The 55,763-nt window shown below is 70.7% G+C and carries 49 protein-coding genes and 1 tRNA gene (2 of these 50 only partly in view); 27 read left to right on the forward strand and 23 right to left on the reverse strand.

The genetic code is table 11. From position 1 onward, the window contains the following. The 11 genes in view from ACWFRJ_RS17110 to ACWFRJ_RS17160 are tightly spaced (at most 35 nt apart) and all read left to right on the forward strand, a layout consistent with a single transcriptional unit that may run on beyond the window. On the forward strand, positions 1–266 hold the end of the coding sequence (locus ACWFRJ_RS17110; protein WP_453530553.1) for an aldehyde dehydrogenase family protein. Its footprint begins 1,222 nt before the window's first position; only the last 266 of its 1,488 coding nucleotides appear in the window; its start codon lies beyond the left edge, outside the window; the stop codon is at positions 264–266. 23 nt (positions 267–289) lie between these two features. After that, positions 290–1,243, forward strand: a complete 954-nt coding sequence (locus ACWFRJ_RS17115; protein ID WP_453530556.1) for a VOC family protein — start codon at positions 290–292, stop codon at positions 1,241–1,243. Beyond that, positions 1,240–2,037, forward strand: coding sequence for an aspartate dehydrogenase domain-containing protein (locus ACWFRJ_RS17120; RefSeq protein ID WP_453530559.1), 798 nt, complete (start codon positions 1,240–1,242; stop codon positions 2,035–2,037). Before ACWFRJ_RS17115 ends, ACWFRJ_RS17120 begins: the two co-directional genes overlap by 4 nt. After that, positions 2,034–2,825 (forward strand): alpha/beta fold hydrolase, encoded by a 792-nt coding sequence (locus ACWFRJ_RS17125; RefSeq protein WP_453530562.1) that lies wholly within the window; start codon positions 2,034–2,036, stop codon positions 2,823–2,825. The genes ACWFRJ_RS17120 and ACWFRJ_RS17125 overlap by 4 nt, the downstream gene beginning before the upstream one ends. A 35-nt stretch (positions 2,826–2,860) precedes the next feature. Continuing rightward, positions 2,861–3,382, forward strand: coding sequence for a cupin domain-containing protein (locus tag ACWFRJ_RS17130; RefSeq protein WP_453530565.1), 522 nt, complete (start codon positions 2,861–2,863; stop codon positions 3,380–3,382). Then, complete coding sequence (locus ACWFRJ_RS17135) at positions 3,375–4,133, forward strand: SDR family oxidoreductase (RefSeq protein WP_453530568.1); 759 nt, start codon at positions 3,375–3,377, stop codon at positions 4,131–4,133. The genes ACWFRJ_RS17130 and ACWFRJ_RS17135 overlap by 8 nt, the downstream gene beginning before the upstream one ends. A 19-nt stretch (positions 4,134–4,152) precedes the next feature. Beyond that, positions 4,153–4,938: an SDR family oxidoreductase gene (locus ACWFRJ_RS17140; RefSeq protein ID WP_453530571.1), complete on the forward strand. Its 786-nt coding sequence runs from the start codon at positions 4,153–4,155 to the stop codon at positions 4,936–4,938. A 12-nt stretch (positions 4,939–4,950) separates the two neighbouring features. Then, positions 4,951–6,987 (forward strand): thiamine pyrophosphate-binding protein, encoded by a 2,037-nt coding sequence (locus ACWFRJ_RS17145; RefSeq protein WP_453530574.1) that lies wholly within the window; start codon positions 4,951–4,953, stop codon positions 6,985–6,987. Between the two features lie 13 nt (positions 6,988–7,000). After that, on the forward strand, positions 7,001–7,960 hold the full coding sequence (locus ACWFRJ_RS17150) for a PDR/VanB family oxidoreductase (RefSeq protein WP_453530577.1): 960 nt from the start codon (positions 7,001–7,003) through the stop codon (positions 7,958–7,960). Positions 7,961–7,979: 19 nt separating this feature from the next. Continuing rightward, a complete protein-coding gene (locus tag ACWFRJ_RS17155; RefSeq protein WP_453530580.1) occupies positions 7,980–8,204 on the forward strand; it encodes a recombinase-like helix-turn-helix domain-containing protein in 225 nt (74 codons plus the stop codon). Positions 8,205–8,209: 5 nt separating this feature from the next. Next, positions 8,210–9,232 carry a Rieske 2Fe-2S domain-containing protein gene (locus ACWFRJ_RS17160; protein WP_453530583.1) on the forward strand — a complete coding sequence of 341 codons (1,023 nt, stop codon included), beginning with the start codon at positions 8,210–8,212 and terminating at the stop codon, positions 9,230–9,232. Here ACWFRJ_RS17160 and ACWFRJ_RS17165 read toward each other — a convergent pair. Continuing rightward, positions 9,214–9,756 (reverse strand): MarR family winged helix-turn-helix transcriptional regulator, encoded by a 543-nt coding sequence (locus ACWFRJ_RS17165; protein ID WP_453530586.1) that lies wholly within the window; start codon positions 9,754–9,756, stop codon positions 9,214–9,216. The genes ACWFRJ_RS17160 and ACWFRJ_RS17165 overlap by 19 nt on opposite strands. Positions 9,757–9,912: 156 nt before the next feature. On the opposite strand from ACWFRJ_RS17165, the gene ACWFRJ_RS17170 reads away from it, so the two are divergent. From ACWFRJ_RS17170 to ACWFRJ_RS17185, 4 genes are all read left to right on the forward strand, one after another. Then, a complete protein-coding gene (locus ACWFRJ_RS17170; RefSeq protein WP_135332691.1) occupies positions 9,913–10,584 on the forward strand; it encodes a FadR/GntR family transcriptional regulator in 672 nt (223 codons plus the stop codon). A 140-nt stretch (positions 10,585–10,724) separates the two neighbouring features. Continuing rightward, on the forward strand, positions 10,725–11,759 hold the full coding sequence (locus ACWFRJ_RS17175) for a PAC2 family protein (RefSeq protein ID WP_453530589.1): 1,035 nt from the start codon (positions 10,725–10,727) through the stop codon (positions 11,757–11,759). Between the two features lie 264 nt (positions 11,760–12,023). Continuing rightward, the gene (locus ACWFRJ_RS17180; RefSeq protein ID WP_453530592.1) at positions 12,024–13,895 is read left to right on the forward strand and encodes a S8 family peptidase; all 1,872 of its coding nucleotides are present in this window, start codon (positions 12,024–12,026) and stop codon (positions 13,893–13,895) included. A gap of 86 nt (positions 13,896–13,981) precedes the next feature. Then, positions 13,982–14,746 (forward strand): hypothetical protein, encoded by a 765-nt coding sequence (locus tag ACWFRJ_RS17185; protein ID WP_453530595.1) that lies wholly within the window; start codon positions 13,982–13,984, stop codon positions 14,744–14,746. Between the two features lie 94 nt (positions 14,747–14,840). Here ACWFRJ_RS17185 and ACWFRJ_RS17190 read toward each other — a convergent pair whose 3' ends face one another. The 5 genes from ACWFRJ_RS17190 to ACWFRJ_RS17210 all read right to left on the reverse strand — a co-directional run bounded on the left by ACWFRJ_RS17190 (position 14,841) and on the right by ACWFRJ_RS17210 (position 21,597). After that, complete coding sequence (locus tag ACWFRJ_RS17190) at positions 14,841–17,903, reverse strand: NPCBM/NEW2 domain-containing protein (protein ID WP_453530598.1); 3,063 nt, start codon at positions 17,901–17,903, stop codon at positions 14,841–14,843. A gap of 114 nt (positions 17,904–18,017) precedes the next feature. Further along, the gene (mshC, locus tag ACWFRJ_RS17195; protein ID WP_453530600.1) at positions 18,018–19,247 is read right to left on the reverse strand and encodes a cysteine--1-D-myo-inosityl 2-amino-2-deoxy-alpha-D-glucopyranoside ligase; all 1,230 of its coding nucleotides are present in this window, start codon (positions 19,245–19,247) and stop codon (positions 18,018–18,020) included. Positions 19,248–19,432: 185 nt separating this feature from the next. Further along, positions 19,433–20,275 (reverse strand): SCO1664 family protein, encoded by an 843-nt coding sequence (locus ACWFRJ_RS17200; RefSeq protein ID WP_453530603.1) that lies wholly within the window; start codon positions 20,273–20,275, stop codon positions 19,433–19,435. After that, positions 20,239–20,829, reverse strand: a complete 591-nt coding sequence (locus tag ACWFRJ_RS17205; protein ID WP_453530606.1) for a DUF3090 domain-containing protein — start codon at positions 20,827–20,829, stop codon at positions 20,239–20,241. The genes ACWFRJ_RS17200 and ACWFRJ_RS17205 overlap by 37 nt, the downstream gene beginning before the upstream one ends. Positions 20,830–20,910: 81 nt before the next feature. Next, positions 20,911–21,597: a histidine phosphatase family protein gene (locus tag ACWFRJ_RS17210; protein WP_453530609.1), complete on the reverse strand. Its 687-nt coding sequence runs from the start codon at positions 21,595–21,597 to the stop codon at positions 20,911–20,913. A gap of 62 nt (positions 21,598–21,659) precedes the next feature. On the opposite strand from ACWFRJ_RS17210, the gene corA reads away from it, so the two are divergent. Continuing rightward, positions 21,660–22,658, forward strand: coding sequence for a magnesium/cobalt transporter CorA (gene corA, locus ACWFRJ_RS17215; protein ID WP_453531183.1), 999 nt, complete (start codon positions 21,660–21,662; stop codon positions 22,656–22,658). 15 nt (positions 22,659–22,673) lie between these two features. Here corA and ACWFRJ_RS17220 read toward each other — a convergent pair whose 3' ends face one another. After that, complete coding sequence (locus ACWFRJ_RS17220; RefSeq protein ID WP_453530612.1) at positions 22,674–23,462, reverse strand: ferritin-like domain-containing protein; 789 nt, start codon at positions 23,460–23,462, stop codon at positions 22,674–22,676. A 235-nt stretch (positions 23,463–23,697) separates the two neighbouring features. Then, positions 23,698–24,747 carry an LLM class F420-dependent oxidoreductase gene (locus ACWFRJ_RS17225; protein ID WP_453530614.1) on the reverse strand — a complete coding sequence of 350 codons (1,050 nt, stop codon included), beginning with the start codon at positions 24,745–24,747 and terminating at the stop codon, positions 23,698–23,700. 175 nt (positions 24,748–24,922) lie between these two features. On the opposite strand from ACWFRJ_RS17225, the gene ACWFRJ_RS17230 reads away from it, so the two are divergent. Together ACWFRJ_RS17230 and ACWFRJ_RS17235 are read left to right on the forward strand one after the other, a co-directional pair. Continuing rightward, positions 24,923–25,906: an aldo/keto reductase gene (locus ACWFRJ_RS17230; protein WP_453530617.1), complete on the forward strand. Its 984-nt coding sequence runs from the start codon at positions 24,923–24,925 to the stop codon at positions 25,904–25,906. Next, positions 25,903–28,167: a helix-hairpin-helix domain-containing protein gene (locus ACWFRJ_RS17235; RefSeq protein WP_453530620.1), complete on the forward strand. Its 2,265-nt coding sequence runs from the start codon at positions 25,903–25,905 to the stop codon at positions 28,165–28,167. The genes ACWFRJ_RS17230 and ACWFRJ_RS17235 overlap by 4 nt, the downstream gene beginning before the upstream one ends. 95 nt (positions 28,168–28,262) lie before the next feature. Here ACWFRJ_RS17235 and ACWFRJ_RS17240 read toward each other — a convergent pair whose 3' ends face one another. Beyond that, positions 28,263–29,009, reverse strand: coding sequence for a hypothetical protein (locus tag ACWFRJ_RS17240; RefSeq protein ID WP_453530623.1), 747 nt, complete (start codon positions 29,007–29,009; stop codon positions 28,263–28,265). Positions 29,010–29,056: 47 nt separating this feature from the next. Between ACWFRJ_RS17240 and ACWFRJ_RS17245 the strand changes: the two genes are divergently transcribed. Further along, positions 29,057–29,245 (forward strand): DUF5703 family protein, encoded by a 189-nt coding sequence (locus ACWFRJ_RS17245; protein WP_055544534.1) that lies wholly within the window; start codon positions 29,057–29,059, stop codon positions 29,243–29,245. Between the two features lie 85 nt (positions 29,246–29,330). Here the strand turns inward: ACWFRJ_RS17245 and ACWFRJ_RS17250 are convergent, their stop codons facing one another. From ACWFRJ_RS17250 to ACWFRJ_RS17260, 3 genes are all read right to left on the reverse strand, one after another. After that, positions 29,331–30,164, reverse strand: a complete 834-nt coding sequence (locus ACWFRJ_RS17250; protein WP_453530626.1) for a chaplin family protein — start codon at positions 30,162–30,164, stop codon at positions 29,331–29,333. 140 nt (positions 30,165–30,304) lie between these two features. Next, complete coding sequence (gene chpH / locus ACWFRJ_RS17255) at positions 30,305–30,538, reverse strand: chaplin ChpH (protein WP_453530629.1); 234 nt, start codon at positions 30,536–30,538, stop codon at positions 30,305–30,307. A 195-nt stretch (positions 30,539–30,733) separates the two neighbouring features. Next, positions 30,734–32,086, reverse strand: a complete 1,353-nt coding sequence (locus tag ACWFRJ_RS17260; RefSeq protein ID WP_453530632.1) for a M20/M25/M40 family metallo-hydrolase — start codon at positions 32,084–32,086, stop codon at positions 30,734–30,736. Between the two features lie 193 nt (positions 32,087–32,279). Between ACWFRJ_RS17260 and ACWFRJ_RS17265 the strand changes: the two genes are divergently transcribed. Together ACWFRJ_RS17265 and ACWFRJ_RS17270 are read left to right on the forward strand one after the other, a co-directional pair. After that, positions 32,280–32,367 (forward strand) — tRNA-Leu (locus ACWFRJ_RS17265). Between the two features lie 239 nt (positions 32,368–32,606). After that, positions 32,607–33,347: a class I SAM-dependent methyltransferase gene (locus tag ACWFRJ_RS17270; RefSeq protein WP_453530635.1), complete on the forward strand. Its 741-nt coding sequence runs from the start codon at positions 32,607–32,609 to the stop codon at positions 33,345–33,347. 15 nt (positions 33,348–33,362) lie between these two features. Here ACWFRJ_RS17270 and ACWFRJ_RS17275 read toward each other — a convergent pair whose 3' ends face one another. The 4 genes from ACWFRJ_RS17275 to ACWFRJ_RS17290 all read right to left on the reverse strand — a co-directional run bounded on the left by ACWFRJ_RS17275 (position 33,363) and on the right by ACWFRJ_RS17290 (position 42,670). Then, on the reverse strand, positions 33,363–34,214 hold the full coding sequence (locus ACWFRJ_RS17275) for a YhjD/YihY/BrkB family envelope integrity protein (protein ID WP_453530638.1): 852 nt from the start codon (positions 34,212–34,214) through the stop codon (positions 33,363–33,365). Between the two features lie 384 nt (positions 34,215–34,598). Next, entirely contained in the window at positions 34,599–38,159 is a 3,561-nt protein-coding gene (locus ACWFRJ_RS17280) for a protein kinase domain-containing protein (RefSeq protein WP_453530641.1), read from the reverse strand. A 250-nt stretch (positions 38,160–38,409) separates the two neighbouring features. Then, positions 38,410–39,807 (reverse strand): hypothetical protein, encoded by a 1,398-nt coding sequence (locus ACWFRJ_RS17285; RefSeq protein ID WP_453530644.1) that lies wholly within the window; start codon positions 39,805–39,807, stop codon positions 38,410–38,412. After that, a complete protein-coding gene (locus tag ACWFRJ_RS17290; protein ID WP_453530647.1) occupies positions 39,794–42,670 on the reverse strand; it encodes a peroxidase family protein in 2,877 nt (958 codons plus the stop codon). The genes ACWFRJ_RS17285 and ACWFRJ_RS17290 overlap by 14 nt, the downstream gene beginning before the upstream one ends. A 358-nt stretch (positions 42,671–43,028) precedes the next feature. Between ACWFRJ_RS17290 and ACWFRJ_RS17295 the strand changes: the two genes are divergently transcribed. Further along, the gene (locus tag ACWFRJ_RS17295; protein WP_453530650.1) at positions 43,029–44,306 is read left to right on the forward strand and encodes a lipase family protein; all 1,278 of its coding nucleotides are present in this window, start codon (positions 43,029–43,031) and stop codon (positions 44,304–44,306) included. A gap of 15 nt (positions 44,307–44,321) precedes the next feature. On the opposite strand, the gene ACWFRJ_RS17300 is transcribed toward ACWFRJ_RS17295, so the two are convergent. Then, complete coding sequence (locus tag ACWFRJ_RS17300) at positions 44,322–44,726, reverse strand: YchJ family protein (RefSeq protein ID WP_453530652.1); 405 nt, start codon at positions 44,724–44,726, stop codon at positions 44,322–44,324. Between the two features lie 41 nt (positions 44,727–44,767). Further along, positions 44,768–45,469 carry a FadR/GntR family transcriptional regulator gene (locus ACWFRJ_RS17305; RefSeq protein WP_453530655.1) on the reverse strand — a complete coding sequence of 234 codons (702 nt, stop codon included), beginning with the start codon at positions 45,467–45,469 and terminating at the stop codon, positions 44,768–44,770. Positions 45,470–45,641: 172 nt separating this feature from the next. Between ACWFRJ_RS17305 and ACWFRJ_RS17310 the strand changes: the two genes are divergently transcribed. Further along, complete coding sequence (locus ACWFRJ_RS17310; protein WP_453530658.1) at positions 45,642–46,151, forward strand: gluconokinase; 510 nt, start codon at positions 45,642–45,644, stop codon at positions 46,149–46,151. A gap of 72 nt (positions 46,152–46,223) precedes the next feature. Beyond that, positions 46,224–47,621, forward strand: coding sequence for a GntT/GntP/DsdX family permease (locus ACWFRJ_RS17315; RefSeq protein WP_453530661.1), 1,398 nt, complete (start codon positions 46,224–46,226; stop codon positions 47,619–47,621). Between the two features lie 240 nt (positions 47,622–47,861). Here the strand turns inward: ACWFRJ_RS17315 and ACWFRJ_RS17320 are convergent, their stop codons facing one another. The 5 genes from ACWFRJ_RS17320 to ACWFRJ_RS17340 all read right to left on the reverse strand — a co-directional run bounded on the left by ACWFRJ_RS17320 (position 47,862) and on the right by ACWFRJ_RS17340 (position 53,742). Beyond that, positions 47,862–48,467 carry a cytochrome b/b6 domain-containing protein gene (locus ACWFRJ_RS17320; RefSeq protein WP_453530664.1) on the reverse strand — a complete coding sequence of 202 codons (606 nt, stop codon included), beginning with the start codon at positions 48,465–48,467 and terminating at the stop codon, positions 47,862–47,864. Beyond that, positions 48,439–49,104 carry a molybdopterin-dependent oxidoreductase gene (locus ACWFRJ_RS17325; protein WP_453531186.1) on the reverse strand — a complete coding sequence of 222 codons (666 nt, stop codon included), beginning with the start codon at positions 49,102–49,104 and terminating at the stop codon, positions 48,439–48,441. Before ACWFRJ_RS17325 ends, ACWFRJ_RS17320 begins: the two co-directional genes overlap by 29 nt. Before the next feature lie 165 nt (positions 49,105–49,269). Further along, positions 49,270–50,835, reverse strand: a complete 1,566-nt coding sequence (locus tag ACWFRJ_RS17330) for an APC family permease (protein WP_453530667.1) — start codon at positions 50,833–50,835, stop codon at positions 49,270–49,272. Between the two features lie 79 nt (positions 50,836–50,914). Then, complete coding sequence (locus ACWFRJ_RS17335) at positions 50,915–51,874, reverse strand: hypothetical protein (protein ID WP_453530670.1); 960 nt, start codon at positions 51,872–51,874, stop codon at positions 50,915–50,917. Positions 51,875–52,086: 212 nt separating this feature from the next. Next, positions 52,087–53,742: an FAD-binding dehydrogenase gene (locus tag ACWFRJ_RS17340; protein WP_453530672.1), complete on the reverse strand. Its 1,656-nt coding sequence runs from the start codon at positions 53,740–53,742 to the stop codon at positions 52,087–52,089. Positions 53,743–53,871: 129 nt separating this feature from the next. On the opposite strand from ACWFRJ_RS17340, the gene ACWFRJ_RS17345 reads away from it, so the two are divergent. The 3 genes in view from ACWFRJ_RS17345 to ACWFRJ_RS17355 are tightly spaced (at most 27 nt apart) and all read left to right on the forward strand, a layout consistent with a single transcriptional unit that may run on beyond the window. Beyond that, positions 53,872–54,531: a TetR/AcrR family transcriptional regulator gene (locus ACWFRJ_RS17345; RefSeq protein WP_453530675.1), complete on the forward strand. Its 660-nt coding sequence runs from the start codon at positions 53,872–53,874 to the stop codon at positions 54,529–54,531. After that, entirely contained in the window at positions 54,528–55,319 is a 792-nt protein-coding gene (locus tag ACWFRJ_RS17350) for a glucose 1-dehydrogenase (RefSeq protein WP_453530678.1), read from the forward strand. The genes ACWFRJ_RS17345 and ACWFRJ_RS17350 overlap by 4 nt, the downstream gene beginning before the upstream one ends. Positions 55,320–55,346: 27 nt before the next feature. Then, positions 55,347–55,763 carry the 5' portion of an NUDIX hydrolase gene (locus ACWFRJ_RS17355; protein WP_453530681.1) on the forward strand. The gene runs 120 nt beyond the window's last position, so the window shows 417 of its 537 coding nt (coding positions 1–417); the start codon lies at positions 55,347–55,349; the stop codon falls past the right edge of the window.

Here is a 55,763-nt window from a genome sequence, read left to right on the forward strand (position 1 = left end):
TGCGCCAGGCCAACTCCAGTGTCTACGGCCTCGCCTGCGGCATCTGGACCCGCGACCACCGGGCCGCCTGGCGGATCGCGCGGCGCGTCGAAGCGGGCACGGTCTGGATCAACACCTACAAGCAGTTCAGCATCGCCACGCCCTTCGGCGGCATGAAGGAGAGCGGCCTCGGCCGCGAGAAGGGCCGCGACGGCATCCGCGCGTATCAGCGCCAGAAGTCCCTGTACTGGGGCACCTCTGACGCGCCTCTCCCCTGGGCCAACTGAACCCCGTACCTCTGGAGCAGGTCATGTCCCCACCCCGCACCCCCTCCGCCCCGATCGCCCGTCTACGAGCCCTGCGCTCCGTCGAACTCCTCACCCCGTCCTTCACGGAGGCGGCCGACTTCTACCAGGAGGTCTGGGGCCTGGAGACCGTCGAGGCCGAGCGCGGCACCGCCGCCTGGCTGCGCGGTACCGGCGCCGAGCACCACGCCCTGAAGCTCACCCGCGCCGACCGCACGGGCCTCGGCAAGCTCTCCTTCGCGGTGGGCACGCCCGCCGAGGTCGACGAGGCCGCCCGCAGGCTCCTCGCGCGCGGCATCACACCGGTCGCCGGGCCGGGGCCGCTCGACCAGGTCGGCGGCGGCTACGGCCTGCGCTTCACCGACCCCGAGCACCGTCTGATCGAGATCAGCGCGGAGGTCCACGCGGTGGCGCCGCGCGGCCGGGACGGCGCCGTGCCGGTCGGCGTCACGCACGCGGTGCTCAACACGGCGGACATCGACGCCTCCGTCGCCTTCTACCGCGATGTGCTCGGTCTTCGCGTATCCGACTGGTCCGAGCACCAGATGGCGTTCCTGCGCTGCAACGCCGATCACCACTGCATCGCCTTCAACCAGGCTCAGTGGGCCTCGCTCAACCACGTGGCGTACGAGATGAGTTCGGTCGACCACTTCATGCGGGGCCTCGGCCGGCTCAGGCACCACGGCATCGATCCGCAGTGGGGCCCGGGACGGCACGGCCCCGGCAACAACACCTTCTCCTACTTCACCGACCCCTCCGGGCTCGTCTGCGAGTACACGTCCGAGGTCGCGCAGATCGTCGAGGACGCGTGGATCGCCCGCGTCTGGCGGCGGATCCCCGAGCTCTCCGACCTGTGGGGTACGGCCGGGCCGCCGTCGAAGGAGATCCGCTGCCACATGGCGGGGTCGCCCGACCCCGGCCCGCTGTCCCACCGGAACGAACTGGAGGCCCAGGCATGAGCGCCGTACGCAAGGTCGGCATCGTCGGCTGGGGGGCGATCGGTCGTGTGGTGGGTACCGCGCTCGCCGAAGGACGCGTCACCGGGGCGGAGTTGACCTGCCTCGTCGACAACCGTCCGCTCGGCGACAGCGCCCCCGCCCCGCAGGTCTCCTTCGACGAGGCCATGGAGCGCTGCGATCTCCTCGTGGAGGCGGCGGGCCAAGGCGTCGTACGGGAATGGGGCGAGCGCGTCCTGGCCTCCGGGACCGATCTGCTGATCGCCTCGACCGGCGCGCTCACCGACGAGGAGCTCTCCAAACGGCTCCTGTCCGCAGGGCCCGGCCGGGTGTACTTCACCGGAGGCGCCGTCGGCGGGCTCGATCTGCTCCAGGCGGTGCGCTCGCTCGGCCCGCTCGACGAGGTGCGACTCACCACCACGAAGCTGCCGTCCACGCTCGAACAGCCCTGGATGAGCGAGGAGTTGCTGTCCCGGATGCGGACGGCGACCGGCCCGGTCGAGGTCATGTCCGGAACCGCGCGCGACGTCCCCGTGAAGTTCCCCAGGTCGACGAATGTCGCGGCGTCGGTCGCCCTCGCCGTCGGCGACCTGGACGCTGTGCGGGTCCAGGTCGTCGCCGATCCCGGCGCCCACCGCACCCGGCATGTCGTCGAGGCGTCCGGCGCGCACGGCACGTACCGCTTCGAGGTCGCGCATCTGCCCGACCCGGACAACCCGGCGACCAGCCAGGTCGTGCCGTACGCGGTCCTGCGCAGCCTCGCGGCGCTTGCGGGACGGACGGGGCAGATCCTGTGACCGCCGCCGCCGTCCACGTCGAGGAGGCGGGATCCGCCGGGCCGCTCCTGCTCTGCCTGCACGGCATCGGCTCCTCGTCCGCCGCCTTCGCACCGCAGCTCGCCGAGCTGTCCGCGTACGTGAGAGTCGTGGCGTGGGACGCGCCTGGATACGCCAAGTCAGCTGATCCGGAAGGGCCGTTGGACCTGGACGGCTTCGCGGACGCGGCGGCCGGCCTCATCCGGGAGCGCGGCACGAGCGCCCACATACTCGGCGTCTCGTGGGGCGGGGTGATCGCCCTTCGCCTCGCGGCCCGGCATCCCGAGCTGGTCGACTCACTGATCGTCGCGGACTCAAGCTCCGGCTCGGGCACCGACCCCGCGAAGGCCGACGCCATGCGGCAGCGAGCCGCCGAGCTCGCCGAACTCGGACCGCGGGCGTTCGCCGAGCGGCGCGGGCCCCGGCTCGTCTCGCCGGACGCGCCCCCTCAGCTCGTCCGGCGGGTCGTCGACACCATGGCCGCGTCCGTGCGCCTGCCCGGATACGCGTACGCCGCCGAGTCCATGGCCGCCGCCGATCTGCGCCCCGAGATCCCCTCCCTCACCGCTCCCGCCCTCGTCCTCTGCGGCGACCAGGACCGGGTCACCGGCGTCGAGGCCTCACAGGCCATCGCAGGCGCCCTGCACAAGACCGCCTACGTGATCGTCAAGGACGCCGGTCACCTGGCCAACCAGGAGCGGCCCGAGGCCTTCAACGCCTGGGTCCTCTCCCACCTCCGCATCACCGCCCGCATCCCCGAACACCTCTGAGAAATCCCCGAACACCTCTGAGAAGGAGCCCCTCCATGCCTCTGACCACCACCGAGTACGACAACGGCGGCGACCTCGGCACGTACACCGACTCGCTGATCGCCACCAAGGAGTCCCGTGTCGCGGACTTCAGCACGCTGTCCTTCCAGGAGAAGGCGGGCCCGCAGTACCGCCGCGGGCAGATCCGTTACGTCGGCTCCGGCGCGACCGGCAACCACGAGAACGACAGCCGCATCCTGCCGTCCGGCGGCTTCACCTTCTCCAACATGCTGCTCCCGCCGGGCGCCGAGGGCCCCGAGCACACCCACCACGACGTCGAGGAGGCCTTCTTCATCCTGGAGGGGCAGGTCAAGGTGGGCATCCACCGGGGCTCCGGCGAGGCCGAGTACCGCACTCTCGGCTACCGCGACATGATCGTCGTCCCGGCGGGCGTGGCACGCTCCCTGAAGAACGAGGGCGACACCGACGCGCTCTTCTGCGTCGTCATCGGCACACAGAAGCCGCAGGTTCCGACGTACCCCGAGCACTCGCCGATGCACGGCGTCACCCGTGCCTGACGCGTCACCCGTGACGGACGACCGCACCGTCGTCATCACCGGCGCGGGCCGTGGCCTGGGACTCGCCATGGCCCGCCGGGTGGGCGAGGACGGCTTCCGGGTCGTCGTCGCGGAGGTGGACGAGGCGCGGGGCGGTGAAGCCGCCGCCGATCTTCGCGCGGAGGGGCTCGACGCCCATTTCGTACGGTGCGATGTGGCGGACCCGGACTCGGTCGACGAACTGGCGCACACCGTAAGCGACTTGGGTTCGCTGTACGGCCTTGTCAACAATGCCGCGCTCGCCAACGGCGTCGGCGGCAAGGAGTTCCAGGACATCGACGTCGAGGCGTGGGACCGCTTGATGGCGGTCAACGCCCGCAGCCCGTGGCTGGTCGCCAAGGCGCTCCACCCGCTCTTCCGCTCCCCCGCACGGATCGTCAACATCGCGTCGGACGCGGCCCTCTACGGATCGCCGCGCCTGGCCCACTACATCGCCTCCAAGGGCGCGGTCATCGCGCTGACCCGGGCGATGGCGCGTGAGCTCGGCGAGAAGGGCATCACCGTCAACGCGGTGGCGCCAGGACTGACCGAGGTCGAGGCCACCGAGACGGTGCCGGCCGAACGGCACGCGCTGTACCGGGGCAACCGGGCCATCTCGCGCCCGCAGCAGCCGGACGACCTCGTCGGGCTCGTCTCCTTCCTCCTCTCCGAGGAATCCCGCTATCTGACCGGACAGGTGATCGCCGTAAACGGCGGCTTCACCATGAACTGACCTAACGGAGCTTCTAGTTATGGATCTGGGCCTCTCCGACCGGACCGTCCTGGTCACCGGCGGCAGCTCGGGCGTCGGCCTGGCCACGGTCCGCGCCCTGCTCCACGAGGGCGCGCGCGTCGCGACCTGCGGGCGTGACGCCGACCGCCTCGCGAAGGCTGCGGCAGGGCTCGGCGGCGGCGACCGCCTCCTGACAGGGGTGTGCGACGTACGCGACGCGGACGCCGTGCGGGAGTTCACCGAGCGCGCGGCCGACACCTTCGGTTCGGTCGACGGGCTCGTCAACAACGCGGGGCAGTCCCGTATGAAGGGCCTTGACGACTCGACCGCCGATGACTGGCGCGACGAGCTGGAGCTGAAGTTCGCCGGTGTCCTCAACCCCCTGCACGCGGCGCGCCCGCACCTGGCGGCGTCGGACGCGGCGAGCGTCGTCAACGTCAACGCGGTCCTCGCCAAGCAGCCCGAACCCCGCCTCATCACCACGAGCGCGGCCCGCGCGGGCATCCTCAACCTCTCCAAGTCCCTGGCCGCCGAGCTCGCCCCGCAAGGCATCCGCGTCAACTCGGTCTGCCTGGGCCTGATCGACACCGGGCAGTGGACCCGCCGTTACGCGGCCGCCGAGTCCGGTCTCAGTTACGAGGAGTGGCAGGCCGGTCTCGCGGCGGACCGCGGCATCGCCCTCGGGCGGCTCGGCCGCGCGGAGGAGGTCGCGTACGCGATCGTCGCGCTGCTCTCGCCCCGCGCCTCGTACACCACCGGCACCAGCATCGACGTCTGCGGCGGCGTCGGCCGCGGCATCCTCTGAGGAGCTCATCCCATGCCACCCACGCCCTCCATGTCACCCACGCCATCCATGCCACCCGCGCACTACGCCACCGGCGGCGATCTCCTCGTCGCCGTCCTGCGGGAACTCGGCGTCGACACGGTCTTCGGGATCGTCAGCGTGCACAATCTGCCGCTCGTCGAGGCGGTCGACCGGGAGCTGCGCTTCGTGCCGGTACGCCACGAGGCGACCGCCGTGAACGCCGCCGACGCCTACGGCCGTGCACGCGGCTCCCTGGGCTGCGCGCTCACCTCGACCGGCACCGGCGCGGGCAACGCGGCGGGCTCCCTGGTCGAGGCGCTGAGCGCGGGCACGTCCGTCCTGCACGTCACCGGCCAGGTGGAGGCCGAGTTCCTGGGCAGCGGCCGGGGCTTCATCCACGAGACCAAGGACCAGCTGGGCATGCTCGGGGCGGTGTCCAAGTACGCCGCGACGGTGCCGTCCACCGACACGGCGGGCCGGATCCTGCGCGAGGCGGCGCGGGCGGCACTGACGGATCCGGGCGGCCCGGCGAGCGTGGAGTGGCCGGTGGATCTGCAGTACGCGGCCCAGACGGACCCGGCGGACTCGGAGAACGCGGCTCAGACGGACCCGGCGGACGCGACGTTCGCCGGCTCGGGGGCCACAGAACCGGCCGACCCGGCGCACACGACCCCGGCCGACCCGGTCGGCGCAGTACCTGCGCGCGCGGTGGCCGCCGAGTCGGCCATGTCGGCTCCGGCGCGGGCGGAAGGCGAACCGGTCACCGCCGATACCCCCCGGGCCGCTGCTCCGGACCACGCGGCGGACGCGGACCGAGAGCCCACCGCCTCCCCCACTGCTTCCCCATCCGTCTCCCCCGCGCCGCCCCTGCCCGACGCGGCACCCGGGCCCTCGGATACGCACCGCCTGGCGCCCGCGGACCGCAGGCCGGTCGCCGCTCATTCGCCGTTCGGGAGCCGACGCTCCGGCCACCCGCTTCCCGCCGAAGGTGAACTCGCCGCGGCCCAGGCCCTCCTGGCCACCGCCGAGCGTCCTCTCGTCTGGGCGGGCGGCGGCGCCACCCGTGCCGGGGCCGAGCTCGCCGAGCTGCTCCACTCCACCGGCGCGGGGCTGCTCACCTCCAACTCCGGCCGCGGCTCGGTGCCCGAGGACCACCCGCAGGTCATCGGGAACTTCGCCACCACCCCGGCCGCCCGCGCCCTCCTCGCGGACGCGGACCTTCTCCTGACCGTCGGCACGCACTTCCGGTCCAACGAGACCGCCGACTACGGACTCGCACTCCCCGAGGCGCACATCCAGGTCGACATCGACGCCGACGCCCTCGGCCGTGTGTACCCGGCGCTCCATGCCCTGCACGGTCACGCGCCCGACGTGCTCGCGGCTCTGCTGCCGCACGCACGCCGGGCCGACGAGAGCTGGACGCGACGTGTCGCGGCCGTCCGCGAGGACGTCCGTGCCACCCTGCACGACAACATCGGCCCCCAGGCGGCGATCTGCGACGCCATCCGTGCCGCGCTGCCCCGCGAGGCGGTCGTCGCCCGTGACGTGACCATCCCGTCCAGCAGCTGGGGCAACCGGCTCCTGGAGATGTACGACCCCCGCGACAACGTCTTCCCGCGCGGCGGCGGCATCGGACAGGGGCTCGGCATGGGCATCGGCGCGGCGCTCGCGCGGCCCGACGCGCCCACCGTGGTCCTGGCGGGAGACGGCGGGCTCGCCGTCCATCTGGGGGAACTCCTCACGCTCGCCCAGGAGCGGCCCCGGCTGACCCTGATCGTCTTCAACGACGGCGGGTACGGGGTGCTCCGCAACATGCAGGACCGCTACAGCGAGCGCCGCTCCGGAGTCGATCTCGCCACGCCCGACTTCGAACTCCTGGCCGGGGCGTGCGGTCTCGCCTACGCCAGGATCGCCGCCGAGGAGCACGCGCACCCCGTGATCAGCCACGCCGTCGCCTCCGACGGGCCGACGCTCGTCGAGGTCGACCTGGCCCGGCTCGGACCGATGAAGAACCCGTTCACCCCGCCCGTCAAGATCCCCGGCCAGTGAGGAGGACCCCACCATGAACGACCCCGCCACGGACGAGAGTGAACTCACGCTCCTCGTACGCCGCATGACCTGGGAGGCGGACGGAGTCCTCTCCGTCGAGCTCACCCACCCGGACGGCAAGCCGCTGCCCGCGTGGGCCCCCGGCGCGCATCTCGACCTCCACACCGGCGGTCACGTACGCCAGTACAGCCTGTGCGGCGACCCGCGGAACGTGTCCACGTATCGCATCGGGGTCCTCAACGAGGCTTCCTCGCGCGGCGGTTCGCGGCACGTGCACACCACGCTGCGGCCCGGCCAGACGGTCACCGCCTCCGAGCCGCGCAACCACTTCGCGCTCGAAGAGGCGCCGGGCTACCTGTTCATCGCGGGCGGCATCGGCGTCACCCCGCTCCTGGCGATGGCGCGCGATGCGGCGCGGCACGGGGCCGACTGGCGCATGGTGTACGGCGGGCGCGACCGGGGATCGATGGCGTTCACCGGCGAGCTGGGTGAACTGGCCGATTCAGGGGGCGACTTGACCGTCGTACCGCAGGACGAGCACGGTCACATCGACCTCGCGGCGGCGCTCGACGGACTACCCGACGGTGCGCTCGTGTACTGCTGCGGCCCTGAACCGCTGCTCGCCGCCGTGGAGGCGCTCTGCCCGGCCGAGCGGCTGCGCGTGGAGCGGTTCGCCGCGCCCGTCGTGGAGCGGGCCGGGGACGACTCCGCGTTCGAAGTGGAGTGCCGCCGCTCCGGCGTGACCCTCTCCGTCGACGCCGACACGTCCATCCTGCGGACCGCCGAGACCGCGGGCCTGAGCGTCACCAGCTCCTGCCAGGAAGGCATCTGCGGCAGCTGCGAGACCCGTGTGCTCGGCGGCACGCCCGACCACCGCGACTTCCTGCTCAGCGAGGCCGAGCACGCCGCGAACGCCTCGATGATGATCTGCGTCTCGCGCCGTGCGTCCGGCCGTCTCGTCCTCGACCTGTAATCCCCCACCGGAGGCAACAGTGACCACCAACTGGCCGTACCTGGACGTCCACCAGTCCCGGACACACGAGCCGACCCCCTACGAGCACAAGCTCGCCGCCACCCTCGAAGAGGTGTTCACCAAGGAGGGGCATGAACTCGCCGACGTCGTACGTGGCTTGAACGCCCGTCAGGTTGCCGCGCCCGGCGGCAGCCAGTGGACCGAAGAGTCCTTCCGTGCCGAGATGATCCGACTGGGAGCGTGACCCCGATGACCGCCCTTACCGCGAGCCTCACCGCGAGCGCCGACCACATCTACGCCACCGGTCTGCGCAACCAGTGGCACCCCGTCGCCCCCTCGGACTTCGTCGCCCCCGGCGCCATGCGCAAGGTCACCGCCCTCGGCGAGCAGTGGCTGCTCTTCCGCCGCTCGGACGGCGCCCTGTCGATGCTCGCCGACCGCTGCCCGCACCGCGGGGCGCCCCTGTCCCTGGGGAAACACCTGGGCGACCGGGTGGCCTGCTGGTACCACGGCGTGGAGATCGAGACCGACGGCACCGTCTCCTCCGTACCGGGACTGCCGGGGTGCAATCTGGAGGGCAGGAAACTCGTCAAGTCGCTGCCCGTACGGGAGATCGGCGGCGCGATCCTCGCGTACTTCGGCGACGAGCGGCATCCGGAGCCGGCGGAACTGACGCTGCCCGAGCCGCTCACCGACCCCGATGTCGACGCGATCCTCTGTTACGCGGAGTGGAACGGCCCCTGGCGGTTCGCGGTGGAGAACCTCCTCGACCCGATGCACGGCGCGTTCCTGCACCACGAGTCGCACACGATGTTCGACGGCGACACCACCGCCAAGTTCCGCATCCGGGAGACGGACCGCGGCTACTTCTTCGAGAAGACCGACCAGCGGGGTGTCAACTTCGACTGGGTGGAGCTGTGCCGCACCGGTGTGGACTGGGTGGACCTGACCATTCCGTACCCGCCGTCGGCAGGACCCGGGGGTCCGTTCGGGATCGTCGGCATGGTCTGCCCGGTCGACGAGAACCGCACCGGCGTCTTCTTCTGGCGCTACCGGCGCGTCCAGGGCTGGCAGCGCGACACCTGGCGCTTCCTCTACAAGACCCTCATCGAGGAGCGCCACTGGCAGGTGCTCGAACAGGACCGGGTGATGCTGGAGGCGATGCCCGCCGACGCCGATCAGCGCGAGAACCTCTACCAGCACGACCTGGGTGTGGTGCGGCTGCGCCGGATGTACCGCGCGGAGGCGGAGGCTCAGGCCTCTGTCTCGTGAGGTTCGTCGGAGTCGGTGATGGACCGCTCCAGTTTGGACATCAGCCGGGCCAGCTGGCGGCACTCGGCCGGGGTGAGTCCGCCGAGCATCCGGCGTTCGTTGTCGAGATGCTCGGCGAACACCTCGTCGATCTTGGCGAGGCCCGTATCGGTGAGCCGTGAGTAGACGACGCGGCGGTCCTCCGCGTCGCGCTCACGCACGATGAGACCGTCCTTCTCCAGACGGTCGATGCGCAGCGTCACCCCCGCCGACGAGACGAGGCCGGAGTCGGCGAGCTGGCCCGCCGTGAGCCGGTAGGGCGCCCCGGCCCTGCGCAGGGCGGTCAGCACGTCGAACCCCGCGACCGCGAGGCCGTGCCGTTCGATCGCGGTGGTGAGCCTGGTGTTGTAGCGCAGGAAGGTCCGGTGCAGCCGCGCGAGGACCTCGAGCGGCGCGGTGTCGAGCTCCGGCCGTTCTCTCGCCCAGTCCTCGATGATCGATGCGACCGCGTCCCCCTTGGCCCCCGCCGACTTCTTCCCGGCCATGTGCCGTAGCCTCCCTCTCGCCCGTGCCGTGGTCAGTGAGGAAATCTTAGCGCTGAGAGAAATACGTATTCGGCGGACCCGCGTGCACGGCAGCCCAGGAGCACGCCATAATCGTCCGATACATCGGATGTCTTCTGTCTTGCGAGGCGAGGTCCCATGGCTGTCACCGACGAGGCCATCGAAAAGATCAAGGGCATGATCGTCTCCGGCGCCCTGCGCCCCGGCGACCGGCTGCCCAAAGAGAGTGAACTCGCCGCCGACCTGGGCCTTTCACGCAACTCGCTGCGCGAGGCGGTGCGTGCTCTCTCGCTGATCCGCATCCTCGACGTACGGCAGGGCGACGGCACGTACGTCACGAGCCTGGACCCGCAGCTGCTTCTCGAAGCCCTGAGCTTCGTCGTCGACTTCCACCGCGACGACACGGTCCTGGAGTTCCTCGCGGTGCGCCGCATCCTGGAGCCGGCCGCCACGGCGATGGCCAGCGTCCACATCACCGAGGCCGAACTCGACGTGCTCACCGCACAGTTGGACGCCCTGGGAGCGGCACCTTCGGTGGAGGAACTGGTCGCCTGCGACCTGGAGTTCCACCGCGGCATCGTGCAGTCGTCCGGCAACTCGGTGCTGTGCTCCCTCCTCGACGGCCTCTCCGGACCCACCACACGGGCCCGCGTCTGGCGCGGCCTCACCCAGGAGGACGCCGTGAGCCGCACCCTGCACGAGCACCGCGCGATCCTCACCGCGCTGCGCGACCGCGACGCCGAAGCGGCCAGGTCGTGGGCGACGGTGCACATCGCGAGCGTGGAGCAGTGGCTGCGCTCGACGCTGTGAAGCACCCTCTCCGTGGGAGTGCGCGGGTCTCTCGCGGGGCAGTGATCCGGTCATTGAAGCCCGTGCAAGGGGGCTGCGGAGGGCCCCGCCGGACGCCGTAAGGTTGGGTCGTACATAAAGGACGTCGGAAGGAGGCCTGGGTGATCGAGCTCGAGGGAGTACCCGAGCTGGTCGACCCGGTCATGGTGGCCGCGTTCGAGGGCTGGAACGACGCCGGCGACGCCGCCTCCACCGCGGTCGCGCATCTCGACAAGGAGTGGAAGGGCGAGGTCTTCGCGGCGCTGGACGCCGAGGACTACTACGACTTCCAGGTCAACCGCCCCACGGTCTTCCTGGAAGGCGGCGTCCGCAAGATCACCTGGCCGACGACCCGGCTCTCGGTGGTCCGCGTGGGCGGTGACAAGCCGCGCGACCTCGTGCTGGTCCGCGGGATCGAGCCCTCGATGCGCTGGCGCTCGTTCTGCAACGAGATCCTCGGCTTCGCGCACGAGCTGGGCGTGGAGCTTGTGGTGATCATGGGTGCGCTGCTCGGCGACACCCCGCACACGCGCCCCGTCCCGGTCAGCGGCGTCACCTCCGACGCCGACCTGGCCCGCACCATGGACCTGGAGGAGACGAAGTACGAAGGTCCGACGGGAATCGTCGGCATCCTTCAGGAGGCGTGCACGCACGCGGGCGTCCCCGCGGTGAGCCTGTGGGCGGCCGTCCCGCACTACGTGTCGCAGCCGCCGAACCCGAAGGCCACGCTCGCGCTCCTGAACCGCCTCGAAGACCTCATCGGCCTGCGGATCCCCCTCGGCGATCTCGCCGAGGACGCGCGCGCCTGGCAGGTGGGAGTGGACCAGCTGGCGGCCGAGGACAGCGAGGTCGCCGAGTACGTCCAGTCTCTCGAAGAGGCGCGGGACACGGCCGAGCTGCCCGAGGCGACCGGCGAGGCGATCGCCCGTGAGTTCGAGCGTTATCTGCGGCGGCGCGACGGCGGCGGTCCGCCGCAGCCCGGCGGCCATGCCACGGAGGGCGGTGACGCGGCCTCGTATCTGCGCGACAGCCAGGGCGGCGACCGCACACGACCGCCGAAGCCGCAGGCGCGCCCTGAAACGGATCCGGGAACCGGCTCCGGTCCGGACGAGGAGAGCAGCGGCGATTCCGGACCGTCTGATTCCTCCGAGGACTGACTGGAGCGAAGAGCGGAACACCACGTGGGGCGGCATCCGAGAGGGTGCCGCCCCACTGCGTTGCGTGCGTCCGGCACATGGCCGGATTGAGGCGTGACATCGCCTTCCGGACGAATTGCACGGGGTTCCCCGATCCCCTTGATTTCAAACACAGTTGGGGCAAAGGGGGTGGACGGCCGCGCCCGGCGGTAGCAGGGTGTGCCCCGGAATGCGCGCCACAGCGCACAGCACGGCACCGGCAGGACCGAAGGGAGCGGTGAAGCGATGACCGACCAGGTAGAGCCGGCAGGGGGCCCGGGAGCCAGTGGCCCCGGACCTGACGGGGCGGGATTCACCTACCGGGCGTCCGAGCAGGAGCTGATCGTCGTCGCACGGCCCGAGGCCAGGCTGCGTGCCGTGACCGACGGCGTCCGCTCGGCGGCGGACTCCGACGTGTCGGCCCTGAACATGTTCCTCAGCGATGAACAGCTCGCCCTGGAGCCGCTGTTCGGCAACGAGGAGCGCGTGCAGTCCGCGGTCCGACAGCACACGGCCACGGACGGCGGCGACGGCGTGCCGGACCTGGCGCTCTTCTACCGCGTGCGCGGCGGCGAGAGCAGGGCGCAGGAGCTGCGCTCACGGATGGCGGCGCTGCCGGGGATCGACACGGCGTACGTCAAGCCGGGCGCGGTACCGGCGTCGCTCGGCCCGGATCCCTCGCGGCCCGCGCCCCAGGGCCGGTCGGGCCAGTCCGGGGGACCCGGCATGGGCGGACCCGGCATGAGCGGACCCGGCATGAGCGGACCCGGCATGAGCGGGCCAGGCATCGGTGAGCCCGGCATCGGCGAGTCCGGGCGCCGCAAGGAAGGCGCCCCCGTCACCCCCGACTTCACGGGCCGCCAGGGCTATCTGCGCCCGGCGCCCGAAGGCATCGACGCGCACTGGGCGTGGCAGCGGCTCGGCGGGTCGGGCGAGGGCATCACGGTGATCGACATCGAGGGCGCCTGGCAGCTGGGCCACGAGGACCTGACCGGCAAGCTCGCCGGCGTGGTCATCGGCACCCCCGTCCAGGACGTGGCCTGGCGCAACCACGGCACCGCGGTGATCGGCGTGATAGGCGGCGACCGCAACTACGTGGGCATCAACGGCATCGCGCCCGAGGCCACGACCGCGGCGGCCTCCTTCCAGCCCCTGGGCACCGCGGCCACGATCCACGCGGCGGCGGACCGGCTCGGCCCCGGTGACATCGTGCTGATCGAACTGCACAGGCCGGGACCGCGGTTCGACTTCGAACCGCGTGACGACCAGCGCGGCTACATCGCCCTTGAATGGTGGCCCGACGACTACGCGGCGATCCGGTACGCCTGCGCTAAGGGCGTCATCGTCGTCGCCGCCGCGGGCAACGGCGCGGAGTCCCTGGACGACGCGGTGTACGAGCGCAGGCCCGACGAGTTCCCCGAGTCGTGGCGCAACCCCTTCAACCCCTCCAACCGGCCTTCGGGCGCCGTCCTGGTCGGCGCGGGCGCACCGCCGCCCGGCACGCACGGCCGTGATCACGGCCCGGACCGCTCCCGCCTGGCGTTCTCCAACTACGGCGCCCGCCTGGACGCGCAGGGCTGGGGCCGCGAGACCACCACGACCGGCGGCTACTGGAACCAGCCGGGCGATCTGCAGGGCGGTGCGGAGGAGATCGCCTGGTACACGGACACGTTCTCCGGCACCTCGTCCGCCTCACCGGTCGTCGTCGGCGCCCTGGCTTGTCTGCAGGGCATGCTGAAGGCCGCGGGCCAGCAGCTGATGACGCCGGAGCGCGCGCGTGCCATGCTGCGCTCGACGGGCTCGCGGCAGCAGGACGCACCGGGCCGCCCCGCGTCGCAGCGGATCGGCAACCGCCCCGACATCAAGTCGGCGGTCACCAACCTGCTGCCGTCCGCGGTCGGCTCGGGCCAGGCCGAGCGGTACTGGGACGAGCTGATCCCCTATCCTCCCGAACTCCCGCCGCGTCTGCGGCTCTTCGTCGCCGGCGAGTGGCGGAACCTGAACCATCCGGCTCCCGACATCCGCCAGGCGGTGCACGCCGCCTTCGCGGGCGGGCACCCCGACGTACGCGTCTGGTTCTCGGACGACGAGGTCGTCGGCCTTGTCGTCACGGGCTGAGACACCCGCGCGTCGCCGGAGCAACACGCTCCATCACCACGCTCATCGCTGAAGCACCACAACCACTGAGGGAAGGTGGCACCCGCATGAGCACCACCCCGTACATGAGTCCGATGCAGCAGCAAGGCCAGCAGTACGGACCGCAACAGCAGTACGGAACCCAACAGAGTTACGGCCAGGAGCAGTTCGGCCAGCAGCCCTTCGGGCAGCAGCAGTTCGGCTCCCCGCAGAGCCATCAGCAGGGGCAGCAGCAGGGCCCGAGCACCGCGCCCCCGCAGCAGTTCGGCGGCCAGCAGTTCGGCGGCCAGCAGCAACAGCCGTTCGGTCAGCAGTCCTCCGGCCAGCGTCAGTTCGGCCCGCAGGGCATGCGCGGCATGCAGGGGATGCAGGGCCCGCAGGGAATGCAGGGGATGCAGCAGCAGATCCCGCCGCACCTCCAGGAGCAGCTCCAACAGCAGCTGCACCAGCTCGGCCAGCAGCAGCCCTACCAGGAGCTGCTCCAGCAGCTCGGCGGCCAGCAGTCCGGCGGCTCGCAGCTCGGCAGCCAGCAGTTCAGCAGCCAGCAGCAGCAGCTCGGCCAGGAAAGCGTCCCGCAGGCACAGGCGCCCCAGATCTCCACGCAGGCGCTCGCCTCGAACATCGCGACGTCGTTCTGGGACGTCGTACAGCCCCTCCCCGGCCAGGCGTCGACGATCTATCTGTTTGTCGACAACGCCTGGCGGGTGTTCATCAACCCCAGCCCGCAGACCCACGACGAGGTTCAGGAAGCGTTCGCCTTCGGGCAGCGGGTGATCGGCTACTACGACACCAACAACCCCGCGTACCTGCTGGCCATCGTGGTCACCAAGTGACGGTCACCACCGTCGGTGAGTAGACGGCGCCGCCGGGCGGAGTCACTTCCCGCCCGGCGGCGCTCCCATCCGGTGACTACATCCAGTGACAGACCTACGCGCAGTTGAACTTCGCCGCTGCCCAGTCCCCGTGGTCCCCGCTCTTGGAGCCGTTGGTGTCGGTCACCTTCAGTTCCACGTGCCGCGCCCCGCTCACGTCGACATCCACCGGCACGGTCGCCGATGCCCCCGTCACCTTGGGCGAGGTCCACAGCACCTTGCCGTCGGCCTCGACCGAGAAGGCCACCTCTCCGTAGCCGTTGATCTCGTCGTCGATGCCCACGTCAGCGGTGAATCCGGCGCACTGTCCGCCCGCGTAGACCTCGATGGCGGAGTCGGCGTGGGTGCCGATCCCCTTCTCGTACGTCTTCCCGGCGAGGGTCAGCGGGTGGCCGTCCTCGGCGCCCGACTCCCCGTTGCTGCGGTCGCGTTCGGCGGGGCCGTAGCCGTTCGCCGACTTGAGCCACACCATGTCGCTCGCCCAGGTGTCGCCCTTCGGCGCCGGAGGCATGACGGCGACCGCGATCCGCTGCGTCGCGGTGCGGTCCTGGCCCGCCGAGCGGTGCCGTGCCGTCGCCGTCAGCGGCTGCTCGCCGGGCTCCGCGTCCTTGGGCGCGGTGACGGCGACCTCGACGCGGCGCGTGGTGCCCGCCGGGACGCGGTCGGCGTGGGCGCTCCCCGCGGTCCAGCCCTTCGGCACGTCCAGGGTGACGTCGACTCCGGTGGCGTCGCGCGTCCCCGCGGTGACGTCGACGGCGACCTTGCCCGCTGATCCGGCGCCGAGCTCCTGTCCTGCGGGGGCGCTCAGTGCGGCACTCGCGCCCGGCACCGCACCACCGACCGCGCTGGTGTCGTCGAGCTCAAGCTCGAACGCCCGGTCCGTACGGAGCGCGGTCGTCTTCACCTTCACGACACCGCCCCGGTCGTCCCGGTCGTAGAACCAGCCCTGCGTGGCCTTCTCGTACGCCTCCTTCGACGCGAGCCGCGGCAGCTTGTCGCCGCCGAGTTCCACGCGGCTCGGCGCATCACCGGTGTGCAGCGTGAACGCGTACGGCCGCTTGGTCTGCTTGCCGCTGAACTGCCCCTTGCTCGCGCCGATCCGCACCCGCACGTCGCCCGCGCCGGAGCGGGGCGCCTCGACGTCGGCGCGCTGGGTGGCGTACTCGCCGTCGCGGTGCTGCCGGGTCACGCCGTCGTCCTCGTACAGCTCGAAGGAGGACTTCCCCTGCGGGTAGATGTCCCAGGCGAGCGGCGATTCGGCGGTGCGGTCCTTGTAGGACCTGATGCCGCCGGGCCACATCGGCACGGTGGCACCGCCCTTGACGAAGAGCGGCAGGGTGTCGAGGGGCGCGCTGTAGCCGTCGACGGTCGTCGGCCCCTTGTACGTGCGACCGCTCCAGTAGTCGGTCCATGTCCCCTTGGGGAGGTAGATCCCGTCGCGGACGGTCGTGTCCTTGTAGACGGGCGCGACGAGGAAGTCCTCGCCCGTCAGGAACTCGTACTTGGCGGCGTCGGTGGCGGCCTTCGGGTCGTCCGGGTATTCGAGGGCCAGCGGGCGCACGGCGCCGACGCCGGTCTCCGTCGCCTGGTGGCCGTACGAGTAGAGGTAGGGCAGCAGCGATTCGTGCAGCTTCAGGTACTTGCGGTTGATGGAGGTGTACGGCTCTCCGTACCGGAAGGGCTGCTTGTCGTTAGCCGCCCAGCCGTCCATCGTCATCGTGACCGGCAGGAACGACTTCCACTGAAGGTCGCGCGCGTACGTCTTGGCGCTGCCGCCGAAGATGCCGTCCACGTCACCGGTCGTGTAGGCCATGCCCGACATGGTCGCGCCCGCGTACGTCGGGATCTGCCAGCGGATGTACTCCCAGCTGCCGCTCTGGTCCCCTGACCACTGCACCCCGCAGCGCTGGGCGCCCGACCAGCTCTCGGGGGCCCAGGTGAATCCGCGGGCGTCGCTGTTGTCCTCGATGCCCTTGTACGCGTCCTTGCAGCCGTCGAGCGCCTTCTTGTAGCCGTCGCCGACCCAGGCGACATCGAGCTTGGCGACGCGCTGCCCCGCCTTGACCTGATCGGCGATCTTGTCGATGCCGTCCTCGGTCCACAGGCCGAGCTGCATGTCGCGGTCCTGAAGGCCCTTGGCGGTCTCGGCGAGGTCCTCGTAGCCGCAGCCGTAGCCGTCGTTGACGAGCATCCAGCCGTTCGGCATGTCGTGCTTCTTGTACTCGTCCGCGATCTTCAGGGAGTCCAGGGTGTGCCGCTCGCCCTGGTTGGCGTTGTGCAGATAGCAGTCCGCGTCGCCGATCTCCATCCCGTAGACGGGCGGCAGGAAGGGCTTGCCGGTGAGCTTCGTGTACTGGCCTATGACTCCCTTGACGTCCTTGTCGGCGCGTCCCGCGAAGTAGTAGGCGTCAAAACGCTGTTCCTCGGCGGTGGCGGTCACCGGCTCCGCGAAGTCATAGGTATTGGGCGCGTACGTGTTCCGGAAGACGCCGTAGCCCTTCGAGGACAGGTAGAAGGGGACGGAGTTGGGGTGGCCGCCGTCGTCCCAGTTGTAGTCGACGCTCACCTCGACCTTCTTGCCGCGGTGCGAGGTGTTGCCGCGGCCGTTCTGCATCCCGGCGCCGTAGTACTGCTCTTCGGCGCCGCGGGCCAGGCTCTGCGTGGTGGCGTCCTTCGTCCAGCTCAGGCCCTTGGACTCGGCCCAGACCTGGGTGCCGTCGGCGCGGTACAGGGCGAAACGGAGCGGCGACTTGTAGGCGCGCAGCGTCACCTTCGACGTGCTCAGTTCGTAGCGGTCGCCCTTGTCGGCCCACTTGGTGCGCGGCGGGGCGCCCTGCGGCAGGACGATGTCCTTGCCGGTGGGGTCGGTGAAGTCGCCCTCGGGGGCGAGTTCGAGGCGGAACGTCTCCGTCGACACGAAGCTGACGCGGGCCTGGGCCTTGCCCGCGGTGAGCCGGTAGACGGAGCCGTCGGCGGTGAAGTCCGTGACGTCCCCGACCGTGGTCGCGGGATCGTCGGCGGCCTGTGCGGCGCCGCCACCGGGACCGGCGAACACCGCGAGGAGACCGAGCAGGGCGGCGGCGACTGCCGCCCGTCTGAAGCGGGTGGGTGATCTCATGCCCGGTGGTCTAGCGCCTCAACAGGTGCTGGGGCCATGGACTTTGCTGGGCCGCTCCTGGACTTCCGGAGCGGCCCATGCGGTGAACCGGTGACTACTTCGGTGGACCGGTGGCTACAGAGCCACGCCGAGCAGCGCGTCGACCGCGCGCGATACGACGCCGGGGGCGCCTTCTTCCGTACCGCCTTCGGTCGCCTGGCGGGCCGCCCACGCGTCGACCGCGGCGAGCGCGGCCGGTGAGTCGAGGTCGTTGGCCAGGGCTTCGCGGATCTCCTCGACGAGGGCGTCGGCGGAAGGTCCGTCGGGACGCGAGACGGCGGCACGCCAGCGGCCGAGCCGTGCCTCGGCCTCGGTCAGGACGGCGTCGGTCCACTCCCAGTCGGCGCGGTAGTGGTTCGCGAGAAGGGCGAGGCGGATGGCGGCCGGGTCGGTGCCGTCCCGGCGCAGCTTCGACACGAAGACGAGGTTGCCCTTGGACTTGGACATCTTCGCGCCGTCGAGCGCGACCATGCCGGCGTGGACGTACGCCTTGGCGAACGGGTGCTCACCGGTGAGGGCCTGCGCGTGCGACGCGCCCATCTCGTGGTGCGGGAAGGCGAGGTCGGAGCCGCCGCCCTGTACGTCGAAGCCCATCCCCAGGTGGTCGAGGGCGATGGCCACACACTCGATGTGCCAGCCGGGGCGGCCACGGCCGAGCGAGGCGCCGTCCCAGCTCGGCTCGCCCTCGCGGGCGGCCATCCAGAGCATCGGGTCGAGCGGGTTCTTCTTGCCCGGGCGGTCCGGGTCGCCGCCGCGCTCGGCGGAGAGCAGCTTCATCGCGGCGACGTCGAGGCGGGACACCTCGCCGAAGTGCGGGTCGGACTCGACGGAGAAGTAGACGTCACCCTCCAGGTCATAGGCGGCGCCCATGTCCCTGAGGCGTTCGACGAGCGGCACGATGCCGGGTATCGCCTCGACGGCTCCGATGTAGTCCTGCGGCGGGAGCAGTCGCAGGGCGGTCATGTCCTCGCGGAACAGGGCGGTCTCGCCCTCGGCGAGCTCGACCCAGTCCTTTCCGTCGCGGATGGCACGTTCCAGGAGCGGGTCGTCCACGTCGGTGACGTTCTGGACGTAATGAACCTGCCGCTTGGTGTCGAGCCACACGCGCTGCACGAGGTCGAACGCGTTGTAGGTCGCCGCGTGACCCATGTGGGTCGCGTCGTACGGAGTGATGCCGCAGACGTAGATACGGGCGACGGGACCGGGGTCAAGGGTCACAAGACCATCGGTCGCGGTGTCGTGGATCCGGAGGTCGCGGCCCTTGCCAGGCAGGACGGGGACCTCAGAAGCGGGCCAGGCATGCATGCCATGAGCCTAACCGGACGGAGCGTCCGTATACGAGCGGGGATCAAGGTTTATCCCGGCGGGGGCGCCTTGACCTGGCGGGGGGCGCCTTGTGCCGGGGGACTGCGCCGCCGCTTCGCGGCGGATTTTTTCCCGCTCACCCACCCGTTTGCCCGGCAGCCGCCCGTGCCGTAGGGCACCTACACCTACACCGGCGGCCACGGAATCGCCGGCCACTCCCCGCCGGGCACGGGATGCTTCCCGTTCGCCAGCAGCGCAGCGACCCGCGCGCGCACCGCGTCCACCTCGGCCCCGGTGATCAGCTCTCCCAGCCGGACGCCGAGCGGCGCATCGCCCGCGAGCCCGTCCCGAAGGGACTCCAGAACCCCGACCGCCTCGGAGGTCAGCGGCTCCCCCGCCCACCCCCACAGCAGCGTCCGCAGCTTGTCCTCGGCGTTGAACGTGACCCCGTGGTCGATCCCGTACAGGCGGTCGGCGTCGGCCAGCAGGTGCCCGCCCTTGCGGTCCGCGTTGTTGATCACGGCGTCCAGCACGGCGAGCCGCCGCAGCCGCTCGTCATCCGCGTGCACAAGGAGCGCGGTCCGCCCCTCGCCCACGTCCGCGAAGCCGATCGCCTTCCAGCCCTCGGCCGGCTCCTCGGCCTCGACCAGGGCAAGGAGCTCCGTGTCTGCCGAGCCCTCGATCCACAGCTGGCACATGCCCTCGCCGTGCGGCCCGTCCCGCAGCACGGTCGGCGGGACCAGGCCCCACCCCGTGGCCTCGGAGACCTCGTACGCGGCCACCTCGCGCTGTGCGAGCGTCCCGTCGGGGAAGTCCCACAGGGGACGCTCCCCGGCGACCGGCTTGTAGACACAGGCGGCCTCACGGCCCTCGTACGAGACGGAGCAGTAGAGCACCGCGTTCGAGGCCTCGGGGATCCGGCCCCGCACGGTCAGCTCACCTCGGGTGAGCAGGTCCACGACACCGGCGGACGCGTCCACGTCGGCGGAGCTCACGCGCCCCGCCGGTATCCGTTCTGCCGGGGGCATACGTGTCCTTCCGGGTCGAGCGGGAGGCTGCACAGCGGGCACGGGGGCCGCCCCGCGTTCACGACGTCGAGGGCGCGCCTGGCGAACGCGCGCGCCTGCGCCCCGGTGAGCCGGACGCGCAGCATCGGCGGCCCGTTCTCGTCGTCCTGCAGAAGCCTTTCCTCGGCCTCCGCGAGATCCTCGTCGGACTCGGCGTCCAGCTCGACCAGAGCCTGCGCCTCGACGATCATCCGCTCCTCGTCGCCGTCCCAGGCGAGCGCCATCGTGCCGACGCGGAACTCCTCCTCGACGGGTGAGTCGAGCGGCGCGCTGTCACTGACCTCGGTGGGTGCGACGGCGGGCACGGGGGCATTGCCGCCGCTGCGGCGCACCACCTCGTCGAGCAGCTCTTCCATGCGTTCGGCGAGCGCGGCCACCTGGGTCTTCTCCAGGGCCACACTGGTCACCCGGACTCCGGCGGAGGCCTGGAGGAAGAAGGTACGCCGGCCGGGGAGCCCGACCGTTCCGGCCACGAAGCGTTCCGGCGGGTCGTAGAGGAACACCTGACGCGACACGTCCTGTCTCCATTGGGATCGACTGCGGTTGATCATTTGCGCCTGTTCGGCGCGACGACTGCACCCTACTGCGGGCGACGATCACGGTGCTCCCGCATCGCCACCCACCGCCGCGTCGCTGCCGGGCGGCTCCACGCGGGGCGCGAGCGACCCGAAGTCGCCGGTGTCCCCCAGGCGTACGAGGAAGGGCCGCAGGCGCGTGAAGCGGATCGCGGTGACGGAACAGGGCTCCACGGAGATGCGCTGGAAGAGATCCAGGTGCAGTCCGATGGCGTCCGCGACAAGGGACTTGATGATGTCGCCGTGCGAGCACATCAGATACACGGCGTCCGCGCCGTGCTCGCGCTCCACGCGCGCGTTCCACTCGCGTACCGCCTCGGCCGCCCGTGTCTGCATGGCCCGCATGGACTCGCCGCCCGGGAAGGCGGCAGCCGACGGATGCTGCTGTACGACCTCCATCAGCGGCTCGTCGGACAGCTCGGCCAGCTTGCGGCCCGACCAGTCCCCGTAGTCGCACTCCCCGATGCGGTCCTCGGTGTGCGCCGTGAGGCCCGGACGGGCGGCGAGCAGCGGTGCGACGGTCTCCTGGCAGCGCTGGAGCGGGCTCGTGACGACTTCGGCGAGCGGCAGGTCCGCGAGGCGTCCGGGGAGCGCCGCGGCCTGTGCGGCGCCGCGCTCGTCCAGGGCCACGCCGGGGGTCCACCCGGCGAGCAGACCCGCGGTGTTGGCGGTGGATCGTCCGTGCCGGACGAGGATCAGCGTGGGCATGCGGGCCAGCCTAAGCCGCCGACGAGGTGCGCCTCGCGCTGAGGTTCGGAAGAATGCGCTCCGTGATCGTGGACTGCGCGATGTACCGGGAAGGGCGCCGCACCGAGTGCGAGGCGGACTTCTCGGATGCCCTCGACGAGGCGCGCGGCGCGGGGGACGCGTTCGTCTGGGTGGGCCTCTACGAACCCACCGAGGAGGAGTTCGACGAGGTCAGCAGGGAGTTCGGGCTGCATCCGCTGGCGGTGGAGGACGCCTTGAAGGCGCACCAGCGGCCCAAGCTCGAAGTGTTCGACGACTCGCTCTTCGTGGTCCTGAAGCCGGTCATGTACGAGGCGGACAGCGACGCCGTCTCGTCGGGCGAGGTCATGGTCTTCATCGGCGACGCCTTCGTGGTGACGGTCCGGCACGGCGAGGGTTCGCCCCTCGGTGTCGTACGTCATCGTCTGGAGGCGGAGCCCGACATGCTCAAGCACGGTCCGACCTCCGTCCTGTACGCGGTCTCCGACGCCACGGTCGACCACTACCTGGACGTCGCGGGCGAGCTGCAGACCGACCTGGAGGAGCTGGAGGCGGAGGTCTTCTCGCCCGAGAACGGGGGCAGCCGCAACACGGCGTCGCGGATCTACCGGTTCAAGCGCCAGATCGTGGAGTTCCGCCGGGCCACGGGACCGTTGGCGATGCCCATGATGCGCCTCTCCGGAACGGGCCCTTTCGCGCCTGAGGTGCCCTTCGTCAAGGGCGCCGCGCAGCCCTTCTTCCGGGACGTCAGCGATCACCTGACGCGCGTGAACGACTGGGTGGACAGCCTCGACCGCCTGGTGTCCGACATCCTCTCCGCCCATCTGGCGCAGATGAGCGTGCGGCAGAACGACGACATGCGGAAGATCTCGGCGTGGGCCGCCATGGCCGCGGTCCCCACGATGATCGCGGGGGTCTACGGCATGAACTTCGACCACATGCCCGAGCTGCACTGGGTGTGGTCGTACCCGGCCGTGATCCTGCTGATGGTCGCGCTCGAGTTCTTCCTCTACCGGCAGTTCAAGCGCCGCGGCTGGCTCTAGGGACTCTCGTCCGGATCAGGCGAATCCGGGCGCCGGGACGGCGGGCCCGCCGAGCGCGTCGCGCCGCTGGGGCATCTCCAGGGACACCATCCGCCGCCAGCCGCCGAACCTCTCGTACGCGTAGATGGCGTGGACGCCCGAGGCGAGCGCCGCGGACTTGGGCTTCGGCCAGCCCAGGATGCGCCCCATGTGGCCCATCACTGCGAGGCTCACGTCGCGGTACACGCGCGTCTCGGCACGGGCGCACGCGTGCAGGGAGTCCAGGATCGTCCGCCCGTGTCCCGCGGCGGCGAGGCGGAGCAACTCCTCGTGGCAGTAGGCGAGGTGGTTGTCCTCGTCGTGGCAGATCATCCTCAAGGCCTTGCCGACTTCGGGGTGGTCGCCGAAGTACGTGACCAGCATGTTCATCTGGTCGGCGGCACGCTGTTCGGTGACGCGGCTGTGCGAGAGATAGACGACGACGTCCTGCTCGGTCAGCGGCTCCTCGCGGCGCAGCTTCTCGTGCGCAAGGCCGATGCCCTGCCGTTCGAGGAGCATGGTGTAGTCGGTCCCTGGCGGGATCGGGACGGGCTCGAGTCCACGCTTCTTAAGAAGGGCGTGGAAAATCCGCCCGTGCTTGTCCTCGTCGGCGCCGTGCCGGGCGACTTTGGGGGTGAGGGCACGCTGGCTCTCGGGAAGGAGCGCCGCGATACGCCCGTTCTCCCAGCCACCCTGCGACTCCCCGCTGGCCGCGATGGAACAGAAGAGCCGGAACGACTCGTCGTTGTCGAGGATCTCCTCGAAGACACCCCTGGCCGAAAGCATCACTGGCACCTCCATGCCCTCTACGCGATCTCCGCGAAGAACAAGTCAAATGCGGTGGCGCGGGTGTGGCAACAGGTGTCAGGTACAGCTCCGCCAAACGAAGGACATCCGGCCCCGGACACGGCCGTAACCGAGGGGCGCCGCGGCGCGTTGTGCTCCGTGACGGCCGTGGCGGGGAAGACCCCCGAGCCCCCACCACGGCCGCAGAACTTCTCTTACGGTGACGCCGGTAGGGCTACGCCAGTCCAGCCCGCTCCAGCGCCTGCGTACCCGCACGCAGGGCCGTGATCCGCTCCTCGAGCGTGAAGCCGGCCGGCGCCAGGGTGAGTGTGGTGACCCCGGCAGCCGCGTAGGCCTGCATCCGGTCGGCGATCCGGTCCACGGAGCCGAGCAGCGTGGTCGAGTCGATCAGTTCGCGCGGCACGGCGGCAGCCGCGCCCTCCTTGTCACCGGACAGGTACTTGTCCTGGATCTCGGCCGCTTCCTTCTCGTACCCCATGCGCTGGGCGAGCTGGTTGTAGAAGTTCTGCTTGCGGCTGCCCATGCCGCCCACGTAGAGGGCGGTGTACGGGCGGAACATGTCCGCGAGGCCGCTGACGTCGTCGCCCACCGCTAGCGGCACCGTCGGGACGACGTCGAAGCCCTCCATCGTCCTGCCCGCCTTCTCGCGCCCCGCGCGCAGGTGGCGGATCGCGGTGTCCTCCAGGTGCTCGGCCGAGGGGAAGATCAGCAGGGCGCCGTCGGCGATCTCGCCGGTCTGCTCCAGGTTCTTGGGGCCGATCGCGGCGACGTACAGCGGGATGTGCTCGCGCTGCGGGTGGACGGTGAGCTTGATGGGCTTGCCCGGGCCGCCCGGCAGCGGGAGCGTCCAGTGCTCGCCCTCATAGCTGAGGCGCTCGCGCGTCATCGCCTTGCGGACGATCTCGACGTACTCGCGGGTGCGGGCGAGCGGCTTGTCGAACTTGACGCCGTACCAGCCCTCGGAGACCTGCGGCCCCGAGACGCCGAGGCCCAGGCGGAAGCGTCCGCCGGAGAGCGAGTCGAGCGTGGCGGCCGTCATGGCGGTCATCGCGGGCTGCCGGGCCGGGATCTGGAAGATCGCGGAACCGATGTCGATGCGTTCGGTCTGCGCGGCCACCCAGGACAGCACCGTCGCGGCGTCCGAGCCGTAGGCCTCGGCGGCCCAGCAGACCGCGTAGCCGAGCTTGTCGGCCTCCTTGGCGACGGCGAGGTTGTCCTGGTCCATCCCCGCGCCCCAGTAGCCGAGGTTGATCCCGAGCTGCATGGCCGAATCCCCTTACTGAGCAGTAACGTCCCTGTGCCGGGGACTGTAGCGCGTGGCCCCGCACGCCGTCAGGGGCGGGCGGGGCGGGTGGCCGAGCCGGCCAGGTCGTTCAACAGGACACAAGTTTGTCCACAGCCCCTCACGCCACTGGAGCCCGCCCAGTAATCTCGCGCCCATGGAGCAGAGGCATCTCGGCCGCACCGGCCTTCGCGTGTCCCGGATCGGACTCGGCACCCTCACGTGGGGGCACACCCAGGAGAGCGACGCCGCCGACCTGTTGAAGGTGTTCTGGGAAGCGGGCGGCAGCCTCGTCGACACGGCCGATGTGTACGGGGACGGGGAGGCGGAGTATCTGCTCGGCCGACTCATAGAACGGCGGCTCGTGCCGCGGCGCGACCTGGTCATCGCGACCAAGGCGGGCAGCGTGCCCGACCCCGACCGCCGCTTCGACGGCTCGCGGGGCCACCTCCTGGCCGCGCTCGACGAGTCCCTGGCCCGCCTTGGGACGGACTACGTGGATCTGTGGCAGTTGCACGCCTTCGACCCCTGCACACCCCTCGACGAGACGCTCCAGGCCCTGGACATCGCCGTCAGCAGCGGCCGGGCGCGCTATGCGGGCATCTCGAACTTCTCCGGCTGGCAGCTCGCCAAGGCGGCGACGTGGCAGCTCGCGGCCCCGGCGACGCGGACGCGCCTTGCCGGTGCGCAGATGGAGTACTCCCTGCTCCAGCGCGGCGTCGAGCGCGAGCTGCTGCCCGCGGCGATGGACCTGGAGGTGGGCCTGCTGCCCTCGTCGCCGCTCGGCCGCGGCGTGCTCACCGGGAAGTACCGCCACTCCACCCCGGCCGACTCGCGCGGCGCCTCCGAGCAATTGGCGCCGTTCGTCGCGCCCTACCTCGACGAGGCCGCGAGCCGCATCGTCGACGCGGTCGCCACGGCTGCGGACGGCCTCGCGGCCACGCCCCTGCAAGTCGCACTCGCCTGGGTCCGCGACCGCCCCGGAGTGACCGCGCCGATCGTCGGCGCGCGCAACGCGCAGCAGCTCACGGCCGCATTGTCAGTGGAGACCCTTAGTCTTCCTGACGAGATCTGCCAGGCGCTCGACGACGTGTCGGCGCCCGTGCACCGCTACCCCGATCACGACTGGAGCACGCTGTGAGTACGGAGCCGGAAACCGCTGCCGCGCAGGAAGCGGAGGCCGCTGCCGCACAGGAGACCGGGGCACAGGAACCGGAGGCCGCCGCACCGGAGGCCGCCGTGGACGCGGCCGACACCGAGGCCGCCACCGAAGCCGCCACCGACGGCTCCACCGGTCCTGACGCCGCCGCCGAAAGCGCTGCCGCCACGGAAGACGCCACCGCCGAAGACGCTGTCACCGAGGACGCCGCCGAGAGCAAGGAGCTCTCGGAGACCGAGGCCGAGATCGCCGCCCAGCGGGAACTCCAGGAGCGGATCGCCGAGCGGAAGGCCGCCAAGCAGGGTCCTGTCGACGCGGGGGCCAAGCTCAGCGGCACGGCCGCCGACCTCCTTGCCGCCGTGCGCGCCGTGGAGAGCGGCGAGAAGCCCGCCGTCAGCGCCTTCCGCGAGCCCGAGCCCGCACCGCGCAGGGCCGCGCCCGAGCCCGCGAGGCGACCGCAGCCCGTCGCACCGGCCGCCTCGGGCCCCGGCGACGAAGCCGTGGACGCGGTCCGTGCCGTGCTCGCCGAAGGAGGAGCCCCGGCCGCCCTCGCCGAGCGGACGGCGGCGGCGCTCGGCGAGGGCGCCGACGCCCTGCTGCGGGACGACCCCTGGCAGTTGCTGCGGGTCGCCGGCGTGCGCACGGAACAGGCCGACGGGTTCGCGCGGGCGCTGCTCGGCGCCGAGTGCGGGCCCGACGACGAGCGCAGGGGGCGCGCGATCACCGCCTGGCTCCTCGAGCAGGCGGCCGTCGCGGGGCACACCGCTCTGGACGCGGCGGCGCTCACCGCGGCGCTCGGACAGCGTGCCGTGCCCGATCCGGACGCGGCGGTGCAGAGCGCCATCGCGGAGGGCGACATCCTGGTCTTCCAGGACGTCATCGAGACCCCGGGAGCCCCGGCCCCCGTACAGGAGGAGGACGAGGACGAGGGCGAGGAGACCGAGCAGCCCGTCCGCGTCCTGGTAGGCCTCGAGCAGTACGCCCTCGCCGAGGAGAGTCTCGCCGACGGGATCGCCCGGGTGATCAACTCCCTGTCCAAGGAAGAGAGTTCGGGCCCGCAGGCCGACGGCTGGGAGTCCGCCGCGGGCGAGGCGTCCGGTTCCACCGCCGAGCTGATCCGCGCGGTGGCGGGACACGGACTCGTCCTGCACACCGGCGGCGAGGCGGCGCGCGCCGAGCCCGCCGCGCTCGTGGCGGCCGCGGCGGGCCTGGGCCTGCGGGCGTGGGCGGCCACGCACAGCTCCGCGGGGCGGGGACGCGTCGCCGGGCTCACGGGCTCGGACGAGGCGGGCGCCGCGACCGTGGCGGGGCTGCTCTCCGGAGCGGAGGGCCCCGGACGGGACAGGGACGGAGCGCTCGACCTGGACCTCCTGGTGGTCCTCGACGCCCCGCAACTGGACGTGGAGAGCGCCGCGATCCTTGTGGAGTCCCTGCCGGACGGCGCCCGTCTGGTGCTGAGCGGCGACCCGGGAGTGCTGTGGTCGGCGGGCCCGGGTCGGGTCTTCGCCGATCTCCTGGCGGCGCACTGCTGCCCGCAGGTCGTCTCGCGCGTCCCGGACCCCGGCCCCATCGGGGAGTTGGTCTCCGGGATCGGCATCGGCGAGCTGAACCAGGTCGAGGCGCCGGGCAAGGAAGTCGTGATCGTCCCCGTGCGCGACGCGGGCGAGGCGGTCCACCGCACGGTGCAGCTCGTGGCGGACTCGGTGCCAAGGGCGATCGGGGTGCCCACGGAGGACACCCAGGTCATCACCCCCGGACACGGCGGCGCCGCGGGCACGCGCGCGCTGAACACCGCGCTCAAGGAGCGTCTTAACCCCGGCCCCGGCCGGTTCGGCGGCTTCGACCCCGGCGACCGTGTCGCCCATGTCCCGGCGCCCGGTCGCACGACCCTTGGCCGGGTTCTGCGGGCCGACGCGGAGGGGCTGCACCTGGAGTGTGACGGCGCCCCCGTCGTCGTACCGAAGGAGCAGGTGGAGCAGACGGTGCGGCACGCGTGGGCGCTCACCGCGCACCAGGCCGTGGGTCTGAGCTGGCCCGCGGCGGTCGTGGTGCTGCCCGGCGACGCGACCGCGGCCCTGAGCAGGCCCTGGATCTACACCGCGTTCAGCCGCGGCGAGCGGCACCTGTCGGTGGTCCAGGGCGCGGAGCAGGCACTGCCGCGCGCCGTGGCCGAGATCCCCCCGAAGGCCCGCACGACGCGCCTCCAGACCCTCCTGCGCCCGCAGGTGCCCGCCACGTCCTGAGCCGAACGATCCCGCGCCTCCGGGTGGCCGCCACGTTCACCGGCACCCGGAGGCGCGGGCACGGCCGGGAAGGGCCGTGCCCCGCGCCTGAGGGGTCAGCGATCGGCGTCCAGGGGGCTTCTGTCGTCGTCGACGTCGACCGCGTCCACCTCGTCGAGCTCGTCGAGTTCCTCGAGGACCGCGACGGCGTCGGCATCCACGCGGACATGGGCGTCGTCCGGTTCGTCGTCGAAGACCGCGCTGACGTCGAAGCGGCACACGACCCGGTGCGGGTCGGCCTGGTCGAAGGGGGCGTCGAGCCACTCCCCCGGTTCCGCGGGCTCGTCCGCCGCGGTGACCCAGAGCGTGGAGTCGCCCTCCTCGAGGCCGAATTCCTTGTGCCGCGATGCGATTTCGTCCGGTTCGAACTCGCCGAAGAGCACACCGAGAGCGGCATGCACACTGCTGCCCGCCGCCGCGCCCGCGGGACCTTCGCCCGCCGTGTCCGCGTCGAGGTCCGCGACCCGCTGAGCCTGCGCGAGGAGCCGCTGCGGCTCCGCCACGGCGTAGTCCCTGCGGATCAGCACGCTCAGCGCGTTCGCGTCCTGAGGGCCCTGGTACGGCGGCAGCACATCGCTGTCCGAGCCGGGGATCTCGAAGGGGGTGACCTCGTCATAGCGGTCGTAGAGGAGCTCGTCGTACTCCTCGGCCGCGGCGGCCAGCTCGTTGAACGCTTCGTAGACGGCCGGGTCGTCCTCCCCCGACCTGCGTTCGACCGCGGCAAGGTGACGGTCGAGCGCGGTCTTGACCGCCTCGGCGGCGGCGCGTACCTCGGCAGCGGTGGGCTGCGCAGCATCAGACATAGTGCAGACGCTATCCGTACCGGGCCCGTACTTGCACAATAGATGCGATGCCGGAATACGAATTTGTCGACGTGTATGTGCCGCGCGGGGTCACCCGCAAGGAAGCAACGCGCCTGCTGACGGACCACGCTGAGTACGGACACTGGGAGTTGGACCGCCTGAGCCTGCATTCGGACGGCAGCCGCAGGGTGCGGCTGAAGCGGCGGATCATCCGCCAGCTGCGGGCCACCTGGTGAAGTGAGACAGCCGGAACGGAGGGCGCCCGACCAGGCGGACACCCTCCGTTCCATGTATCGGATCAGGCGGCGACGCGCCCCCTGATCAAGCGGCCGACCGCGCCCTGCGGTACAGCACCGTCCCCGCGAGCAGCATGCCCGCGCCCACCGGAAGCACTACGCCCATCGGCAGGTCGCTGCCCGTGTGCGCGAGCGACTCCGAGCCCTTCGGCATGTCGATGGCCTGCGCCGCAGGCTGGTTCGGGATCGCCCGGTCGTCCACCGGCTTCTCGCCCGGCGCAGCGGGCTTCCCCGGCTCTCCCGGGTTCCCAGGCTCTCCCGGATTGCCGGGGTTGCCCGGGTTCCCGGGCTCCCCCGGATGCCCCGGGTTGCCCGGCTCTCCCGGATGCCCCGGGTTGCCAGGCTCTCCCGGGTTCCCAGGCTCCCCGGGGTGGCCCGGCTCCCCCGGGTGTCCCGGGTGTCCCGGGGGCACGTCGCCCGAGTCGTTGGCGCAGCCGTTGCCGGTGGTCGCGTTGCCGAGACCGCCGATGGTGACGCTGTCGCCGCAGACGTTCACCGGCACGTCGACCGGCGCCTGAACGTTGTTGCCTGAGCCGACACCGGGCGAGTTGCTGCTGTGTCCGTGCGCCCCGGACCCGCCGCCCGAGGGCTTGTGCGAGCCGCTGCCACCTCCGTGCGAGGTGTTGGAGCAGCTGTTGCCCACCGCGGGGTTGAGCACCCCGACGACGTTGACGGTGTTGCCGCAGACGTTCGCCGGCACGTGCACCGGGAGCTGGACCGAGTTGCCGGACAGCACGCCCGGAGAGTCCGACGCACCCCCGCGGGCGCCCGCGTCAGCGTGTGCGTAGCCACCGCTGATGGCGAGTACGCCCGTCGCGGCCGCCACCGTGATCAGGCCCTTACGAGTGACCTGTCGCATAGGTTTTCCCTGCCTTATGACCTTCAGGAATGTGTACGCGCCTTGGGACACGTACACGGAATGCCCGACGGCCCCGGAGTGCAATGCACACACTCCGGGGCCGACGGACTCAGACCCTCATGGGGTGAGTCACGACAACGTCAGACGTTGGCGCAGGTGTTGCCGAAGGCGGGGTTCAGCAGCCCGATCACGGAGACCGTGTTGCCGCAGACGTTCACCGGCACGTGGATGGGCGCCTGCACGACGTTGCCCGAGAGCACGCCGGGAGACTTCACGGCGGCACCCTGGGCACCGGCGTCGGCAGCAGCGATACCCGCACACGCGAGCACGAGACCACCAGTGGCAGCCGCAGCAGCGACGACCTTCTTGATCATTGTTCCTCCTTGTTGGCAATGCGATCCCAGCCGCGGACCGCACCACCTGTAACGAGGAGGAGCCATTGGGGCTACGAGCCTATGGTCCCTTTCACTCTTTTCAGTCAAGTACGTACGTGCTGACGATTATTGGAGTTTCGTTTAAGCACGTATTTCCATCGCTTCTCCACCGCCGGAGGGCGCGTGGACCGGCGCTCAGGACGCATCGATGAAACGGTCGAGCACGCGCACACCGAACTTGAGGCCGTCCACCGGCACCCGCTCGTCCACACCGTGGAACATGCCCGCGAAGTCCAGCTCCGGCGGCAGCTTCAGCGGTGCGAAGCCGAAGCCGCGGATGCCGAGGTCGTCGAAGGACTTGGCGTCGGTGCCCGCGGAGAGCATGTACGGCACGGCCTTGGCGATCGGGTCCTCGGCCTGGAGCGCCGTCTGCATGGCGTCGACGAGCGCGCCGTCGAAGGTCGTCTCCAGGGCCTTGTCCGCGTGCACGTCCGTGCGCTTGACGTTCGGGCCGAGGAGCCGGTCAAGGTCGGCGAGGAACTCCTCCTCGTAGCCCGGCAGGAAGCGGCCGTCGACGTGGGCCGTCGCCTGCCCCGGGATGACGTTGACCTTGTAGCCCGCGCCCAGCTGGGTCGGGTTGGCGGTGTTCTTCAGCGAGGCGCCGATGAGCTTGGCCATGCCGCCGAGCTTGACGAGCGTCTCGTCCATGTTCTCGGGGTCGAGCTCGGTGCCGAGCGCGTCGCCGAGCTCGTCCAGGAAGTGCCGCAGCGTCTTGGTGACCCGCACCGGGAACTTGTGCCGCCCGAGCCGGCCCACGGCCTCGGACAGTTCGGTGATGGCGTTGTCCTTGTGGATCATCGAACCGTGACCGGCGGTGCCGTCCACGGTGAGCTTCATCCAGTGCATGCCCTTCTGGGCCGTCTCGATGAGATAGAGGCGCAGGTCCTCGTTGACCTGGAAGGAGAAGCCGCCGACCTCGCTGATGGCCTCCGTGACGCCCTCGAAGAGCTCCGGGTGGTTGTCGACGAGATAGCGCGCGCCGAACGTGCCGCCGGCCTCCTCGTCGGCCATGAAGGACAGCACGATGTCGCGCGGAGGCTTGCGGCCGGTGCGCATGCGCTCACGGACGACCGCGAGGGTCATCGCGTCCATGTCCTTCATGTCGACGGCGCCGCGGCCCCACACACAGCCGTCCGCGATCTCCCCGGAGAAGGGGTGGTGCGTCCAGTCCTGGGCGTTCGCCGGTACGACGTCGGTGTGGCCGTGGATGAGCAGCGCGGGCCGTGAGCGGTCCTCGCCCTCGATGCGGGCCACCGTGGAGGCCCGGCCGGGATGCGATTCGAAGATCTGCGGTTCGAGCCCCACCTCGGCGAGCTTCTCCGCGATGTACTCGGCCGCCTTGCGCTCGCCCGGACCCGAGTGGTCGCCGTAGTTGCTCGTGTCCATGCGGATCAGATCGCGGCAGAGATCGACGACCTCGTCCTCGCCGGTGACGGGCCGCGACCGGTCCGCCTCGCCCGCCCTGTCGGCCCTGCTCGACTCGCTCACGATGGTTCCTCCCGCTATCGCTCCTGGTGGTCCCCCTCATCCTCCCGCGCCGACCCCTCGACACCCAAGGCCGGGCGCCCGCCGTCATACGCCGTTCACGCGGATGACCTGGGTGATCGCCCGGGTGATCGGAGGCCCCCGAATGTTTGCTATGGTTTTCCACGTCGCCGCGGGAAACCGCGACAGACCACCGGTCCGGGTGGCGGAATGGCAGACGCGCTAGCTTGAGGTGCTAGTGCCCTTTAACGGGCGTGGGGGTTCAAGTCCCCCCTCGGACACCAACGATTGACCAACAGAGCGCCGGTCGGGAGAAATCCCGACCGGCGCTCTGCATTGCGTTGCCTCGCCTCGCCTCGCCTCGCCTCGCCGAGGTGCATATCCGGCATGTACAGCACAAGTCAGCTGCTTCCGCCACCCCCTTCGTGGAACTGGGCGGGATTCCTACTCACGGAATGACCCAGGCCTCCGATTTCGTGGTCAGGTCCTGCAAAACCTGACGAAGTTGGCGATGGAGGCAAATATGTCCGCGCTGAGTGCCACTCGCAACGGGGTGAACCGCGTACTGCGTCCCTTCGGTGTGCAGATGGTCCGTGGGCACAGCGACGACCCGGCGATCCAGCCGTTCCTGTCCGCCCGTAGGACATTGGCGGCGGCCCGGCGGGAGGGAGTGTCCGTCGAGGACCACATAGACCGCTACAGCGCCGCTCCGGGCGCGACCGCCGAGACCGTGAACGCGCTGCTGCGGCTGGGGAACCTCGGTGGGCACGTGGAGCGCGTGTGCGAGATCGGCGCGGGCTCAGGCCGGTACGCGGCCAGGGTGACCGCAGCGACGAACCCGGACGCCTACGAGGTCTACGAGACCGCGGGAGACTGGCTGCGCCGCCTGAGGTCGCTGCCGAACGTGGTCGTGCAGCCCGCCGACGGACACACCCTGAACGCCACTGCCACCGAGTCGGTGGATCTCGCGCACGCCCACAAGGTGTTCGTCTACATCCCGCTGGTCGTGACCGTCGGTTATCTCGACGAGATGGCACGGGTCGTGCGCCCGGGCGGGGTCGTCGCGTTCGACGTGGTGAACGAGAACTGCCTCGACGAAGCGACGACGAAGAACTGGGTCTCCAGTGGAGCGACCCTCTACGGCATGATCTCGCGCACGTGGCTCCTCGACCGCCTGGCTCAACGGGGACTTTCGTTGCTGGGCAGCCATTTCGTGCCGCTCAGCGGCGGGCGGACCGAACTGCTCGTGTTCCGGAGGGCATGAGCCCTTGGCGGGCGGCTACGAGACATGCCTGCGCAGTACCCGCTGCTCGTGGACGAGGCGCCCCACAAGTGCCCCGCCGTACACGACGAAGCCCACCCCCACCAGCCAGGACTGCAGGATCAGCACGGTGCCGAACGGGCCGTACGTCACCGCGTTCGACGCGATCAGCGGAGAGAAGACGAACTGCGAGAAGACCCGAAGCCCGAGCAGCCCCAAGGCGGTCGCGGCGGCGCCGGGAGCCAGGGCACGCCATCGGATCCGGCCACAGAGGAGCAGGCGCTGCGACCACCAGAAGAAGAGGAAGACACCGATGGCGTCGCCCGCGGTGACGAGGGCGGTCTCGACGGCGGACGACTCCCCCGGCGAGGGCGCGGTGACGAAGAGCAGCAGGAAGAAGACGAGCACGGCCAGCCAGACGACGTGCCGCCACATGGTGTGCCAGCGCGCCGGGGGCAGGTCCCAGACGCGTTCGTAGCCGGTCTGCACGGCGGATCCGAAGGTCACGCCGAACGCGGCAAGCGCGGCGAGGCCGAACGCCGTGGTCCGCTGCAACGCCCGCCCCGGCACGCCGAACAGTCGCTCGATGTCCTCCTGCGGCACCTCGGAAACCCCGAGCCCCTGCACCAGCCATCGGGCGAAGCCCTCTCCCCTCGCCAGGTCGGCCGCGGCGACGACGACGAGGAGAGGCACGAGCGTGAGGAAGCTGAGCGCCGCGAAGCCCATGGCGCGATGCATCAGCTCCATCTCGCGCCCACGGTTCCAGGCGAGCCCGACCACTGAGGCCATGAGGCGGCGGTGAAGACGCCGGAACCAGGGTTCGTGCTGCGCGGAGCCGCCGTGGTGCGGCGTACCAGATGCTGGGGGCATGTCGGATCGCCTACCCGCAATCGCCGGGGAGCCAGCCCGGAGTACCGCCGAACGGGCACCCGGCCGGGGCGTCCCAGGCCCGCTGCGCCGACTCCGCAATCCGGCCCCGGCCGAGCACGACAGCCCGGGGAGCTAGAGCGTGCGGACAGGGCGGGTAATCACGAGGTGGAACGAACTGCTGGCCACGCCCCTACCCAGCCGACCGTGGTCCTCGCCGTGCGTCGCAGCCCACCGATGAGGCCAGCATCGCCGGACACACCCGCGAGTTCGGCGAAATGCTCGCCGAACGCCGCAGCGCCATGCCCCCACCTGGAACGACGCTGCCGACTCCGGCCATCCGACCGCCCTTCGCCCACCACCGCCAGTGGGTCCGTCCCACCAGGGTCAACATGTCTTGCGGTACGGGACGTCAGGGATGTGGGTTTTCCATTCCTGTTCGGTGAGTGGGCCTGACCTGGTGCAGAGGTCTCGGGCCAGCCGCGCGGGGCTGACGGTGCGAGTGAGGAATCTGCCCTGTTTGTCCACGCCGGTCAGCGCCGTTCCGTCGGGGCTGAACGCGAGCGCGACGAAATTGTTGACGCGCCCCGTGAGTGAGACGCCGAGCTGGGTCCGGGTGCGGGCATCCCATACCTTGATCTGAGATGTGGGTCCGGACTGGTGCGCGGTGGCGAACAGCCGGCCGTCGGGCGAGGCGGCGGTGGCCCTTTCCGGTGCGATCAAGGGGGGAGTCACCGGGCCGGTCCGCAGGTCGTCTCCTGCGGGCAGGAGTGTCTGGGCGTCCCAGAGCCGGATGTAGGCCCGGTAGCCACGGGGGTAGGTGTACAGCGTCGCGCCGTCGTCGCTGATGGAGTCTGCCTCCAAGCTCGGGGTGCCCTTGGTGAGGACCCGGCCTGAGGGGAAAGCGACCCTGCCGAAGTTCGGGGCGGCGATCACGGATTTGCCGTCGGGCTGGAAGAAGACGGCCCCTCCGTTGTCGGCGTTGCCGAGGTCGGCGCGCACTTCACGGATCCGGCGCATGGTGGCCAGGTCCCAGAACGTCAGGACGTTGGTACCGCTCTTCGTCACGATCTGGGCGGCAAGCGACTTGTTGTCCGGTGAGAAGGCGAACTCCCGCGTTGCCGCGTCGTGCTCGTCCTTCTCAAAGATGGGCAGACTGCCGAGCGGCGGCTTCTTCTTGGTCGTGTCCAAGATTTCGATCTTGTTGTCGGCGAAGACCGCGAGCAGCCGCCCATCGCGGCTGAGCTGCATCTTCTCCATGAGCCCGCCCTTGCTGCGCACGGTGGAACGCTTGGTCCGTGATGGCAGGGACCTGATGTCGATGGCATTGCCTTGGCGGAGCGCGAGGGTCCGCCGGTCGGCGCTCACCGCGCCATCCTCGTAGAAGCTTCCGGCCGACGCGGGAGCTTTGGTGAAGGAGCTGATGTCGAAGGACCGGACGATGCCGTCGGTCCCGGCGCACCGGAGCTTCGCGCCGTCTGCCGTGAAACGCAGGGCCGTCCGGGGATAGCACTCGCTCTGAGTGGTCTCGAAGCGCAGGACAAGCGCGTCCAGACCGTACGTCGACGTGTCCCAGACGACGGCGTTCTGGATGAGATACCGGCCGTTGTGGCTGAAGTGGACGGGATAGTCCGTAGCATCCTCGGCGCCGCTGAGAGTGGTGCCGGTCCATCCCTTGGCGCGGTCGAACACGCTGATCTTGCCGCCCTTCAGTGTCAGGGCCGCGGACTTTCCGTCCGGGCTGAACACAACGGGCCCCCTGATGTCGCCAGCCTTGACCCCGAGGTAGGGGACGGGGACGGGGAGTTTCTTCTTGGTGTGCGTGTCGTACCAGGTGAATGGCTTCCCCCGGCGGCCTTCGGGCAGGGAGAGCACTCGTTCGTCCGGGGAGAACGAGGTGTCGTCCAAGAGGGAGACGGGGCTGTGGGAGCTCACCGTGATGATCTTCTTGGTGGTGCGGGTGTCCCAGATCGCCAGTGTGGACTTCATGTCCGAGTCCATCGATTCGGACATCAGATAGGTGCCCAGGGGGCTGAGCGCTGTCCTCGGCCAGTATCCGCTGTCCTGCTTGGCGGTGGGATAAGCGTGAGTGCCGCGCGGGCCGGCGCTTGAGACGCTGAGCAGACGGGTTTTTCCGTCAGCGGTGCTCACGGTGGCTGACTTGCCGTCGTCGGACAGGTCCACCTGATGGACCTTGGCCGGGGCGGTATAGGAGCTGATCTTCTTGCGGGTCCGGACGTTCCAGAATTCCACACGTGTGTCCGCTGCGGCCGCGAAGATCCCTCCGGTGCCGTCGAGATCGGATTCCGTCGCCACGAAGCCGGGCAGTTTGAGCGCGTCGTCTTCCCGTTGGTTGTTCAGGGCCAGCAGGGCCGACCAGGACTCGGGAGTGCCGGCCAGCCGGGCGGACGCCACCGCGAGCCGCCGCGCGAGCTGGGGATCCGAGCGGCGAAGCGCCTGGGCGGTACCGGCCACCTGGGCCGAGGCGGCGCGGTCACGCTGGCTGGTGACGGTCTGCCGTTGGTCGAACGCGATGGCTGCGGCACCGACCGCGACGATCAGCAGGACGGCCAGGACGGCGCTGAGCAGGACACGCAACCGGCCACGGCGACGAGCCAGTCCCGATCCGGCGTCCAGGAAGTCACGTTCGATCCGGTTGAGGGCGAGGTGGCGACGGCCCGTGGCGGCCCAGTCCCTCGCGCGTTCCAGGGCCGTTCCCTGAAGCAGGTCGCTGTTCTTATGGCCGTGGCCGTCCCAGACCCGGGATGCTTCGGACAGGCGCTGATGGACGCCCAGACCGGCGCGTTCGGCCTCCACCCAGTCACGAAGGCGAGGCCAGGACCGGATCAGCGCGGCGCTGGACAACGTGACGTCCTCGCCCTCCCAGACCAGGATCCCGGCCTCGGTGAACGATTGCAGAACCTGCTCAAGGACCTGCTCCGAGGTCTGGCCGTCAGTGAACTCTGCTCGGCGTGCCGAGCGCAGTGTGTCCTCGGCACGTTCGCCCGGCGCGACCAGGCGCAGCAGGACAGGGGAGACGGCCTCCTGCGCCGTGGCGCCCAGGCGGTCGAACACCGCCTCGGCCACCTCGCCGCGCGAGGGCTCGGCGGGTTCGAGCGGGTTTCCGGGAACTACGTCCTTCACGACGTCGGCGAGGTCCGCGCGGCCGACGAGGGACAGGAGCAGCTGCTCTGATGTCGGCCGGTCCGCGGGGTCTTTGGACAGCGATGCCGATACCAGGGACCTGAGCGGCTCCTCCAGCTGGGAGGTGTCGGGTTCGTGGGTGTCGACCTGATACACCACCGCCGCCGCGATCTCGCCGTCGAAGGCGTGGCGGCCGGTCGCGGCGAACAGGACGACGGCGCCCCAGCCCCACACGTCGACCTTGCCGTCGCCGTTCTGGCCGCGGTAGCGCTCGGGCGGCATGTAGCGGAGGGTGCCCATGGGCAGTCCGGCCGTGGCAGTCCCCTCCATGACCCGGGCGATGCCGAAGTCGATCACGCGCGGGCCGTCGGGGCCGAGGAGGATGTTCTCGGGCTTGAGGTCCCGGTGGACCACTTTGGCCCGGTGGATGGCCACAAGCGCCGTGGCCACACCGATCGCCAGACGGCGCAGTTCCTCCGGCCCGTACGGGTCGCCGTTCTTGACGGCATGCCGCAGATCCGGGCCGGCCACGTACTCGCTGACGACGAACGGGATCGGTCCGTCCAGGTCGGCGTGGAGAATCCTGATGGTGCAGAAGGGCGCCACCCGGCGCCAGGCCCGGATCTCCTTGCGGAGCATGTCCCGGTCGCCGTCACTCACTCCGTGCAGGGCCTTGACGGCCACCCTCTTGCCATCGGCGCCGTAGCCCTCGTACACCACGCCCTGACCGCCCGCGCCGAGTCGGCCGTCGAGATAGAAGGAGCCCAACTGCCGCGGGTCGCCGGGAAGAAGTGGTGCCGCCAAGACGAAACCTCCTGAAGAGCTGAACATGCCTCGCGGCTCACTCGGCCAGATAGACGCTTCAGTCGGCTTGTTGGTTCTGCGGACCCAGTGCCCTCTTCAGTAGCGTGGCGCCTCTGCCCGGGATTGGCGCCACCACGTCGCGGGCTGGGGGAAACGACCCCTGTCCGCGTCAACTCGCGGCGGTGCAGCGGCACTTATCCGGTGAGGCGTGCGGCAGGTCAACCCCGCGGGTGGCGGGAGGAGCAGGGACCTAGTCGTCCCACAGGCCTTGGTGGCGGCGATGCGCCGGTGTCAGGCCCTGGGTGAAGTACTTGTCGTAGTACTCGCTCTCCACGTGGTGGGCCTGGAGCCAGATTCCGGGGACGTGGATCGCGTCCGTGTGGGCGGGGAAGCGGCGGTGCGTCCGCAGGATGTACGCGCAGATGTCGCGGGCGCAGTCGATCACCCGCTCCTCGTACTCGCTCGCCTCGGCCAGATAGCGCTGCCCGTAGTCCTCCCGGTAGACGCGGCTGAAGACGTCCTTGTCGCTGTAGACGCCCCCGGGGCCGAACTTCTCGCGGATCACCGCGTCCACCGCGTCGGACATCGTCGCGAACGCGGGCGGACACGCGGCGGAGATCAGCTGCTCACCGCCCGGCGCCTTCAGGCCCACCGGGTGCGAGCGTACGTTCGCGTACTTGGGGAGCGGGATGTGCCAGCGCCACACGTCGGCCGGGCGCCAGCGCGGGGTGACGAAGGTGAAGCCGAGCATGTGGCCGTAGGTGCGGGTGAACTTCGGGTCTCCCAGGGCGATCTGAGGGTTGATGGAGGCGTGGATCCAGGCGCCGAGGCCCATCGCCTCGGCGACCAGCATCACGTTCTGGAGCAGCAGGTCCGCCTCGATCTGGGTGCGGAGCGGGCCGAGGGACCCCAGGGGCAGCTTCACCTTCTCGTTCAGGAAGCCGTTCTTGATCCACTTCTTCACGCCCGCGGGACGGTAGAAGTTCCGGTCGTCCACCAGCGTGGGCCGCGCCCCGTCCGGCTGCGTGAGCAGGTACATCAGGGCGTTGATGTACTGGTGGGACAGGTCCACCACCGGGAACAGGACCGTCGTGCCCGGCAGGTTGGACAGGAAGCGGTTCGAGTCCAGGTAGGCCGGGAAGTCCCGCAGGCCCTGCGCCACGTCCAGACGGTGGTCGAGGACCTTGACCTTGGCCTCCCGTGCGCGGGCGGTCAGGGTCGGGGCGTCGAAGGGTTCCTCGGGCGCCGGTGGCAGCTTCCGCAGGTAGTACGTGCCGGTGTCGTTGATCAGGAAGAAGTGCGTGCCCTGCGCGTTGTCGGGACTGCCCGCCGTACGCCCCGCCATGGTCAGGTTCGGCTTCGCCATGATCGGCTTGCCGTCGCGCGGGTCCTCGAAGGGGCGGTCCGGCATGGTGAGCCCGGTGCAGCCGGTGAGGGCGATCAGGACCGCTTCCTCCAGGTCGGTCAGCGGCTGCGGGGCGTCCTTGGAGACGTAACTCATCGATCCCGCGGGGACGTTGACGCCGCGGCTCACCCGGTGGGTGCGGCGGCGCCAGACCGTCTCCAGGAGGGGGCGTACGAGGAGGTCGGCAAGGCCGGGGTGGTGTCCGTCCGCCCTGCTGTCGGACGCGTCCTCAGCCTGCGGCATCGCTGCCACCGTCCCGCACCGGCTGCACCTGCCGCCACGGCGCGAACGCGCTCGCGCCGCGCGGCAGCAGGCCCGCGAGGTCCGGGGCGTGCCGCTGGATCACGGACTTCATGCCGCCCTTCTCGACCCAGTCGATGCCGAGCGGCGTGTAGATCTCGGGGCGGTAGTCGACGGTCAGGAAGCGGTCGCTCTGCAGGCGCCGCGTGGCCATCAGGATGAAGACGCGGAAGGCCGTGTCGCTGAAGCCGAAGCCGGTCGGCGGGTTCTCGGCGAACAGGCCGACCACGGTGTCGATCTCGTCGACCGAGTCGTAGACGTCCCTCAGGCGCGCGACGGTCTCGGGGTCCTGACTCAGGTCCTCGAAGCGGCTGATGCGCGGCTTGTGCAGGCCCGCGCGGAAGTCGTTGTAGCGCGGCACGCCCCGCCTGCGGCTGCGGACGAGGTCGACGACCGACAGGTCGATGATCTCGCCGTCGCGCTCGAAGTGCTGGAGCGCGCGCGGGTAGTTGTTGAGGGTGATCGCGCCGGGGTGGGCGATGCCGAACGAGTAGAGGGTGTCGGCGAGGCCCGTCTTGCGGATGGCGGCCTCGGCCGCGCCGCCCTGGATGTCCTGGAAGCCGAGGTTCTCCAGGCGCTGCCCGAAGTGGTGCTCGCGCATCACGTAGTCGTCGGGGATCAGCGGGTGCATCCGGTAGACGGTGACGAAGTCCTCGGTGAGGGAGTACGGCGCCGACTGGTGGTCCGGCAGCGTCTTGGGGATGCCGGTCAGCGAGTGGGCCTCCAGGAGCCACAGGCCAAGCTTGTTCAGCCACTTGTCCGGCGGGCCCTCCCAGTTGGTGTGCAGACCGACGTCGATGGCCTCGGTGGCGAGGATCGCAGGGGTCCACTCCACCGTGTGGATCTTGGCGATGAGTGCGGAGACGACCAGACGTGCCGTGTGGTAGATGCTGTCCTCGCTCATCGCGGGGTACTCGCGGCGCAGCGCCGCGCAGACCGCGTTGTGCTCGCGGGCGAAGAGGGTGTGCATCACACTGAGGCCGAGCCACCAGTTCTCGTTGAAGCCGGCGAGCGGGATGCCGTTCTGGCCGACGGGCAGATGGCCTTCCTCCAGACGGAGGTTGGCGCTGCCGTCCGCCTCGCGCAGGAACTTCGCGGTCCGCTCGTCCGCGCCGTACACCTCGGAGCCGTCCCACCAGTGGGAGGCGGTGTTGGCGAAGAGGATCGGGGGCTCGTTGCCGGGCAGGTGGATGCCGTCGTTCTCGGCGAAGCGCATCACGTTCTCGGCGGGGCCGCCGGGGGTGTTGTGCCAGGTGCTGCCGCCCGGCAGCGGGACCTCGACGGCCTTGCCGCCGACGGGGTAGCGGCGGTGGTTGACCCAGTCGTGGACCTGGAACTGGATCCAGGCGGCGGCCAGGATGTTGAGCGAGGTCGCGGGCACGAAGGTCTCGCGCTGCAGCAGTGTGCGGCTGACGGTGACCGGGTTCGGAGTGTCGAAGAGGTCGGGCCGGTAGTCCGGTTTCAGGTTGCGCCCGAAGGGCGCGCCGACGGCTCCCATGGAGGGCTTGGAGAGGTCGTTGTACCTCCCGTCGTACGACCGGGCCGTACGCAGCCGCTCGTCGACCGGCGCGGGCACGGGGACGGCCTTCGGCGGTGCCTCGGGGATGTCGGTGTCGATGAGGTTGAGGCGCCTGAGCACCTTGCGCAGGAAGACCAGGTTCAGCAGGCTCGCGTCCACCGGCAGCCTGTACCAGGGCACATAGCGGTTGAGCGCCGCGAAGAACCGGGCGACCGGGATGTCGAGCACCGTGTTGCGCAGCGGCTCCCCCGTGGTGAAGCGCAGGCCCTGGCGGTGGGCGGCGCTCGCTTCGTACGCGGCTTTGCGGGCGCGGTTGAGATTGCCCAGGGGGCGGAACTCGTCGGTCGTGTACCAGGGGTTGAAGGCGAGCTCCTCCACCCGCCCCGCCGCCGCCATGGCATCGGCGGTGGCCAGGTCCTGGCGTGGCACGGTGAGGCGTCCGATCGGCACCGCGGGCGTGATGATGTCCTTCCACTCCACGGAGCCGTCCTCTACGGGCGTGCGCTTCTCGTCCACGTACCGCTGGACGCACAGCTCGAAGGCGATGTCCGACGTGACGAGGCGGTGTGCGAGCTCGCGGTGGAGGAAGCCGGGGTCGCGGCGCTCGGGCTTCGGCTCGGGGGCGCTGCCCACGACGGGGCGCAGGAGGTAGCGGACCGGGCCCGCCTCGCCCCAGAGGATGGCGCCGCGGCTCCAGTACGTCTCCCTTGCGAGGCTGTTGACCGTGTGCCGGGTGGCGGCCTGGATGTTGCGCCGCATCCGGGTCGCGGTGGACAGGCCGACGGCGAGCGGGAGCTTCACGAGCAGACCGAAGGCCTTTTGCACCGGATTGGTGGCGCCCGCCATGGCCTTGGCGAAGGCGACGAACTCACGGGCGTCACGGGCGTGCGACACCGGGAAGTTGGTGGCGAGCAGGTCGTGGCTCTCCTCGTCCGACACCGTCACGCGCACGGCCACGCCGCGCAGGTCGGCCACGGCGTCGGGCTGCCGGGTGCCGCTCGCGTTGGAGAGCCGGACGGTCGCCCGGTACTCGGCGCCCGGCTGGGCGAACCCCGCGCGCAGGGCCTCTGGCAGGTCGTCGCGGAAGGTGAGGCGGGCGTTCTCCACGGCGAGCGCGGGTTTCGCGTGCTGGGTGCGCGCGAGGGAGCCGGCGCCGCCGGCGCTCCGGTTCTTGTCCTGGACCTTCATGATCTCGCGGGCCAGGCGCTCGAAGAGGCGGTGCTCCGCCTCGGGGCTGCCGCCCGCGTATCGCTCGTAGGTCTGCTCGTACTGTCCGGTGTCGGCCATCAGGAGCTTCCTTCGCACGCAGGCGTACGGGACGGGGCTAGGACGCTACTGGTGGCGCGGGACGGCCGCAGCGCGGGTTCCCGCCTATGTGCGGGGCGTGACCTGGGGGACGAACAGGCAGGCGGAGAAAGGCATTTGGGCCCGTCGGGGGCGCTGGGGTGGCCGTGAGGGGACGGCTCGGGTGATCGTCCGGTCGTCCCTCTGGGGTCTCCTCCCACAACAACCCCAGGAGCGGGGCCCGCCGATGGCCGGACCGTGACGGGCGGACGCGGGCGGGGCGCCGACCAGTTGACTGCGGGTCAGGCCCGGTGGTGTGCTCGCAACTCCCTTGCCGCCACCGCACGTTCCGGGGGAAGACATGCGGGACCAGCACGCCAAGGCGCCGTCCTTCTCCGATCTGCGCCCGTTCAAGGAGGCCACCGGAACCGGCCCCACAGGGGCCTTCCCGGTCTATCCGGACCTGGTGGAGCGGCTGTTGGCGAACACCTCGCAGCCCGACCCGGAGGGCGTCGTCCCGCACGCCCTCGCGACCTGCGCGGCCTACGCGTACGCGGGCACCCCGCAGGCCGCGGACCCGGAGACGCTCGCCATGATCATGGCGAGGATCGGCCTGGAGGAGAACCGCTGCCGGGTCTTCGAGCAGCGGGTGGACGCGCTCTACGTCACCTCGGCGGCGTACCTCCTTCAGGACAAGGACCGGCGGGTGGTGATCCTCTGCTACCGCGGTACCCAGCCCGAGGACATCATCAGCATCCTCACGGACGCCGACGTACGGCCCGAGACGCTCCGCGTGGACCTCGACGGCGAGCGGTATGAGGTCCACGCGGGGTTCTACCGCAACATGCGGGCATCCCGTTACCTGGTCATGCAGGCCCTGGAGCGGGCGATGCGCGGCGAGTCGGTCGACCCCGACGAACAGGGCACGGTGGGCGAGGGGATGGAGGCGCTCTACGTCACCGGGCACAGCCTCGGCGGTGCGATGGCGGCGCTGATGGGCGTGGTCCTGATGCACGAGCCCCGGTACGCCGCGGTCGCGGAGAAGCTGAGGGCCGTCTACACCTTCGGCCAGCCCATGCTCGGCGGGCCCGACTTCGCCGCCGCCTGCCACCGGGCCTGCGACCGGCGGGGCGTCCACGTGCTGCGCGACCGGCTGATCCGCTACATCTATGACCGCGATGTCGTGCCCGCACTGCCGCCGCGTCCTGTCGGGCCGTACGCGCCCTTCGGCCGCGAGTTCCACTATCGGCGGCAGCAGGGCGCGGTCGAAGGCGCCCTCACTCTCGTGGCAGACGCGATGATCGAGGCGCTTTCGCTGCCGGGCGATCTGCTCGGCGGGCGGCTGCGCGCCACGGCAGCGAGCCGGGTGCAGGCGATGGGGCGGGCCGTGGCGGGTCTTGTGCGGGGGCCGGGCCGACAGCCCGGCTGGGTCGAGGTGCGTCCTCCGGCGCCGGGATATCCGCAGATGGACAACCTCGCGGGGCTCGCCGTGGTGGCGCCCCTGGCGTTCTTCGCGGCCCGGCTCGCGCTGACGCGGAACGTCCCGTTCACGTACTCCTTCGAGGACCATGGTCCTGGGCACTACGTGAACGCGCTGGCTCCGCCCGGGGTCATGAGCGAGTTCGGGGACGTCCGCTGAGGCGGCTCGGGCGAGCTAGTCGATGAAGGCGCCGTCGACGTACACCCAGGCCCCGTCGAGCCGCTCGAAGCGGCTGCGCTCGTGCAGGGCGTCCTTGCGGCCCCCGTCGGTGTAGCGGGCCCGGAACTCGACCGTGCCGGTGGTGTGGAACGCGGTGCCGTCCGCCGTGTCCAGGATCTCCAGGCCGACCCAGCGCAGATTCGGGTCGAACTCCACGCGCGGCGGCCGGGTGCGCGGATGCCAGGAGCGCAGGAGGTACGCCTCGTCCTTGACGGCGAAGGCGCAGTACCGGGAGCGCATCAGCTCCTCGGGCACGGCGGCCACGGCCTCACCCCGGTGCAGCCGTCCGCAGCACTTCTCGTACGGCTCGGGGTGACCGCAGGGGCAGCTGGTCTGGGGACGGGGGGCGCGTCGGGACATGCCGACCATTGTCCCCGACGCGGGTACGTGCTCCGGAGCCGCTACGGGGCGAGGATGTCCAGCTCGTGCAGCGCCCCCACGGCGATCTCCCGCGTCAGCTCCTCCGCGCGCGCCGCGTCGCTCTCCCGCACCGCCTCCGCGAGCCTGACGTGCAGGGTGACGGCCGCCGGGTCCGGGTCCTCGAACATGACCTGGTGGTGGGTGCGGCCCGCGAGGACCTCCGCGACGACGTCGCCGAGGCGGGCGAACATCTCGTTGCCCGACGCGTTTAGGACGATGCGGTGGAAGTTGATGTCGTGGAAGAGGTAGCCCTCGAGCTGCTGTCCGCGCGAGGTGGCGACCATGCCGAGCGCGCACTCGGTGAGGGCCGCGCACTGCTCGGGAGTGGCGTGCAGGGCCGCGAGCCCCGCGGCGGCCGGTTCGATCGCCGAGCGCAGGACCGTGAGGGAGCGCAGCTGGCGCGGCCGGTCGGCGCCCGCGAGACGCCACCGGATGACCTGCGGGTCGTAGACGTTCCACTCCGCCGTGGGCAGTACGGTCACACCGACCCGGCGCCGGGACTCGACGAGGTGCATCGACTCCAGGACCCGCACCGCTTCCCGTACGACGGAGCGTGACACCTCGAAGCGCTGGGCCAGCTCGTCCGTGCGCAACACGCTGCCCGGCGGGTACTCGCCTCCGGTGATGGCGGGCCCGAGGCTTTCCAGTACGCGAGCGTGCAGCCCACGGGCCTGTGCGGTCATGACGTCAGGGTATGCGGGACCTCTCGGGAACAAAAAGTCAGACTTTTGTGTCACAGACTCTTGAATTTGTCAGACCTAATGGGTTTCAGTGACGTGAACGAGCCACGGGTCTCCCCCGTCCCGTGGCTCGTTCTCGGACCGATGTCGAAGAAGACAGCGAGGCAGCACAGCGATGAGCACCCCCCACGTCGTCGTAGTGATGGGCGTGGCAGGAACCGGCAAGACAACGATCGGTCCCCTGCTCGCGGCACAGCTCGGCGTTCCCTACGCCGAGGGCGACGACTTCCACCCCCCGGCGAACATCGCCAAGATGTCGGCCGGGACCCCGCTGACCGACGACGACCGCTGGCCGTGGCTCGATGCCATCGGCGCCTGGGCCCACGGCAGGGCCGGGCTCGGCGGCGTGGTCAGCAGCTCGGCGCTCAAGCGCAGCTACCGCGACCGGTTGCGGGCCGAGGCTCCCGGCATCGTCTTCGTCCACCTCACCGGCGACCGGGCCCTCATCGAGGACCGGATGTCCCACCGGGAGGGCCACTTCATGCCTACGGCCCTGCTCGACTCCCAGTTCGCCACGCTGCAGCCGCTCGGCGCGGACGAGGCGGGCGTCGCGGTCGACGTCACCGGCGGTCCACAAGAGATCAGCGAGCGTGCCTTCGAGGCACTGGGCGCGCTCGACCAGTAGTTCCCGTTCCCCCCCGCACCCCGATTTCTCGTTCCCCCGCACCCCCTCCCCTGACGCACAAGGAAAGACACCGTGTCCAGTCTCAGCGTTGAGATGCTGGCAGCGGACGCCGTCGAGCCGATCACCTCCGCGGGCCATGCCCAGCTAGGTATCGCCGTCCTCGCGGGCATCGCCGTCATCGTCCTGCTCATCACGAAGTTCAAGCTGCACGCGTTCCTGGCCCTGACCATCGGATCGCTCGCCCTCGGCGCCTTCGCGGGCGCCCCGCTCGACAAGGCGATCGTCAGCTTCACCAACGGTCTCGGCTCGACGGTCGCGGGCGTGGGTGTGCTGATCGCTCTCGGCGCGATCCTCGGCAAGCTGCTCGCCGACTCCGGCGGCGCCGACCAGATCGTCGACACGATCCTCGCCAAGGCGGGCGGGCGCGGAATGCCGTGGGCGATGGTCCTCATCGCCTCGGTGATCGGGCTTCCGCTCTTCTTCGAGGTCGGCATCGTGCTGCTGATCCCGGTCGTCCTGATGGTCGCCAAGCGCGGCAACTACTCACTGATGCGGATCGGCATCCCGGCACTCGCCGGTCTGTCCGTGATGCACGGTCTCATTCCGCCGCACCCCGGTCCGCTGGTCGCGATCGACGCGGTGGACGCGAACCTGGGCATCACCCTCGCCCTCGGCGTGCTCGTCGCCATCCCTACGGTGATCATCGCCGGGCCTGTCTTCTCGAAGTACGCGGCGCGGTGGGTTGATGTCCCCGCTCCCGAGAAGATGATGCCGCAGCGTCCTTCGGAGGACCTTCAGAAGCGTCCCGGGTTCGGCGTGACGGTCGCGACCGTGCTGCTGCCCGTCGTGATGATGCTGGCCAAGGCCCTGGTCGACATCATCGTCGACAACCCCGACCACACGGTCCAGCGGGTCTTCGACGTCGTCGGTTCGCCGCTGATCGCGCTGCTCGCGGCGGTGCTCGTGGGCATGTTCACTCTCGGCCGTGCGGCCGGCTTCACCAAGGGCCAGCTTTCGACCACCGTCGAGAAGTCGCTCGCGCCGATCGCCGGTGTGCTGATGATCGTGGGTGCGGGTGGCGGCTTCAAGCAGACCCTCATCGACTCGGGTGTCGGTCAGATGGTCCTCGAGATCTCCAAGGACTGGTCGATTCCGGCTCTGCTGCTCGCTTGGCTGATCGCCGTGGTGATCCGGCTCGCGACGGGGTCGGCGACGGTGGCCACCATCTCGGCCGCCGGTCTTGTGGCGCCGCTGGCCGCGGACATGTCCGACTCGCACACGGCGCTGCTCGTCCTTGCGATCGGGGCGGGATCGCTCTTCTTCTCGCATGTGAACGATGCGGGGTTCTGGCTGGTGAAGGAGTACTTCGGGCTTGACGTGGGGCAGACGATCAAGACCTGGTCGGTCATGGAGACGATCATCTCCGTGGTTGCGGGTGGGCTGGTGCTGCTGCTTTCGCTGGTGATTTAGCCGGGGTCAGGGCGGGGGTTCTTTTCCCCAACCCCGCCCCTTCCCGAGAACCCGCTCGGCGCGGGGGCCATGTGCCTTGTTCGTGCCGTCATCACCGGCTTCGCCGAGTTCGTCCTCAAGCGCCGGACGGGCTGAGAGATTTCAGCCCGTCCGGCGATTGAGGACTTCTTGTCAGGGGTCCAGGGGGCGGAGCCCCCTGGTTTCGGGAAGGGGCGGGATGGGGGAAAACCGCCGGAGGCCCTACCTGCGCCACAGCGAATGCTCCCGCTCCGCCCACTCCGGGTCCACCGACCCGGTCCGCATCCCCCGCCTCGCCTCCGGGTCCGCCCACGCCATCCCCACATGGCCTGCGATCACCACGCCAAGGGCCAGCGCAAGCCAGTCGTGGACGAACGTGCTTCCCGTGCGCCAGGCCAAGGGGGCGAGGTGCGTGAACCACATCAGCAGGCCCGTGCCCAGCATCACCAGGACCGCTCCCGCCAGCCAGCCCGCGTACAGCTTCTGGCCCGCGTTGAACTTGCCCGCCCGCCGAGTGCGACGCCGCAGCCAGGCCTTGTCGTACGGGCCGAAGCGGTTCAGGAGGCGCAGGTCGCCGCGGAAGGCGCGGGACGCGAGGCCCGCGAGGAACGGGGCCGGGAGCAGCAGGCCCGACCATTCGTGGACGGTCACCACAAGCGCGCGGCGCCCCACGAGCTCGGCCAGCTGAGGAACGTACAGGCACGCCGCGGTCCCGACGCACACCCCCATCAACAGCGCCGTCATCCGGTGCACCCAGCGCTCCGCCGGGCTGAACCTGCGCACCCGCGCCGCAGCCGCCTCAAGCCGTGGGCTCGTCGTCCCTGCCATTCGAATCACCCACCCACGCGTCGACGTCGTAGCCCCGCTTCTCCCAGTACCCCGGCTCCACCTCGTCGGTGAGCGTGATCCCGGAGAGCCACTTCGCCGACTTGTAGAAATACATGGGGGCGGCGTAGAGGCGGGCCGGGCCGCCGTGGGTGTGGCCCAGGTCCTTGTCCTGCATGCGCAGGGCCACCAGGACGTCCTTGCGCCGCGCCTGCCGCAGCGTCAGGCTCTCGCTGTACGTCCCGTCGAAGCACGTGAAGCGGATGGCGCGGGCAGTCGGACGTACCCCCGCCGCGTCCAGGAGCCGGGAGAGGCGTACGCCCTCGAAGGGTGTGCCCGGCACGCGCCAGCCCGTCACGCACTGGACGTCACGCACCAGACGGGTCTGCGGCAGGGCGCGCAGTTGGGTGAGGGAGTACGTCGTGGGGTGATCCACCAGGCCGTCGACTTTAAGGCGGTACGTCGACGCGCTCTTGTGCGGGACGGACGCGGCCACCGAGTAGTAGCGGAAGCCGCCGCCGTTCGGGAGCAGGTCCGTCAGGCCCGTGGGGTCCTTGTCGGACGCGGCGCCCAGGAAGGATTCCAGGCCCCGCTGGAGCGGCTGCGCGGCGGCCACGCCCACGGCGCCGAGGCCGAGCATGCCGAGGACCAGACGGCGGCCGACCGGCGTGCCGCCGCCGTCTTTGCCGTCCTTGCCGTCCGCGACGTCCTGCGCGGGCCTGCGGGAAGGGGGAGTTGTCACCCCTTGATTCGAGCACCCGCGGCCCCCGGGGTACAGGGGCCGCGAGGATCCGTCAGCGTTCCGTCATACCTTGCCGGACGGTTCCTCCGACGCCTTCTCCAGCTGGAACGCCTCGTTGCCGAGGCCGATCCGCGCGTGCGCCTCCGGCTTGGTCGAGCGCAGGATCGCGCCGTAGACCACGCCGATCACCGCGGCGAGCAGGATGATGCCGGGAAGGACCCAGCTGAGCGCCGAGCCGGGGCCCGCGCCGACCAGGACGTCGAAGTCCTTGACGGTGAAGCCCGCGATGACGAGCAGGCCGACCGCGGCGAGCGCCGAAGCGGCGATGCGCCAGGCCTGCGTACGCGCGGCCCCGCGGCGCACGAAGAACACGATGACCGCGACGGAAGCCGTGGCCATCAGGAGGATGACGCCGAGGGCACCGATGTTGCCGCCCCAGGTGAACAGGTGCAGGACCGGCGCGGTCGGGTCGCCGAACTTGCCGTCGTCGGTCACCGCGAAGGCCACCACGATGATGACGGAGACGACCGTCTGGAGCAGGGAGCCGGTGCCGGGCGCGCCGGTCGAGGTGTTGGTCCTGCCGAACGTGGCGGGCAGCAGGTTCTCCCGGCCCATGGCGAAGGCGTACCGCGCGACCACGTTGTGGAAGGAGAGGATCGCCGCGAACATGCCGGTCACGAACAGGACATGGAGTACGTCGGTGAAGGTGCCGCCGAGTCGGGACTCGGTGAGCCCGAAGAGCAGCCCCGCGCTCTGTTCCTGTGCGGCGGGGACGATGCCGGAGGGCCCGGCCGCGACGGTGAGCGCCCAGGAGCTGATCGCGAAGAAGATGGCGACGAAGCCCACCGCGAAGAACATCACGCGGGCGACGACGACCTGCGGGCGGCTGGTCTCCTCCGCGTACACGGGAGCCTGCTCGAAGCCGGTGAAGGCGGCGATGCAGAAGCAGAGCGAGGTGGCGACGCCCGCGCCCGTGAGGGTGTCCGGGTTGAACGCGTGCAGGGACAGGCCTTCCTTGGCCGGGTCCGCGATGGCCGCGATGTCGAAGATGACGACGAGCGCCACCTCGATGAGCAGCAGCACGCCGAGCACGCGCGCGTTCAGGTCGATCTTCAGCCAGGCGAGTACGGCGACGACGGCGACGGTGACGAGTGCCGGTATCCACCAGGCGACTTCGACGTCGAAGTACGTGTTGAGCAGCCCGGAGACCTCGAAGCCGAGGAGCCCGTAGAGACCTGCCTGCAGCACGCTGTAGGCGACGAGCGCGACGAGCGAGGCACCCGCGCCCGCGGTACCGCCAAGTCCCCTCGATATGTACGCGTAGAAGGCGCCCGCGTTGTGGACGTGCCGGCTCATCTCGGCGTAGCCGAAGCTGAACAGGCCGAGGACCACGCCGAGGATGAGGAAGAGCAGCGGCTGTCCGACGACGCCCATCACGCCGTATGTGGTGGGCATGACACCCGCGACGACCATGAGCGGTCCTGTCGCCGCGAGCACGGACAGGAGGAGGCCCGCCGTGCCGAGACGACCGGCGCGCAGTGCCGTCTCCTGCCCCTTGTAGGTACTGATCCCGCTGCCTTCGGCGGCTTCGCTCGCGGATCTCGTGCTGCTCGAACTGCCGGTCGCCATGGCGCGGTTGTCCTTTCAAGTGGGCGGGTCAAGTGGGCGGGTTGGTGCGGTGGGTTGCTGCGGTGGTTGGTGCGGTGGGTCAGGCGGAGCCGAGCGCGGCGTCGCGCGCGGCGGTGAACGCCTGGTACGGGTTCCGGTCCGGGTACGACCAGGGCGCCGGGGTGGCGTGCCGCCCGATGCGATGGAAGAGGGCGGCCGACTCTGCCGCTCTGCCCTCGCAGAATTTGGCGTGGGCGAGGAAGTTGAGGTCGACGCGACAGCGCGGGTGGGCCCTGCTCTGCCGCATCTCCCACTCCAGCCACCAGTCGAAGGCGGCCTTCATGACCTGGCGGGCCCGGCGTCCCGTCCAGTGCCCGGAGGCCATGGGGTCGGCGGGCTCGCTGCCCGCGGTGGCAAGGACGCGGTAGCGCTCGGCGTGCGCGACGACGGGCAGGACCGCCAACGGCGAATCGGCTGGCGCCTGTTCGGCCGCCCAGGCGGCGAAGTCGTACACCTCGTGCAGTGGATCCTGGCCCGCCCCGGGGCGCCGCTCGGCGAGCCTGGCCACCATCAGGTGGTGGGCGTGGTGGTGCCCGGGGTGGCGGTGGCGGACCTCGTCGAAGAGCCGGACCACGTCCTCCTCCAGGCCGAGGGAACGCTCCAGGGTCAGCAGCGCGAGCCACGGCGTGGGGTCGGCGGGAAGCAGCCTGGCCACTGCACGGCAGGCGTCCCGCGCCTTCTCGGAACGACCCTTGCCGCGCAGCGCGTGGTGCACGGAGGCGTAAGCGAGCAGGAGGGCGGCGTCGACGCTCTCGGGCTCGGCGAGCCGCCAGTCACGGGCCCAGGCGGTGGTGGTGTGCTCCTGCGCGAGTACGTCGAACCGGTGGCCCCTGCGGTCCCAGTCGTCGCCTGTGTCGGCGAGCAGCGCGCGGACCTCGGTCCAGCGGCCCTGGGCCAGAGCGGTCCTGGCGGCGGCGAGTTCGGCGTCGTCGAGCGCGGGGTCGAAGGCGTGGGCCGCCCGCTTGCGGGAACGGCCCAAGGGGGGCGGAGGTGGTGACACCGCGGGACTTCCTCCCAGACGCGGCTCGTGTACGGATGATCACGCACAGCAAACCGGTAGGTAGCCCTCCAGTCAAGGCGCGCCCATGTCCGGGGCCTTCACCAACTCGTTTCAGAATCCGCAGAATTCGTCCCCGACCTGCGCAGCCGCAGGCCGGGGACACGAATCGGACAAGCGGCCACGATCACGCCGCCATACGGCGAACGCGCCTTTCAGCTCACCGACTTGGCGGCCGCACGGCCCGCCGCACGCCCCGAGAAGAGGCAGCCGCCGAGGAACGTGCCTTCGAGCGAGCGGTAGCCGTGCACTCCCCCGCCGCCGAATCCGGCGGCTTCGCCCGCCGCGAACACGCCGGGAAGCGGTTCGCCGCCCTCGGTCAGGACGCGCGACGACAGGTCGGTCTCCAGGCCGCCGAGGGTCTTGCGGGTGAGGATGTTGAGCCGCACCGCGACGAGCGGGCCCGCCTTGGGGTCGAGGATCCGGTGCGGGGCAGCGGCCCGGATGAGCCGGTCGCCGAGGAACTTGCGGGCGCCGTTGATGGCGGTGACCTGGAGGTCCTTGGTGAAGGGGTTGCTGACTTCCCGGTCACGCGCGGTGATCGTGCGGCGCAGCGCCGCCTCGTCGATGAGGGGCTCCTTGGTGAGCGCGTTCATGCCTCGCACGAGGGAGGAGAGGTCCTTCTCCACGACGAAGTCGGAGCCGTTGTCCATGAACGCCTTCACCGGGGCGGGCACGTCGGCGCGCGCACGGTCGAGGACACCGCGCACGGACTTGCCGGTGAGATCGGGGTTCTGCTCCGAGCCGCTGAGCGTGAACTCCTTGCCGATGATGCGCTGGTTGAGCACGAACCACGTGTACTCGTACCCGGACTTCATGATGTGTTCGAGCGTGCCGAGGGTGTCGAAGCCGGGGAAGAGCGGCACGGGCAGGCGGTCGCCGCGCGCGTCGAGCCAGAGCGACGAGGGGCCGGGCAGGATGCGGATGCCGTGGTTGTCCCAGATGGGGTTCCAGTTCTGGATGCCCTCGGTGTAGTGCCACATGCGGTCGCGGTTGATGAGGCGCGCTCCGGCGTCCTCGGTGATGCCGAGCATCCGTCCGTCGACGTGCGCGGGCACGCCGGAGACCATCCGCTCCGGTGGAGTGCCGAGCCGCTCGGGCCAGTTGGCGCGTACGAGATCGTGGTTGCCGCCGATGCCGCCGGAGGTGACGATCACCGCCTGGGCCCTGAACTCGAAGGACCCGGTGACCTCGCGGCTGCTCGCCGTGCCGCGCTCGGCGTCGGAGGGTTCGAGGATCTCGCCGGTGACCGTGTCGATACTGCCCGCGCTGCGGGAGAGACCGGAGACCCGGTGGCGGAACTTGAGCTGCACGAGGCCGCGGGCGACGCCTTCGCGGACGCGGCGCTCGAAGGGGGCGACGAGGCCCGGCCCTGTGCCCCAGGTGATGTGGAAGCGCGGCACGGAGTTGCCGTGACCCTGCGCGTCGTACCCGCCGCGCTCGGCCCAGCCCACCACCGGGAAGAACCGCACGCCCTGCCCGTGCAGCCAGGACCGCTTCTCGCCCGCGGCGAAGTCGACGTACGCCTCGGCCCATTTGCGCGGCCAGTGGTCCTCGGGCCGGTCGAAGGCGGCCGTGCCCATCCAGTCCTGCATGGCCAGGGCGTGCGAGTCCTTGATGCGGAGCCTGCGCTGCTCCGGGGAGTCGACGAAGAAGAGGCCGCCGAACGACCAGTGCGCCTGGCCGCCGAGCGACTGCTCCGGCTCCTGGTCGACGAGGATGACCCGGCGGCCCGCGTCGACGAGTTCCGCGGTGGCCGCGAGGCCTGCGAGACCTGCGCCGATCACGATGACGTCTGCGTCGTGGGCCATCCGGGGGTTCCTCCTCAGCAGGGACTTACTGGTGAGTTCAGATCCTGAGTAACGGCGGGGTCGGCGTCAACCGTCTGGCTCGCTGAACAGCGCCTCGCTTTTAATAATGGCCAGCATTACAATGGCGTCATGGCCAGGACCTCAGGACCCGAGACCCGGGAGAAACTGATCCGCGCGGGCGAGGAGGTCTTCGCCGCGCAGGGCGTGCACGGCGCGCAGCTGCGGGACGTAGTCCGCCTCGCGGGGCAGAGCAATCCCTCCGCCGTGCAGTACCACTTCGGCAGCAGGGCCGGACTGCTCGACGCCGTCATGGCCGAGCGCCAGACCCGCACGGAGAAGGTGCTCACGGCGGAGCTGGAGCAGGTACAGGGGCAGGCACAGGGGCCGGACGGCCTCCGCGGGCTCCTGCGTGCGCTCATCGCCGCGGAGGCCACCGAGCTGCGCACCGATCGGGGCCGGCGCTGCCTGCGCATCTCGACCCAGCTCAGCCACGAGAGCGGCGTGCGCACCCGCACCCCGCACCCCACGATCGACGGCACCGTCTACTGGGACCTGATCGGCCGCGTCGAGGAGTGCCTCACCGCGCTCCCGGAACCGCTGCGGCTCGAACGCCTCGACCTGGCCCTCACCCTCGTCGGCGCCGCCATGGCCGACCGCGCCGGTCAGTACCTCGCCGGGACCACCCCGCTGACCGGCGAGGACCTCTTCCTCGCGGACCTGGTGGAGACCACCGCGGCCCTTCTGCACGCCCCTCACCCCGTACTTCCCGTATCTGGAGACACACCATGACCGACTCGAACCCGCACGAGAACCCGCACGACCTCACCGGCAGGACCGTCGTCATCACCGGCGCCGCGCGCGGCCTCGGCGCGGAGGCCGCGCGCCAGGCCGTCGCCGCCGGTGCGAACGTCGTCCTCACCGACGTCCTCGACAAGGAGGGCGAGGTCACCGCTGCCGAGCTCGGTGAGCGCGCGCGCTTCGCGCACCACGACGTGACGTCGGAGGCGGACTGGCAGCGCGTGGTGGAGCTCGCGATCACCGAGTTCGGGGGGATCCACGGCCTGGTCAACAACGCCGGTATCTCCACGGGCCAGTTCCTGGAGTCGGAGTCGGTCGAGCACTTCCGCAAGGTCCTCGACATCAACCTCACGGGCGTCTTCATCGGCATGAAGAGCGTCATCCCGGCCATGAAGGAGGCGGGTGGCGGCTCCATCGTCAACATCTCCTCCGCGGCCGGGCTCATGGGCCTCGCGCTCACCGCCGGATACGGCGCGTCCAAGTGGGGTGTGCGCGGCCTCACCAAGACCGGCGCCGTGGAGCTCGGCACCGCCCGCATCCGCGTCAACTCCGTCCACCCGGGCATGACGTACACCCCGATGACCGCGCAGGTGGGCATCGAGAAGGGCGAGGGCAAGTACCCCAACACCCCGATGGGCCGGGTGGGCGAGCCGCACGAGATCGCGGGCGCCATGATCTTCCTGCTCTCGGACGCGGCCTCGTACGTGACCGGCGCGGAGCTCGCCGTCGACGGCGGCTGGACGGCAGGACCCACCGTGAAGTACGTCATGGGCCAGTGAGTTCGGCGGTGAGGTTGGATGGTCGGCATGACGACGACCAGCCGACCCCTGCCCGACCCCAGCGAAGAGATCCTGGACATCGTCGACGAGAACGACGAGGTGGTCGGCGAGGCCCCGCGCGGTGAGGCGTACGCGCGCGGCCTGCGCCACCGCTGCGTGTTCATCCAGGCGCGGGACGCCGAGGGCCGCGTCTTCGTGCACAGGCGCACGCCGATCAAGCTGGTCTACCCCTCGATGTACGACATGTTCGTCGGCGGTGTCGTCGGGGCGGGCGAGTCGTACGACGACGCCGCCCTGCGCGAGGCCGAGGAGGAACTCGGGGTCGAGGGGCTCCCGCGGCCCACACCGCTGTTCAAGTTCCTGTACGACGACGGCTCGGGGCACACCTGGTGGTCGCACCTCTACGAAGTGCGCTGCGACCTGCCGGTCAACCCGCAGGTCGAG

This window comes from Streptomyces sp. NPDC055239 (genome assembly GCF_053606205.1).

Bases quoted from the DNA above. Each gene is read 5' to 3' on its own strand.
- ACWFRJ_RS17115 (WP_453530556.1), top strand. From the start codon at position 290: ATGTCCCCACCCCGCACCCCCTCCGCCCCGATCGCCCGTCTACGAGCC.
- ACWFRJ_RS17120 (WP_453530559.1), top strand. From the start codon at position 1,240: ATGAGCGCCGTACGCAAGGTCGGCATCGTCGGCTGGGGGGCGATCGGT.
- ACWFRJ_RS17130 (WP_453530565.1), top strand. From the start codon at position 2,861: ATGCCTCTGACCACCACCGAGTACGACAACGGCGGCGACCTCGGCACG.
- ACWFRJ_RS17140 (WP_453530571.1), top strand. From the start codon at position 4,153: ATGGATCTGGGCCTCTCCGACCGGACCGTCCTGGTCACCGGCGGCAGC.
- ACWFRJ_RS17145 (WP_453530574.1), top strand. From the start codon at position 4,951: ATGCCACCCACGCCCTCCATGTCACCCACGCCATCCATGCCACCCGCG.
- ACWFRJ_RS17150 (WP_453530577.1), top strand. From the start codon at position 7,001: ATGAACGACCCCGCCACGGACGAGAGTGAACTCACGCTCCTCGTACGC.
- ACWFRJ_RS17160 (WP_453530583.1), top strand. From the start codon at position 8,210: ATGACCGCCCTTACCGCGAGCCTCACCGCGAGCGCCGACCACATCTAC.
- ACWFRJ_RS17165 (WP_453530586.1), bottom strand. From the start codon at position 9,756: ATGGCCGGGAAGAAGTCGGCGGGGGCCAAGGGGGACGCGGTCGCATCG.
- ACWFRJ_RS17170 (WP_135332691.1), top strand. From the start codon at position 9,913: ATGGCTGTCACCGACGAGGCCATCGAAAAGATCAAGGGCATGATCGTC.
- ACWFRJ_RS17180 (WP_453530592.1), top strand. From the start codon at position 12,024: ATGACCGACCAGGTAGAGCCGGCAGGGGGCCCGGGAGCCAGTGGCCCC.
- ACWFRJ_RS17185 (WP_453530595.1), top strand. From the start codon at position 13,982: ATGAGCACCACCCCGTACATGAGTCCGATGCAGCAGCAAGGCCAGCAG.
- ACWFRJ_RS17190 (WP_453530598.1), bottom strand. From the start codon at position 17,903: ATGAGATCACCCACCCGCTTCAGACGGGCGGCAGTCGCCGCCGCCCTG.
- mshC (WP_453530600.1), bottom strand. From the start codon at position 19,247: ATGCATGCCTGGCCCGCTTCTGAGGTCCCCGTCCTGCCTGGCAAGGGC.
- ACWFRJ_RS17200 (WP_453530603.1), bottom strand. From the start codon at position 20,275: ATGCCCCCGGCAGAACGGATACCGGCGGGGCGCGTGAGCTCCGCCGAC.
- ACWFRJ_RS17210 (WP_453530609.1), bottom strand. From the start codon at position 21,597: ATGCCCACGCTGATCCTCGTCCGGCACGGACGATCCACCGCCAACACC.
- ACWFRJ_RS17220 (WP_453530612.1), bottom strand. From the start codon at position 23,462: ATGCTTTCGGCCAGGGGTGTCTTCGAGGAGATCCTCGACAACGACGAG.
- ACWFRJ_RS17225 (WP_453530614.1), bottom strand. From the start codon at position 24,747: ATGCAGCTCGGGATCAACCTCGGCTACTGGGGCGCGGGGATGGACCAG.
- ACWFRJ_RS17230 (WP_453530617.1), top strand. From the start codon at position 24,923: ATGGAGCAGAGGCATCTCGGCCGCACCGGCCTTCGCGTGTCCCGGATC.
- ACWFRJ_RS17240 (WP_453530623.1), bottom strand. From the start codon at position 29,009: ATGTCTGATGCTGCGCAGCCCACCGCTGCCGAGGTACGCGCCGCCGCC.
- ACWFRJ_RS17245 (WP_055544534.1), top strand. From the start codon at position 29,057: ATGCCGGAATACGAATTTGTCGACGTGTATGTGCCGCGCGGGGTCACC.
- ACWFRJ_RS17250 (WP_453530626.1), bottom strand. From the start codon at position 30,164: ATGCGACAGGTCACTCGTAAGGGCCTGATCACGGTGGCGGCCGCGACG.
- chpH (WP_453530629.1), bottom strand. From the start codon at position 30,538: ATGATCAAGAAGGTCGTCGCTGCTGCGGCTGCCACTGGTGGTCTCGTG.
- ACWFRJ_RS17270 (WP_453530635.1), top strand. From the start codon at position 32,607: ATGTCCGCGCTGAGTGCCACTCGCAACGGGGTGAACCGCGTACTGCGT.
- ACWFRJ_RS17275 (WP_453530638.1), bottom strand. From the start codon at position 34,214: ATGCCCCCAGCATCTGGTACGCCGCACCACGGCGGCTCCGCGCAGCAC.
- ACWFRJ_RS17285 (WP_453530644.1), bottom strand. From the start codon at position 39,807: ATGCCGCAGGCTGAGGACGCGTCCGACAGCAGGGCGGACGGACACCAC.
- ACWFRJ_RS17290 (WP_453530647.1), bottom strand. From the start codon at position 42,670: ATGGCCGACACCGGACAGTACGAGCAGACCTACGAGCGATACGCGGGC.
- ACWFRJ_RS17295 (WP_453530650.1), top strand. From the start codon at position 43,029: ATGCGGGACCAGCACGCCAAGGCGCCGTCCTTCTCCGATCTGCGCCCG.
- ACWFRJ_RS17300 (WP_453530652.1), bottom strand. From the start codon at position 44,726: ATGTCCCGACGCGCCCCCCGTCCCCAGACCAGCTGCCCCTGCGGTCAC.
- ACWFRJ_RS17305 (WP_453530655.1), bottom strand. From the start codon at position 45,469: ATGACCGCACAGGCCCGTGGGCTGCACGCTCGCGTACTGGAAAGCCTC.
- ACWFRJ_RS17310 (WP_453530658.1), top strand. From the start codon at position 45,642: ATGAGCACCCCCCACGTCGTCGTAGTGATGGGCGTGGCAGGAACCGGC.
- ACWFRJ_RS17320 (WP_453530664.1), bottom strand. From the start codon at position 48,467: ATGGCAGGGACGACGAGCCCACGGCTTGAGGCGGCTGCGGCGCGGGTG.
- ACWFRJ_RS17325 (WP_453531186.1), bottom strand. From the start codon at position 49,104: ATGCTCGGCCTCGGCGCCGTGGGCGTGGCCGCCGCGCAGCCGCTCCAG.
- ACWFRJ_RS17330 (WP_453530667.1), bottom strand. From the start codon at position 50,835: ATGGCGACCGGCAGTTCGAGCAGCACGAGATCCGCGAGCGAAGCCGCC.
- ACWFRJ_RS17340 (WP_453530672.1), bottom strand. From the start codon at position 53,742: ATGGCCCACGACGCAGACGTCATCGTGATCGGCGCAGGTCTCGCAGGC.
- ACWFRJ_RS17345 (WP_453530675.1), top strand. From the start codon at position 53,872: ATGGCCAGGACCTCAGGACCCGAGACCCGGGAGAAACTGATCCGCGCG.
- ACWFRJ_RS17350 (WP_453530678.1), top strand. From the start codon at position 54,528: ATGACCGACTCGAACCCGCACGAGAACCCGCACGACCTCACCGGCAGG.